Below are 54,115 nucleotides of genomic sequence, written 5' to 3'. Positions count from 1 at the left end.
TACGGCACCCTGATCACCTGGGCCGTGCTGCTCGTCGCCGGCGCCTTCGTGGCCTGGAACGGCTGGCAGTACTACCAGCGCACCAAGGCAGCCCAGGCCGCGGCTCTTTATGACGAGGTCGAGCGCAGCACGCAGTCCGGCGACGTCGAGCGCATCCAGCGCGTGATGACCGACATGAAGGAACGCTTCGCAGGCACGGCCTACGCACAGCAAGCCGGCCTGCTGGTCGCCAAGACGCTGTTCGACAAGGGCAATGCCGACGGCTCGCGCGCGGCGCTGGGCTGGGTCGCGCAGAACGCCGTCGATCCGGGCTACCAGGCCATCGCGAAGCTGCGGCTCGCGGCCGAACTGCTCGATGCCAAGTCTTACGACGACGCGCTCAAGCAACTCGACGGCAAGGTGCCAACCGAGTTCGAACCGCTGGTGGCCGACCGCAAGGGCGACATCTACATGGCGCAAGGCAAGCGCGACGAGGCCCAGGCCGAGTACCGCAAGGCCTGGACCGGCCTCGGCGCCGGCTCGGACTACCGCCGGCTGGTCGAGATCAAGCTCAACGCGGTCGGTGTCGACCCGAAGACCCTGGCGCCGACCGTCACCGTGACGCCCGCCGTCCCCAAGAACTCCTGACCGCACACCTCCATGAATTTCAAGCGTTTCATGCCTGAATCGACCGCCCTGCGCGCGGGTTCTGCTCTTGTTCTGGTCGCGCTGCTGGCCGCCTGCTCGGGCTCCGGCAAGCCCAAGCCCGCCGAGCTGCCGACCAACCCGTCCCTGATGGGCGTGCGCCAGGTCTGGAACGTGCGGATTCCGGGCGTCGAATTCCCGCTCACCGCCGATGTCAGCGGCGACATCGTGACCGTGGCAGGCAGCGACGGCACGGTCGTCGCCATCGACGCCCGCGCCGGTCGCGAGACCTGGCGCGCCAGCGCCGGCGCACCGCTGGCGGCCGGTGTCGGCAGCGACGGTTCGCTGACGGCCGTGGTCACCACCAACAACGAAGTGGTCGCCATCGAAAACGGCAAGGTGCTGTGGAAGCAGCGCCTGTCGGCCCAGGCCTTCACCGCACCCCTGGTGGCCGGCCGCCGCGTCTTCGTGCAGACCGCCGACCGCAGCGTCAGCGCCTGGGACGGCCAGAGCGGCCGCCGCCTGTGGCAGCAGCAGCGCCCGGGCGAGAACCTCGTGCTGCGCAAGTCGGGCGTGCTGATCGCGGTCGGCGACACGCTGGTTGCCGGTCTGGGCGGCCGACTCGTCGGCATGAACCCCGGCAACGGCAGCTCGCGCTGGGAAGCCCCCATCGCCGCGCCGCGCGGCACCAACGACGTGGAACGCCTGGTCGACCTGACCGGCAGCGTGAGCCGCTACGGCGACACGGTCTGCGCACGCGCCTACTACGCCAGCGTCGGCTGCGTCGACACTCTGCGTGGCCAACTGCTCTGGAGCAAGCCGGCCTCGGGTGCCGACGGCGTGAGCGGCGACGAGCGCTTTCTCTACGGCACCGAATCCGACGGCAGCGTCACCGCCTGGCGCCGCGCCGACGGCGAACGCGCCTGGCAGATGAGCCGCTTCAAGAACCGCGAATTGACCGCGCCGCTGGCCGTGGGCCGTTCGCTGATCATCGGCGAGAGCACCGGCACGCTGCACTTCGTATCGCGCGAAGACGGTGCGTTGCTGAACCGCGTCACCCCCGATGGCTCGGCCATCACCGTGACGCCGGTCCTGGCCGGCAACACGGTGGTTGTCGTGACCGCCAAGGGCGGCGTCTTCGGTTACCGCCCTGAATAATCATTTTTTGTCTTTCACTTACTTCCAAGGCCCGACCATGAAAACCGCGCCATCGAAAGGCCGGCCATGAAGCCGGTCGTGGCCCTGGTCGGCCGTCCCAACGTCGGCAAGTCGACGCTCTTCAACCGCCTGACCCAGACGCGCGACGCCATCGTCGCCGACTTCGCCGGCCTCACGCGCGACCGCCATTACGGCAACGGCCGCCTGGGCAAGCACGAGTTCATCGTGATCGACACCGGTGGCTTCGAGCCCGATGCCGGCAGCGGCATCTACAAGGAAATGGCCAAGCAGACGCGGCAGGCCGTGGCCGAGGCCGACGTCGTGATCTTCGTGGTCGATGCCCGCGAAGGCCTCTCGGCGCAAGACCACGACATCGCCAACGAGCTACGCCGCCTCGGCAAGCCCTGTGTGCTGGCGGCCAACAAGGCCGAGGGCATGCACGACGGCACCAAGCTGGTCGACTTCTACGAGCTGGGCTTCGGCGACGTGCACGGCGTGTCCGCGGCGCACGGGCAGGGCATGCGCGACCTGGTCGAACTGGCGCTCGAGCTGCTGAATCTGCCCGACCCGGACGACGAGGAAGACGAAGACGACGTCAACAAGCCGATCAAGCTGGCGGTGGCCGGCCGGCCCAACGTCGGCAAGTCCACACTGATCAACACCTGGCTCGGCGAAGAGCGCCTGGTGGCCTTCGACATGCCGGGCACGACGCGCGACGCCATCTCGGTGCCGTTCGAACGCAACGGCCAGCACTTCGAGCTGATCGACACCGCCGGCCTGCGTCGCAAGGGCAAGGTGTTCGAGGCGATCGAGAAGTTCTCGGTGGTCAAGACGCTGCAGGCCATCGAGTCGGCCAACGTGGTGCTGCTGTTGCTCGACGCCACGCAGGGCGTGACCGACCAGGACGCGCACATTGCCGGCTACATCCTCGAAAGCGGACGTGCCGTGGTGATCGCCATCAACAAGTGGGACGCGGTCGACAGCTACCAGCGCGAGCAGATCCAGCGGCAAATCGAAACCCGGTTGCCGTTCCTGAAATTCGCGTCATTGCATTTCATCTCAGCCATCAAGCGCCAGGGCCTCGGCCCGGTGTGGCAGGCCATTGCCCAGGCCCACAAGTCGGCCACGCGCAAGATGTCGACGCCGGTGCTAACGCGCCTGTTGCTGGAGGCGGTGCAATTCCAGGCGCCCCAACGCGGTGGCATGTACCGGCCCAAGCTGCGCTATGCGCACCAAGGCGGCATGAATCCGCCTGTGATCATCATTCACGGCAATTCGCTGGAGCACGTGACCGACGCTTACAAGCGTTTCCTGGAAGGGCGTTTCCGCAAGGAATTCGACCTCGTGGGCACGCCCTTGCGGATCCAGTTCAAAAGCTCGCAAAATCCGTTTGCGGACAAGGACAAGTGAGGGCGCTTGGCCGCCGATGGCAGCCGATGAGCCGCAGCAGGAGTGGAAGTTCCGTCTTTTGAGAGCCGTTATTTTCTCAAGGCTTTTGACCCCGATTGCTGCGGCGCAGAAACCCTGTGTTAAGGTCATCTCTCCAACAACTACTCTTGAACACGGAGAATATCGTGAGCAATAAAGGGCAACTTCTGCAAGACCCGTTTCTGAACACCTTGCGTCGCGAGCATGTGCCGGTTTCCATTTATTTGGTGAACGGCATCAAGCTGCAGGGCCAGATCGAGTCCTTCGATCAATACGTCGTGTTGCTCCGCAATACAGTGACGCAAATGGTCTACAAGCACGCCATTTCCACCATCGTGCCGGGTCGTGCCGTCAACTTCTCGGCCAGCGAGAACGACGACGCCGCCGCCTGATCGCGCGGAGCGCGGCGGCAACCCCGCCGCGCTTTTTCCATATTCTGATTCCGCTTGTCTGATTCGATCCCCCGCCAGGAAGGCGCCGCCGTTCTCGTCGGCGTCGATTTCGGGCTGCCCCATTTCGACAGCGAGCTCGAAGAACTCGGCCTGCTCGCACAAACGGCGGGCCTGACGCCCGTCGCCCGCCTGGCCTGCAAGCGCAAGGCGCCCGATGCGGCGCTTTTCGTCGGCAGCGGCAAGGCCGAAGAGATCAAGGAACTCGCCGCCATGCACCGGGCGAGCGAGGTCATCTTCGACCAGTCGTTGAGCCCAGCGCAGCAGCGTAACCTCGAACGCCAGCTCGATGTCGCGGTCTACGACCGTACCTTCCTCATCCTCGAAATCTTTGCCCAGCGCGCCCGTTCGCACGAAGGCAAGCTGCAGGTCGAATTGGCTCGACTGCAGTACCTGAGCACGCGGCTGGTCCGTCGCTGGTCCCACCTGGAGCGCCAGACTGGCGGTGCAGGTGTGCGCGGCGGCCCCGGCGAGAAGCAGATCGAGCTGGATCGCCGCATGATCAACGAGTCGATCAAGCGCACGCGCGAGCGCCTGGCCAAGGTGCAGAAGCAGCGCAGCACGCAGCGCCGCCAGCGCGAGCGCCGCGAGACTTTCAACATCTCGCTCGTCGGCTACACCAACGCGGGCAAGTCGTCGATCTTCAATGCCATGGTCAAGGCTCGCGCCTATGCGGCCGACCAGCTGTTCGCCACGCTCGACACCACCACGCGCAACCTCTACCTGGGCGATGCGCGCCGGCAGGTGTCGATCTCCGACACGGTGGGCTTCATCCGCGACCTGCCGCACGGCCTGGTCGATGCGTTCAAGGCCACCTTGCAGGAGGCGGTCGATGCCGACCTGCTGCTGCACGTGATCGACGCCTCCAACCCGCACTATCCAGAGCAGATGGCCGAGGTGCAATCGGTGCTACAGGACATCGGCGCGGGCGACGTGCCGCAACTGCTGGTGTTCAACAAGCTCGACGCCCTTGAAAGCGCGCAACATCCGCTGCATCTGCAGGACGAGATGGAAATCGACGGCGTGCAGGTTCCCCGCATCTTCCTCAGCGCCAAGACCGGTGAAGGCCTGCCGCTGCTGCGGGCCGAGCTGGCCCGGCAGTCGGGTTCCGTCGCCGATACGATGACCCCTGAGGCGGACGCTGAATTGCACGATGCGGCCCCTTGATTGGGCACAATCCCGCCACTGACACGAGAACGAAGCGAATGAATGCAAAGCCAGCGCGGAGAGGGTTTCTGGGCATGTTCAATCTGAACGATGGCCGATGGGGTCGCGGCGACGAGCCGTCCTCCAACGGCGACCGCCCGGCCGGCAACCGGCCACCCGATGCCGATCCCCCCGGCGCCCCGATCCCGCCGCCTTCGAGCGGCAACCAGAACAACAACGGCAACGGCAATCGCCCGCGCGGCCAGGGCCCCAACCAGGGCCCGCCCGACCTCGACGAACTCTGGCGCGACCTCAATCGCAAGCTGGGTGGTTTCTTCGGCGGCGGCAAGGGTGGCGGCAACCGCCCCAATGGCACCGGCGGCGGTGGTGGCAACGGCTACAAGCCCGATATGAAAAATGCCGGCTTCGGCATCGGCCTTGTGGCCGCCGTGGCGGTCCTGATCTGGCTTGGCACCGGCTTCTTCATCGTGAACGAAGGCCAGCAGGCCGTGGTCACGCAGTTCGGTCGCTACAAGTCGACGGTGAATGCCGGCTTCAACTGGCGCCTGCCATACCCCATTCAACGCCACGAAGTGGTGGTGACCACGCAGATCCGTTCCACCGACGTGGGCCGCGACGCCATCGTGCGTTCCACCGGCTTGCGCGAATCGGCCATGCTGACTGAAGACGAGAACATCGTCGAAATCAAGTTTGCCGTGCAGTACCGCCTGAGCGACGCGCGCGCCTGGCTCTACGAGAGCAAGTCGCCCGCTGAAACCATCGTGCAGGTGGCTGAAAGCTCCGTGCGCGAAGTGGTCGGCAAAATGAAGATGGACGCGGCGCTCGCCGAAGAGCGCGACCAGATCGCACCCCGCGTGCGCGCACTGATGCAGACCATCCTCGACCGCTACAAGGTCGGTGTCGAAGTCGTCGGCATCAACCTGCAGCAGGGCGGCGTGCGTCCGCCCGAGCAGGTGCAGGCCGCCTTCGACGACGTGCTCAAGGCCGGCCAGGAACGCGAACGCGCCAAGAACGACGCGGAGGCCTACGCCAACAACGTCGTGCCGCTGGCCACCGGTACCTCGTCGCGCCTGAAGGAAGAATCCGAGGCCTACAAGGCGCGCATCGTCGCGCAGGCACAGGGTGACGCAGGTCGCTTCAGCTCGGTGCTGACCGAATACCAGAAGGCACCGCAGGTGACGCGCGACCGCATGTACACCGACGCCATGCAGCAGATCTACGCCAGCACGACCAAGGTGCTGGTCGACAGCAAGCAGGGCTCCAACCTGCTGTACCTGCCGCTCGACAAGCTGATGCAGCAAGGCGGCGGCAACGCAGCCACACCTGTGGACGCCGCCAGCCCCAACGTGGCCGGCACCGCACCGGCCCAGTCGTCGGTGATCCCGGTGGCTCCCGCCACCACCGACGTGCGCGCCCGTGACGGCCGCTCGCGTGACCGCGACGTGCGCTGAGAAAGGCCCGGAACAACATGAACAGAATCGGTTTCATCGCCACCTCGGTCCTCGTCCTGCTCGTGCTGCTGAGCTCGACCCTCTTCGTGGTCGACCAGCGCCAGTTCGGCGTGGTCTATGCCCTCGGGCAGATCAAGCAAGTCATCACCGAACCCGGCCTCAACTTCAAGCTGCCGCCGCCGTTCCAGAATGTGTCGTACATCGACAAGCGCCTGCTGACGCTCTCCAGTCTCGACACCGAACCCATGCTCACCGCTGAAAAGCAGCGCGTGGTGATCGACTGGTACGTGCGCTGGCGCATCTCCGACCCACAGGCCTACATCCGCAACGTCGGTCTCGACGAGAACGCGGGTGCCATGCAGCTGAACCGCGTGGTGCGCAACGCCTTCCAGGAAAACATCAACAAGCGCACCGTGCGTGACCTGATTTCGGTGCGCCGCGAGGCCCTGATGGCCGACGTGCAGCGCGAAGTGTTGGCCGTGGTGAAGGGCGCCAAGCCCTGGGGCGTCGACGTGGTCGACGTGCGCATCACCCGCGTCGATTACGTGGAAGCCATCACCGAATCGGTCTACCGCCGCATGGAAGCCGAGCGCAAGCGCGTGGCCAACGAGCTGCGTTCCACCGGCACGGCCGAAGGCGAAAAGATCCGCGCCGACGCCGACCGCCAGCGCGAAGTGATCGTGGCCAACGCCTACCGCGATGCCCAGAAGATCAAGGGCGAGGGCGATGCCCAGGCGGCCGCTGCCTACAGCGAGGCCTTCGGCCGCGATCCGCAGTTCGCCCAGTTCTATCGCAGCCTCGAAGCCTACAAGCAGAGCTTCAACAAGAAGAGCGACGTGCTGGTGCTCGACCCATCGTCGGACTTCTTCCGTGCCATGCAGAGCTCCGGCTCGGGCGGCGCGGCGCGCAAGTAACAACGGGTCTTCCGTTTCTCTGCTTTCCTGTCTGGAGCCGTGAGCGCCGACACCTTCTGGAGCGCGTTGGCGCTGGTCCTGGTGATTGAAGGCATCCTGCCTTTCGTCTCGCCGGGCGGGTGGCGGCGCGGCTTCAGCCAACTGCTGCAGCTGCGCGACGGCCAGCTGCGTTTCTTCGGTCTTTGCAGCATCCTGCTGGGTTTGGTACTCCTTTGGGTTCTGGGGTAACGCGGGCCCGGTAGAATCCCGGTTTAACCACGCCCCCGATCCCCATGTCCGCCTGGGTCCTCCCGGATCACATTGCCGATGTGCTGCCTTCCGAGGCGCGCCACATCGAAGAACTTCGACGCCAGCTGCTCGATACCGCCCGTGGCTATGGCTACGAGCTGGTGATGCCGCCGCTGCTCGAGCACCTGGAGTCGCTGCTTTCGGGCACCGGCGAGGCGCTCGACCTCCAAACCTTCAAGCTCGTCGACCAGCTTTCCGGCCGCAGCATGGGCCTGCGTGCGGACACCACCCCCCAGGTGGCGCGCATCGATGCCCATCTGTTGAACCGTGATGGCGTCGCCCGCCTGTGCTATTGCGGCCCGGTGGTCCACACCCGGCCCGACCGCCCGCACGCCACGCGCGAGCCGCTGCAGTTCGGCGCCGAGATCTACGGCCACGCCGGCCTGGAAGCCGACACCGAAACCCTGCTGCTGGCGCTCGATTGCCTCGACGCCGCTGGCCTGCGCGACGGCGTGATCGTCGACCTGGCCGACGCCCGCATCGTGCGCGCGCTGTTCGCCGGCGTGCCGGTCGATGCCGCCGCGATCGCCCGCGTGCACGCCGCGTTGGCCGCCAAGGACGCGAGCGAGTTGCAGGCGCTCACCAAGGATTTCCCCGCGGCATCACGCGACGGCCTGCGCGCCCTCGTGGGCCTGTACGGCGATGTCGCCGTGCTCGATGAGGCCGCCAAGGCCCTGAAGGGCACGCCCGCCGTGGCCGCGGCGCTGGCCGACCTGAAGCAACTTGCGGCTGGCCTGAACGGCACGGCAGGGCGCCAGATCAGCTTCGACCTGGCCGACCTGCGCGGCTACGCCTATTACAGCGGCATGCGTTTCGGCATCTATGTGCCGGGCGCGGCCGATTCGCTGGTGCGCGGTGGCCGCTACGACGAGGTGGGTGCCGTGTTCGGCCGCAACCGTCCGGCCGTCGGCTTCAGCCTCGATGTGCGCGAACTCGTCGGCGTGTTGCCGGCGCGTCCGCTGCGCGCTGCCATCCGTGCGCCCTGGAGCGACGCGGCCGGCCTGCGCGAGGCCATCGCCCAATTGCGCAAGGCCGGCGAAACGGTTGTCTGCGTGCTGCCCGGTCATGGCAGCGAAATCGATGAATTCCATTGCGACCGGGAGCTCGTCGAGCAGGCCGGCCAATGGAGTGTCCGAGCGATCTGAATTTTTAAGCAATGGAACGAGCATGAGCGTAACCACCGGAAGAAACGTGGTCGTCGTCGGAACCCAATGGGGCGACGAAGGCAAGGGCAAGCTGGTTGACTGGCTGACGGAAAGCGCCCAGGGCGTGGTCCGTTTCCAGGGCGGCCACAACGCGGGTCACACGCTGGTCATCAACGGCGTGAAGACCGCGCTGCACCTGATCCCGAGCGGCATCATGCGGCCCGGCGTCAAGTGCTACATCGGCAACGGCGTGGTGCTGTCGGCGGCCAAGCTCTTCGAGGAAATCGAAGGCCTGGAGAAAGCCGGCGTCGAAGTGCGTTCGCGCCTGCGCATCAGCGAGGCCTGCCCGCTGATCCTGCCGTTCCACGCCGCGCTGGACATCGCGCGCGAGGCCTACCGTGAGAAGGGCGGCATCGAAAAAATCGGCACCACCGGCCGCGGCATCGGCCCGGCCTACGAAGACAAGATCGCCCGCCGCGCGCTGCGCGTCCAAGACCTGAAGCACCCCGAGCGTTTCGCAGCCAAGCTGCGCGTGCTGCTCGAGCTGCACAACCACGTGCTGACCCAGGTGCTGGGCGCGCCCGCCATCGACTACGACACCGTGTTCGACGAGGCCATGCGCCACGCCGTGCTGCTCAAGCCCATGATGGCCGACGTTTCGCGCGAACTGAACGACGCCCACAAGGCCGGCGCCAACCTGCTGTTCGAAGGTGCGCAGGGCACGCTGCTCGACGTCGACCACGGCACCTACCCGTACGTGACCTCGAGCAACTGCGTGGCCGGCAACGCCGCCGCCGGTTCGGGCGTGGGCCCGGGCATGCTGCACTACGTGCTCGGCATCACCAAGGCCTACTGCACCCGCGTGGGCGGCGGTCCGTTCCCCACCGAACTCGACTGGGCCACGCCGGGTACCCCCGGCTATCACATGAGCACCGTGGGCGCCGAGAAGGGCGTGACCACCGGCCGCAGCCGCCGTTGCGGCTGGTTCGACGCCGCGCTGCTCAAGCGCTCGGCGCAGGTCAACGGCCTGTCGGGTCTGTGCATCACCAAGCTCGACGTGCTCGACGGTCTCGAGAAGCTGGAGCTGTGCACCGGCTACGAACTCGACGGCGAAATCACCGACATCCTGCCGATGGGCGCCGACGAAATCGAGCGCTGCACGCCGATCTACGAAACGCTCGAAGGTTGGACCGAGAGCACCGTCGGTGTCACGCAGCACGACAAGCTGCCGGTCAATGCGCGCCTGTACCTGCAGCGCATCGAGCAGATCACGGGTGTGCCGATCCACATGGTGTCGACTAGCCCTGATCGCGACCACACGATCATGATGCGCCATCCCTACCTCGCGGACTAGGCTCTCCCACAGGCTTGCCCACTTCGTGTGGCCGCCAACCCCCTTCCGGGGGCAACACCAGCGGCCCGGCAAAGCCGGTTCCGCGGTGTTCCACGAACGAGAAAAAGACTGAAGGAATCCAGACCATGTTGACCGAAGACGGAAAGCATCTCTACGTCAGCTACGACGAGTACCACAACCTGATCGAGAAGCTCGCGATCAAGGTGCACCAGTCGGGCTGGGAGTTCGACACCATCCTGTGCCTGGCGCGTGGCGGCATGCGTCCGGGCGATGTGCTCTCGCGCATCTTCGACAAGCCGCTGGCGATCATGTCGACCAGCTCCTACCGCGCCGACGCCGGCACGGTCCAGGGCCATCTCGACATCGCCCGCTTCATCACGACCCCCAAGGGCGAGATCGCCGGCAAGGTGCTGCTGGTGGACGACCTGGCCGATTCGGGCCACACGCTGCACGCCGTGATGGACATGCTGCGCAACAACTACAAGCCGATCACCGAGCTGCGCAGCGCGGTCATCTGGACCAAGGCGATGTCGACCTTCACGCCCGACTACTCGGTCGAGTTCCTGGCCACCAACCCGTGGATCCACCAGCCCTTCGAGGGCTACGACTCGCTCGGCGCCGAGAAGCTGATCGAGAAGTGGTCGGTCTGACGACCGGCCCTGGCACCACCGGCCGGCGCGCTCAACTGCAGCTGCCGCCGCCGGGGGTGTCGAACATCGCGGTGTAGCGCCGCTGCATTTCCTCCGGCGTCACCTTCTCGATGCTGTGACCCACGTTCCACCGGTGACCGAACGGGTCGCGGAAGACGCCGGAACGCTCCCCATAGAACTGATCCTGCGGTGCCATGTCCAGCGTGGCCCCCGCGGCGACCGCGCGCGCGACCAGCGCGTCGGCGTCGTCCACGTGCAGGTGCAGCGTCACGGCGCTGCCGCCGAGCGCCTTGGGCGAGCGGATGTTGAACTCGGCGAACTCGTCCGAGATCATCAGGATCGCGCCGTTGTGAAAGTCCAGCTCGACGTGCCCGATGCGGCCGCTGGGCTCGGTCAGGCGAAAGATTTCCTTCACTTCGAACACGTGGCAATAGAAGTCGACGGCGGCGGCGGCGTTGTCGACGCAGAGGTACGGAAACAGCTCGTGGATGGCCATGGCGGGACCTGTCTTTCTTTCTTAAATCGGGTGATGAAACGGGGACTGTGGCGCCGATTCTGCGCAGCCCCGGCGCTAGCGTCTTGAAGGAATTTGACCTGCCGCACTGACCGCCGGCACATGACGCGGCGAGGCGGCGCCCGTCTGCCGCCAGGCCTGCGGCGACAGGCCGGCCAGCGCGGAGAACTCGCGGCTCAGGTGCGCCTGGTCGCTGTAGCCCGCGGCGAGCGCGATGTCGGCCCAGGCGCGCGCCGGATCGTCGGCGGCCAGCGCCAACACACGGTCGAAGCGCATCACGCGGGCGTACTCCTTGGGCGCGAGCCCGATCGCGGCGCGGAACAGCGCAATGAAGCGCCGGTGGCTGTAGCCGCTGTGTGCCACCAGCGTGGCGATCGATGCGGGTGTGTCGTGGGTCATCTGCCCGAGCGAGGCGGCCACGGCGGGGTGCAGGCCGCGCGGGCTGGTGCGGGGCAGGGCGGCGGCGGCCAGGCGCCGGGTCAGCAAGGCCTCGAACACGTCCAATTGTCGTGCAGGGTCGTCGGACGATGCGTGCAGTTGCTCGAGCGCATCACAGGTCTGGCGTTCGCCCCACAGCGCGTCGAGCGGCGTGTGGCGGCCACTCAGTGCGTCTTCAGGCGCACCCAGCAGCAGGCGGGCGGCACCGGGGTGCAGTTGCGCGCCGACCGAGCGCGTCGCGACCGACACGTCGCGCAGGTAGAAAGCGGCGCGCGCACCGCCGACGATCGCGTAGCCGACCGTGTGGCCGCGCAGGTCGCGTGTGTCGTCGAAGAGCCGCAGCGGCGGCCCTGAAAGCCGGAATACCAAGTGCATGCCGCCCGTGGGCAGCACGTGCTCGCGCGCGCCGGTACGTGTTGAGGGTTCGCCCTCGGGCGCCGAGGCCCACAGCAGCCGCAGGAAGGGCCGCAAATGAGGGGACGGGGGCCGCGTCAGCTGCATGGCGCGACGGGCCCCGGAAAGGGCGGGCGGGTGACCATCGGCGCATTGTGCGCCGAGGGGACCGCTTCGCCCGGGCTGCTTACTTGCTCGTTGCGAGGCGCTTCTGGATGTTGGCTGCGCGGTCGCCGGAGGCGGGGTGCGAGCTGAGCATCGAGCTCTTGCCGCCGTCGAGCTTGGCCAGCTTCTGGAACGCGGTGACGAGGCCTTCGCGCTTGAGCTTCTGCGTGGTCAGCAGGTCGAAGGCGTAGTTGTCGGAGTCGGTTTCCTGCGATTGCGAGAACTGCGCGTTGACCAGCTTCTCGGCGAAGTCGCCGATCTGCGAGGACGACAGCTGCGTGATCGCCGCATTGCCGGTGGCGCCGGCGATGCCACGCGCGGCCGACACGGCGTAGGCGGTCTGCATGGCCTTCTTGCTGTGGCCCAGTGCAACGTGGCCGATCTCGTGGCCGATGATGCCGCGCAGCTCGTCGTCGTTCATGAGGTCCATGAGACCGCTGTAGACGCGGATGCAGCCGTTGCCCATGGCCCAGGCGTTCACGTCCTTCGTGAGGTAGACCTTGTAGCTGGCGGGTTGGCCACCGATGGTGGTCGGCAGGCCTTGGCGCACGCGCTCCAGGCGCTTGCTGTAGGCGTCGGTCGCAGGTGCGACCTTGGAGCTCTTGTCGAGTTCGGCGCAGGACTGGTTGGCCAGTGCCTGCACGTCGCCGTCGGTGAGCGACATGGCCTTGAAGGCGCTGCCGCCGGCGCCCGCGAGCGCATTCGAATCCAGGTTCTTCATGCCGCCGCAGGCGGACAGGGCCGCAGCGGCCGTGATGGTGATGAGCAGATGACGCATCGAGAAAATCCTCCCTTTATTTTCGGAGCCCGAACTCTATCCGCAATGCGAGAGCGATCCGGCCAAGGCCGTCGATATCGCACGGAGAATGTCACGGCCGTTGAGGGTTCTTCGCGGGGCGCTAGCATCGGCACATGAGCAAGCCTTCCACGACCCTGATCCACCATCCCTATACGCCGCCGGACACCTTCTCCGCGCCGCAGCCCGGCGTGTTCAAGGCCTCGACTGTGTTCTTCGCCGACGTCGCCGCCATGCGCGCGCGCGACTGGAAAACCAAGGCCGGCTACACCTACGGCCTGCACGGCACGCCCACCACCTTCACGCTCGAAGAACGCCTGGCCACGCTCGAAGGCGGCACCGAATGCCTGCTCGTGCCGAGCGGGCTGGCCGCGATCTCGCTGGTCTCGTTCGCGTTCCTGAAAACCGGCGACGAGGTGCTGATTCCCGACAACGCCTACGGCCCCACCAAGGCGCTGGCCACCGGCGAGCTTGCGAACTTCGGCATCACGCACCGCCTGTACGACGCGATGAATCCGTCCGACCTGGAAGCCAAGCTCTCGCACCGCACGCGGCTGGTGTGGCTCGAAGCGGCCGGCTCGGTGACGATGGAATTCCCCAACCTGCCGGCGCTCGCCGAGGTCTGCCGCGAACGCGGCGTGATGACCGCGCTCGACAACACCTGGGGCGCGGGCCTGGCCTTCGCGCCCTTCGATTTCAACGGCACGGGACAGGGCGTCGACGTGTCGGTGCACGCGCTCACCAAGTACCCGAGCGGCGGCGGCGATGTGCTCATGGGCAGCGTCGTCACGCGCGACGAGCGCCTGCACCGCGCGCTCAAGCTCACCCACATGCGCATGGGCTTCGGCATCGGCGTGGGCGATGTCGAAACACTGCTGCGCTCGCTGCCGAGCATGGCGCTGCGCTACGGCGCACACGACCGCGCGGCACGCGAGCTGGCCGGCTGGCTCAACGGCTGCGAAGAGATCGCGCAGGTGCTGCACCCCGCGCTCGAGGATTCGCCGGGCCATGCCAACTGGCGCGCGCTGTGCGGCGCCACCGACCTCGCCGCCGGCCTGTTCTCGGTGGTGTTCGACGAGCGCTTCAGCACCGAGCAGGTCGACCGCTTCTGCGACAGCCTCAAGCTCTTCCGCCTCGGCTATTCGTGGGGCGGCCCGATCAGCCTCGTCGTGCCCTATGACATCGGTTTGATGCGCGACGCCAGCGTCGCCCGCTGGCCCTACAAGGGCACGCTGGTGCGTTTTTCGGTCGGGCTGGAAGACGTGGACGACCTGCGTGCCGACCTGCAGCAGGCGTTGCTGCAGATGTAGGCTTTGTCGCGCGCAGTGGGCAGAAAACATCGCAGGAGTTCGTCCGTTGCGCAGCCGGCTGCGCGCGGTGCGGTGCTGCCCGCGTCGCAAGCCGTCGCATCGCGGGTGCTGACCGTGCCTTCGCATGTGCTGGAGGCGCTCGCACAGTCTGGCCCGCTGGAAGGCGTGCCAGACCTGTGCGGCACGCGGCTCTTCATCGGCGGCTTCGTGGCGTTTTTCGCGTTGATGGCGGCAGGGCTCGTCACCGCCGTCGTGCTGGAGGAGGATGGCTCCAACGTGCGCGGCAACGAAGCGATCCTTCTGCTTCTCGGACTGGCGCTCTTCGGGGTGCTGGGCGGCGGCATCTGGTACCTGCTGCGCCAGTTTCCTCGCGTGGGCGAGGGGATGCTGCGGATCGACGCGCAGGGCATGTGCTGGGGCGATCCGGCATCGCCGCAGGCCGTGGCATGGTGCGAGGTGTGCCGTGTGCGCGTGGGTTTCCATGACGTGAAGACCGAATTCGTATCGAGCGAAGCCATCGTCAAGCGGCTGGTGTTCCAGGAGGTGGTGCGGGGTGGTGAGCCCAGGGAGATCCGGCTGCCCCTGGCGCTGACCGTCGACACCGGCCGCGTCCTTCGCTTTCGTAACCGGGCCGCTCTGCTGCGCGCGCTGTTGCTGCACCTGGCCACCCAGCCGCAACCGCGCCTGCGTTTCGACGCCGGGGTGTTCATCGATGCCGGCATCGACCCTCAAACCTGGGCGCCCATGCTCGCCCCGAGGCGCTGGATGTGGCTTTCATCGCTCGCCGGGCTGTTGCCGGTGCTGGCGGTGATCGTCCTCTGGCCGATCGGCGAGCACATCGGGTGGATGGTGGCCACGATGGTTCTGGCCGTGCTGGCCGGCGCGGGCGCCACGGCCTGGTTCATGCACCAGCGCTACCCCGGTTTGCAAGGTGTGTTCGAGTTCGAAACGGCCGCAGGCGCTGCGTCTTGAGACTGCACCGTTATCGCTTACAGTAGGCCGAATCGCAGTCATCCTGACTGCCTCGCCTGAAGGAAAAGCAGTGGCAACACCCAATTACGGCTACGAGAAGCGCCAGAAAGAGCTGGCCAAGAAGAAGAAGAAGGAAGAAAAGCTTCGGGAGAAGGCGAACCGCAAGCTCAGCCCGAGCAGCGACGGGCTGGCGCCCGGAGATCCGGAAACCGACGTGGCATCGCTCGAACGCGATCCCCCCACGGTGCCCGAGTTGCCGACCAAGAACGGGTGATTGCTCGTTTCCCGTACCCCCGGACATAGAAAAGCCGCAGCAGGCGTAGGCCTGCTGCGGCTTTTTCTTTGGAGGTCGCGCAAGGGCGCGTTATTTGGGCAGCAGCTTGCGCAGCTCCGGCCAGACGTTGTCCAGGATCTGCGGCTGCGCCGCGGCGGTTGGATGGATGCGGTCGGTCTGGAACAGCGTCATGGCGTCGGGCGCATCGGCCACGCCCTTGAGCAGGAACGGCACCAACGCCGACTTGGTCGTGCCCGCCACTTTTGCAAACACCGCTTCGAAACGCCGCGTGTAGTCGCCGCCGTAGTTCGGCGGCACCTGGATGCCGACGATCAGCACCCGGGCGCCCGCGGCCTGCGCGGCCTTGGTGATCTGCAGCAGGTTGTCTTCGGTGTTCGAGAGCGGCAGGCCGCGCAGGGCGTCGTTGGCGCCCAGCTCCAGCACCACGTGGCTGGGCTTGTGCTGCGTCAGCAGGGCCGGGAAGCGGGCGCGCCCGCCGGAGCTGGTGTCGCCGCTGATGCTGGCGTTGACCACCGAGGCCGCGATCTTCTGCTGCGCAAGCCTTTTTTCCAGCAAGGGTACCCAGCCTTCGCCGCGCTTGAGGCCGTACTCTGCGCTCAGCGAATCACCGAGCACGAGGATCACCGGCTTGCCGGCCGATGCCGCCTGTGCCTGGGCCGCTGCACCCGTCCATGCCCCCGCGCTGCCGAGCGCGGCGGTGGTCAAGATAAAGTCACGTCGATTCAAAACGAAAAGCCTTTCATGTCCCAACCCCCGTCTGATGCCATTGTCGCCGTCGAGCATGTCTTCAAGTCCGTCACCGACTCGGCCGGCACGCTGGACATTCTGCAGGACATCCATTTCACCTTGGGCGCGCGGGAAACCGCCGCCATCGTCGGCGCCTCGGGCTCCGGCAAGAGCACCTTGCTGTCGATCATTGCCGGGCTGGACACGCCCACGCGCGGCACCGTGAAGCTCGCGGGCGAGGACATCTTCGCCATCGACGAGGACGAGCGCGCCGCGCTGCGCGCCCAGCGCGTGGGCTTCGTGTTCCAGAGCTTCCAGCTGCTGGGGAACCTGAGCGCCCTCGAAAACGTCATGCTGCCGCTGGAGCTGGCCAACCGCAAGGACGCGCGCAAGGCCGCCACCGAGATGCTGGGCCGCGTCGGCCTGGGCCAGCGCCTAGGCCACTACCCCAAGGTGCTGTCGGGCGGCGAACAGCAGCGCGTGGCGCTGGCGCGGGCCTTCGTGGTCCAGCCGGCCCTGCTGCTGGCCGACGAGCCTACCGGCAGCCTCGATTTCGCGACCGGCGAGCAGGTCATGAAGCTGATGTTCGACCTGAACCGCGAACTGGGAACCACGCTGGTGCTGGTCACGCACGACCGCAGCATCGCCTCGCAGTGCGAGCGGCGCATCACCATCGAGGCCGGGCGCGTGGCGCTCAACGAAAAAACACCCGAATCGACGGTCGCGCAGGCGGCCTGAGCCAGCAAGAAGATAGCGCCCGGCTCCCGCGGCGCTCGCCCTGAACACGAGGAGAGTTCATGACCCAGCTTCCCCCCGAAGCCATCGCCGCGCTGGAGCGCGGCAACCTGATCGAGGCCATCAAGATCGTGCGCGATCGCACCGGCATGGACCTCAAGTCGTCCAAGGAGGCCGTCGAGCGCTATGCCAACAGCGGCGCGGTCGCCACCGGCGCGCCGGCCGACTGGCAGGAAGGCGACTGGGGCCGGGGCGAGGCTGCCACCGAGACCAGCAGCGGCATGCAGGGCAACGGTCCCGCCTCGGTGCCGGCGGCCGCACTCGCGGCCCTGGCGCGGGGCCAGAAGGTCGAGGCCGTGCGCCTCACGCGCGAGGCCACGGGCCTGGGGCTGGCCGAAGCCAAGCAGCTGGTCGAAGCGCACCAGAACCCTGCCGCCGGCGACTTCGGGCACCTGCCGTCGAGCGCGGCGGTGAACCCGATGGCCGAGCCGGGCCGGGTGTCGGGCGGCGGCTTCAAGTGGCTGCCGGTGATCGTCGTGCTGCTGATCGCGGCCGCGGCGTGGTCGTATTTCAAGGGCGCGTGACCGCGTGATCGTTCCCCAGTTCTGGGCCGAAGGCCGCATCCAGGAGCGCGTGGCCGGCCAGCAAGTCACCGTGCGCCGCTTCGGCTGGTCCGACGACAGCCCGTTGGCTGCGCAAGCCCATGCCGACCAGCGCACCCGCGAGGCCTATGACCGCATCGTGGTCGGCGGCGAAAAGCTGGAGCGCCGCGAACGCAAGCTGGCCTACAACGGCGCCAACGGCATGCCGATCCGCGAGGAAATCGTCGAACGCCAGGGCGACGCCGTCGTCACCCGCAACGGCTACGGCGCGCGCTGCCTCAACACGCCCGACGTGCTGTTCGTCGATGTCGACTTCGAGGGCCCAGGCTCACGCGGCAGCGCACGCGGGTTGACGGTGATCGGCGCGGCATTCATCGGTGCGCTCGTCGCGGGCTACGCCACACGCTCGGCAATGGCCGGCGTGGCCGCCTTCATGCTGGTGGCGGCCTTCGGCTTCTGGCGCGCCCACAAAGAAGGTCTGCCCGCGGTCGAGGACAAGAGCGATCCGCTGGCAGGCGCGCGGGCGCGTGTCGAGCGCTTCATTCACCAGCATCCCGACTGGCACCTGCGGCTGTACCGCACGCCGGCCGGCCTGCGCGTGCTGGCCATGCACGATGTCTTCGCACCGTCCGACGCCGCCGTGACCGACGTGTTCCAGACGCTGGGCGCCGACAAGGTCTACGCGCGCATGTGCCGCAACCAGAACTGCTTTCGCGCCCGCCTGAGCGCCAAGCCCTGGCGCGTGGGCATCGGCGAGCACCTGAAGCCTCAGCCGGGCGTCTGGCCCGTGTCGCCCGACCGGCTGCCCGCGCGCGACGCCTGGGTGGCGCGCTACGAAAAGGCCGCCGAGGGGTATGCCGCCTGCCAGTACCTGGGGAGCGTGGGCAACACGCTGAAGGTGCACATGAACGCCCTGGTGGTGCAGGAACTCCACGACGAACGCACCCGCGCGAACAGCGGTTTGCCGCTGGCCTGAGGGCGAGGGCGCCGGGCCCTCGATAATCGGCATATGTCTTCCCCTAAAGTGATCTTCGGCTTCCATGCCGTGGGCGTGCGCATCAAGACCGCGCCGAAATCGGTGCTCGAAGTGATGTTCGACGCCAGCCGGCGCGATGCGCGCATGAAACAGTTCCTGGCGCGTGCGCAAGAAGCCGGTGTGCGGCTGGTCGAGGCCGACGGCCTGCGGCTGTCCAAGCTCAGCGGCAGCCACGGCCACCAGGGCGTGGTCGCGCGGGTCGAGCCCGCCGCACAAATCCATTCGCTCGACGAGCTGCTCGAAGGCCTCGAAGAGGCCGGCACCGTGCCCTTGCTGCTGGTGCTCGACGGCGTGACCGACCCGCACAACCTCGGCGCCTGCCTGCGCGTGGCCGACGGCGCCGGCGCCCATGCGGTGATTGCGCCCAAGGACCATGCGGCCGGCATCAACGCCACCGTCGCCAAGGTGGCGAGCGGCGCGGCCGAGACCGTGCCGTACTTCATGGTGACCAACCTGGCGCGCACGCTCAACGAGCTCAAGGAACGCAGCATCTGGTGCGTGGGCACGAGCGACGACGCACCGGGCACGATCTACCAGAGCGACTTCAAGCGCCCCCTGGCGCTGGTGCTGGGCGCCGAGGGCGAGGGCATGCGCCAGCTCACGCGCAAGACCTGCGACGAGCTGGTGAGCATCCCGATGGCCGGCGCGGTCGAGAGCCTGAACGTGTCGGTGGCCAGCGGCGTGTGCCTCTACGAGGCGATGCGCCAGCGCGGCCTCTGAGCATCATCTGACGGGCTAGCGGGTCACCGGGCCACGGGTCCGCTGCCCTTGCGGTGGAAGTACACCAGTTCCGCCGCACGCCGCATCGGCGCCGTGCCGAGCAGGCGGTTGAACATCCAGTCGCTCTGGAAGTGGTCGAAGGCCCAGCGCAGCGTGCGCTTCATCAGAAAACGCGGGTAGCCGCGCACGAACCACGTGGCGGGGTCGTCCACCTCGCCGCGCACGAAGCGCGCCACGGCCTCGCCGGCGCGCTCGCCGTGCTGCAGCGCCGTGTGGATGCCACCGGCCGTCACGGGCGACACCATGCCCGCCGCATCACCCACCAGCAACGCCCGTTCGCGGGCCACCACCGGCAGCACGCCGCCGCAGGGGATCATCCCGGCGCGCACGGCGACCGGTGGCGCGTCGCCGGGCGACACCACGGGAGCGATCTTGCGCAGCAGCGGGTCGAGCCGCAGCGCGCCCGTGTCGTGGCGCCCCATGCGGCGCGCCAGGCCGATCTGGCTCACGCCGACACCGTCGAGTGCCCAGCCGATGTAGCCCGGCGCGAGTTGTTTGTCGATGAAGCAATGCAGAAGGTCGGGTGCCATGCGTGCGCCCTGGTACTCGTGCTCCACGCCGTAAAGGAAGCGCGTGTTGCGCGACAGGCCCAGCGCCTTGGCGACGCGCGAATGCGGGCCGTCGGCACCGACGAGGTAGGTCGCGCGGATGCACGGGCCCTGCGCCACCGGCACCTCCCAGCGGCCGTTCACCCACAGCGCCTGCTCGAACAGCGTGCCCAGTCGCACCTCGACGCCGCAGGCCCGGGTGGAGTCCACCATCCAGTCGAGCAGCGCGGGCGCGTCGGTGGCCCAGAACCAGTAGCCGGGCGCGTGCAGGTCGACGTGGTGCATGTCGGGCGCGTACAGCCGCACGCCTTCGATGCGGCGCACCAGCGCGGGCGGCACTTCGGCCAGCCACGGCACGCTGTCGACCGCGTCCTTGACGATGATCCCGGTGGTGTGCAGCTTGGCGCCGGCGGCGGTTTTCTTCTCGAGCACCATCACGCTGAGGCCGGCCTTGGCGGCGGCGCGTGCGCAGGCCAGCCCGGCAAAGCTCGCGCCGATGACGAGCAGGTCGACCTGGGTGCAGGCCAGACCGGGGTCGCTCACGAAGGCCGGTGCGGGGCAGGGCGCGGCCGACGATGAGGAAGGCGCGTGGGGAGAAAAGAGACAGGAAGAAGAGGCGTGCATGGGAGGCTGACTTGCAAAGCGCACCACGGGGTGTGGTGCGCCTGCGAAGTTAGCGACGCCATGTGCGCCGGGCGTGAAGCCTGTGTGAACTGATCTGTGAAGCCGGCAGGCTCGTTCAGGACGGGTCTTTGCTGCGCGTGCGGGCCACGGCGCTGAAGACGCCGATGCCCAGCAGGATCAGCGCGCCGATGCCGATGTAGAGCGTGGGCACGCCGGCCACCGAGGCGCCCCAGGCGACCCCAGCCAGGAAGATCAGAAAGCCGATCATGTAAAGCGCAAAGGACATCGTGAGGCTCCGGTAGCTGAGATGCCTTGCAGTATCCCGACGCACCCCCGGGCCCGAACCGGCCTGAATCGTCTTTGTGTGTGGGAGCTTGCCTACCGCGCGGGTACGGTCAATCGGGCACGGCGACCAGCAGGTAGCGGCAGGCGGTGCGACCCAGCGCCTTGAAGACCAGCGGCCGGTCGACGCCGAAGTCGAGGCAGTCGCCCGGGGCGAGTTCGAAGCGCTCTTCGCCGTAGTCGACCTGCAGCGCGCCTTCGAGCATCCACAGGCTCTGCCGGTACGGCGTGCCGCTCCATCGCGGATAGCCGACCTGCGCGGCGCGCGGCAGCTCGACCTCGACCAGCTCCACGCCGCTGCCCGCGCCGCGCTCGGCGACCTGCCGGCGTAAATAACCTGCCTCGGGGTCGCGCCAGACCTCCTGCGCAGCCCGCGTGCGCAGCCGTTGCGGCTGCGCCTTGTCCTCGGTGAGAAGCTGCGCCAGCGAGACCCCGAGGCCGGCGGCGAGCTTTCCCAGCAGCACAGCCGTCGGGCTGCTCTGCGCGCGCTCGACCTTGGAGATCATCGCCTTGCTCACGCCCGACAGCCCGGCCAGGTCGGCGAGGCTGAGTCCCTGGGCCTGGCGCAGCGCCAGCAGCCGGGTGGCGATGAGTGCGTCGATGTGGCCATCGGCCGGCGCTGCGGAGGGGGTGGAAGGTGAAGTGTTTCCCATATGAGATTATTATTCTCTTATATTAAACGACAGAGAAACACCATGCGTCTCATCGCCTGCACCGAAGAAGCCCATTCAGGCGCCATCCTGGCGATCTTGAACGAGGCCATCGTCAATTCCACCGCGCTGTACGACTACAAGCCGCGCACGCCCGAGAACATGTTGACGTGGTTCGCCACCAAGCGCGCCAATGGGTTCCCGGTGATCGGCGCGGAAGACGACAACGGCAAGCTGCTGGGCTTTGCCAGCTACGGCACGTTCCGTGCCTTTCCGGCCTACAAGTACACGGTGGAGCACTCGGTGTACGTCGATGCCGCGCACCGCGGCGAGGGCCTGGGCCGCACGCTGATGGAGGCGATCGTGGCCGAGGCGATCGCGCGCGAAGTGCACGTGATGGTCGGCGCCATCGATGCGTCGAACGCCGGCAGCATCGCGCTGCACGAGCGCCTGGGCTTCACGTATTCAGGCACCGTGCAGCAGGCCGGCTTCAAGTTCGGCCGCTGGCTCGACGTGGCGTTCTACCAGCGCATCCTGGCGACGCCGCTGAATCCGGTCGACGGCTAGCCGAGGCTCAGGCCGGCGTCTCGGCGCTGGCGCGATCGAGCATGTCGATGGTGCCCGCGTCCAGCTTGAGTTGCGTGGCCACCACCAGCTCTTCGAGCTGCGCCAACGAGGTGGCGCTGGCGATCGGGGCTGTCACGCCGGGCCGTGCGATCTGCCACGCAATGGCGACCTGGCCGGGCTTGGCGTTGTACTGCTGGGCCACCTTGTCGAGCGCATCGAGGATGCGCAGGCCGCGCGGGTTCAGGTACTTCTTCGTGGTGTTGGCGCCGCGCGCGCTCTTGGCCGCATCGGCCTCGGTGCGGTACTTGCCCGTGAGAAAACCCGCTGCCAGCGCATAGAAATTGATCACGCCCACTTCGCGCTTGACGCACAGCGGCTCGAGCTCGTCTTCGAAGACCGCGCGGTCGTACAGGTTGTACAGCGGCTGCAGGCTTTCGTAGCGCGCAATGCCCAGGCGCTCCGACACGTCGAGCGCCTCGGCCAGCCGCGGTGCCGTGTAGTTCGAGGCGCCGATGGCGCGCACCTTGCCCTCCTTGATGAGCGCGTCGAAGGTGCCCAGCGTGTCTTCGAGCGGCGTGTTCGCATCGTCGTCGTGCGATTGGTACAGGTCGATGTAGTCGGTCTGCAGGCGCTTGAGCGACGCCTCGACGGCCTCGCGGATGTACGCGGGCGACAGGCCCACCTTGCCTTCGCCCATCGGCTTGCCGACCTTGGTGGCCAGCACCACGCGGTTGCGCTTGCCGCTCTGCTTGAGCCACTTGCCGATGATCGTCTCCGATTCGCCGCCCACATGGCCCGGCACCCAGGCCGAGTAGACGTCGGCGGTGTCGACGAAGTTGAAGCCGGCGTCGAGCCAGGCATCGAGCAGCTTGAACGAGGCCGCCTCGTCGACGGTCCAGCCGAACACGTTGCCACCGAAGGCGAGGGGAGACACCCGAAGGCTGGAACGGCCGAGCGGACGAAGTTGCGACATGGCAGAGGGCTCCTGAAAGAAAAAAGTGTGCAGAAAGGAAAGGTGTTCAGACGAAGCCTACCGCGCCCAGCGCCGCGCCGCAGCCCAGCAGCCACAGCAGGTGGATGCGCGTGCGCCAGACCACCAGCGCGGCCACGCCGCTGAGCAGCCACAGATGCCAGGCCGGCACGCCGGGCGACTGGTTGCCGCCGGCCAGCACCCAGCCGGTGGCGATGAGCAGCCCGACCACCACAGGCGCCATGCCCTGCTTGAAGGCGCGCACCTCGCGGCGTGTGCGGTTGCGATGGCCCCAGCGCGTGGCGAAATAGGTGAGGGTGGTGCTCGGCAGCATGATGCCGACCATGGTGACCATCAGACCGAAGAAGCCGAGCAGCCAGGCCATGGGCCCGGCGCCGATGCCGCCGCCCGCGTTGAGCCCGACGTTCCATCCCATCAGCGCGACGAACAGCACGTTGGGTCCGGGGGCGGCCTGGGCGATGGCGACCGAGGAGGTGAACTGCGCCTCGGTGAGCCAGCCGTGCTGGGCCACGAGGTAGCGGTGCATGTCGGGCACCGTGGTGATCGCGCCGCTGATCGACAGTAGCGACAGCAGCAGGTACTGGCCGAACAGCGCCAGCCAGTCGTGCCATTGCATGACGATGTTCATGGCGCGATCTTCTTCCAGGTCCACACGCAGGCCACGCCGCCCAAGGCGAGCAGTACCCACCCCAGCGGAATCTTCAACAGCGCGATGGCAGCAAACACCAGCGCCACGAACACCAGGCAGGTCGCAAAGCCCAGCGGGTGCTTGCGCAGCTGCGGAATCAGCTTGATGCCCGTGGCGGCGATCAGCCCGCCCGACACCGCGCCCATGCCGCGCAGTGCGGCCGCCACCTGCGGGTTGGCGGCGTAGTGCGCGTAGAGCACGGCCAGCGCGAGGATCACGAAAAGCGGCACGGTGAGCATGCCGGCCACCGCGGCGATGGCACCGCGCAGGCCGAAGTAGCGGTCGCCGATCATCAGTGCGAGGTTGACCACGTTCGGCCCCGGCATCACCTGAGCGACGGCCCAGTCTTCGAGGAACTGGTCGGGCGTGAGCCACTTCTTCTTTTCGACCATCTCGCGCTGGACGATGGCGAGAACGCCACCGAAGCCTTGCAGCGCGAGCCAGGTGAATGAAACAAAAAGGTCGCGTGGCGACGCGGGCTGCGGGCGGTCGGGCGGCGGGGCCGCGGCGGGAGCGGACGGGTGCATGTGCGAGCGATTATCGTAGGCAGCCTGTCAACATGCCGGGCGCCGCGCTGACAGACGCGGGGCCCACCCGAGGAACACTTCATGCTCATGCAACTTCGCGCACTCTTCGATCTCTGCCGGCGCGCCTTCGCATCCTGGTCGAACGACTACGCCCCGAGCATGGGCGCGGCGTTGGCCTACTACACGGTGTTCTCGATCGCGCCGCTGCTGCTGATCGTGATCGCGGTGGCCGGCCTCGTCTTCGGGCAGGAGGCCGCGCGCGGCGAAATCTTCGCGCAGCTCTCGGGCCTCATGGGCGAGCAGGGCGCGGCGGCGGTGCAGGGCATGCTGCAGGCGGTCAACAAGCCGACCGAGGGCATCGTGGCCACGGTGGTCGGTATCGCGCTGCTGATCGTGGGCGCGACCACCGTCTTCGGCGAGCTGCAGGACGCGCTCGACCGCATCTGGCGCGCCCCCGCGCGCACCCGCAACAAGGGCGTCTTCAACATGCTGCGCGTGCGCCTGCTGTCGTTCAGCATGATCATGGGCATCGGCTTCCTGCTGATGGTGTCACTGGTGGCGAGCGCGGCACTGGCGGCGCTGGGCAAGTGGTGGTCACCGATGTTCGGTGCCTGGGCCACGCTGGCGCAGGTGGTGAACTTCGTCTTCAGCTTCGCGATGGTGACGGTGATCTTCGCGATGATCTACAAGATCATGCCGCGCGCCAAGGTGCAGTGGCGCGACGTGTGGGTGGGCGCGGCGGTGACGGCGCTGCTGTTCACCGTGGGCAAGCACCTCATCGGCCTGTACATCGGCAAGAGCAGCGTGGCCTCGGGCTACGGCGCGGCCGGCTCGCTGGTGGTGGTGCTGGTGTGGGTGTACTACTCGGCGCAGATCTTCCTGCTGGGTGCCGAGTTCACCTGGGTCTATGCGCGCACCTACGGCTCGATGAAAGACGCCCTGGCGGAGCCGGCCGGCCACGCGTCGCCGACGCGCGACGTGCCGCTGCCGGCGCACGTCGACGCCGCTTAACCGGCGAAGCCGCCTTCGTCGAGAAACTTCTGCTCTTCGGGCGTGGACGTGCGCCCGAGCATCCGGTTGCGGTGTGGAAAGCGACCGAAGCGCGCCACGATGTCGCGGTGCAGCACGGCGAAGCGCTGCGTGTTGGCGTCCTGCGTGGCGTTGAGTTCGACCGAACGCTCCTGCTCGGCCAGCACCTCCGAGTGCATGAAGGGCAGGTAGAAGAAGCGCTGCAGCGACGCCTCGGCCTGCCGGTCGAAGCCGGCTTCCACGGCACGGCGCGCCACGGCCAGCGCGAGGCCGTCGGTGGCGAGCATGTGCGGGTTCTGGCGCCAGGCGTTGCGCGGGAACTGGTCGAGTAGCACCAGCAAGGCCAATGCGCCTTCGCCGGTGTCGGCCCAGTGGTCGAGCCGGCCGCTGGCCGCGGCCTGGTGGGCGGCGGCCAGGCGGTCGATGCAGGCGGCATCGAAGGCGTCGCTTTTCGCGAACCAGCGCTCGGGTCCGGCATCGCGCCAGAAGGCGACCACATCGTGTGCACAAGGGAGTGTTGTGTCGTCGGAAATCATCGTTGCATTCTCTTGCAGAGGCGTGCAAAGAAGGGGTGCTGGCCGACAAGGCCGCAGGCGGCGTCTGCCTATGCTGAATGCTTTCATCCACAGGAGACCCCGACCATGAACAACAACACTCGCACACTCCGGCGCACCACCCTCGTCGCGGGCCTGGCCGCCGTCGCACTGGCCGGCTGCGGAATGATGTCGAAGTCGAACGTCGCGAATTTCAGCGGCGCGATGAACGCGGCCAGCGAAGTGCCGCCCAACATGACACGCGGCAGCGGCATGGCCGAGGCCTGGCTCAACCGCGACACCAACGTGCTCAAGTACAAGATCACCTACGACGGCCTGAGCGGCCCGGCCACGGCGGCCCACTTCCATGGCCCTGCTGCTGCAGGCGCGAATGCCGGTGTGGTGCTGCCCTTCGCGAACGCGGCCAGCCCGATCGAGGGCCAGGCCACGCTCACGCCGGCGCAGGCCGCCGACCTCGTGGCCGGCAAGTGGTACGCCAACATCCACACGGCCGCCAACCCGGCCGGCGAGATCCGCGGCCAGATGCTGCCGAAGATGTGAGATCCGTCCGGGGCTGAAGGAAGCAGCGAAAAGGCCCCTGGTCAGGTAGCTGTCGCGGGGCTGGTGTCCAATGACCGCATGACGACGACACCCAAGAAAAAGCCTCGCGCCGCCACCGCTGCTGCCGCCTCTTCTTCCGCTTCTCACGCCGCACCACCCCATCCGTTCATTGCCCGCCGCGAAGGCATGCGCGCCGCCCGCAAGGCGCTCGTGCTGCAGGGCGGCGGTGCGCTCGGGGCCTACCAGGCGGGCGTGTACGCCGCGCTCAGCGAGACCGACCTGCAGCCGCACTGGATCGCGGGCGTGTCGATCGGCGCCATCAACGCCGCACTGATCGCCGGCAACGCGCCCGCACAGCGGGTCGACCGGCTGCGCGAGTTCTGGCACCTGGTGTCTTCGGGGCCGGCGCAGCGCCTGCCGTCGTGGCTGGGCGACCGCGCCACGCAGAACCAGTGGAGCGCCACCATGGCTTCGCTGGTCGGCATTCCGGGCTTCTTCGAGCCGCGCTATTCGCCGACCTTGCTGATGGGCGGTGCCGCACCGCTCCTGAGCTACTACGACACCTCGCCGCTCAAGGCCACGCTGGAGCGGCTCATCGACTTCGACCGCATCAACGCCTGCGAGGCGCGCTTCAGCGTAGGCGCCGTCAACGTGCGCACCGGCAACTCGGTGTACTTCGACAACACGCGCCAGCGCATCGGCCCCGAGCACATCATGGCCAGCGGTGCGCTGCCGCCCGGCTTTGCGCCGGTGCATATCGACGGCGACGACTACTGGGACGGCGGCATCGTGTCGAACACGCCGCTGCAGTACGTGCTCGACACGCATCCGCGCGCCGAGGCGCTGGTGGTGCTGCAGGTCGACCTGTTCAACGCGCGCGGCGAGATGCCGCACACGCTGTCGGGCGTGATGGAGCGCCAGAAGGACATCACCTATTCGAGCCGCACACGCATGAACACCGACGCGCTCGCGGCCAACATGAACCTGCAGCAGGCGATTGCCGACCTGATCGCCAAGCTGCCGCCCGGCCTGCGCAACGACCCGAGCGTGGTCGAGGTGCAGGCGCAGCTCACGCACGAGCCGATCGACATCTTTCACCTGATCTACCGCGACAAGTCGTACGAGCTGGAGTCGAAGGACTACGAGTTCTCGCGCGCCGCGGTCGAAGAGCACTGGGAGTCGGGCGTGCGCGACATGGGCAAGACGCTCGCGCACCCCGAGACGCTGCGCGCCGACGCCACGGTGAACGGCGTGACCACCTTCGACCTCGGCGAGCCGGGCACCGGGCGCATCAAGCGGCCGGGGCTGTCGCGCTGAGGCACGGCAGCCGGGCGCTTGCCCGGTTCTTGCTCGCTTTTTTCCTACCCACCACTTCCAAGGACGCTTCACCATGCAACTCAAGGACAAGGTCGCCTACATCACCGGCTCGGCCAGCGGCATCGGCAAGGAAATCGCCATCCTGTTCGCACAGGAAGGCGCGAAGATCATCATTGCCGACCTCAACAAGGAGGCCGCCGACGCGACCGCCGCCGAACTGAAGGCCACGGGCGCGCAGGCCATCGGCGTGGGCGTCGACGTGACGAACGAAGACCAGGTCAATGCTTCGGTGGAAGAGGGCGCCAAAGCCTTCGGCGGCATCGACATTCTCATCAGCAACGCCGGCATCCAGATCGTGCATCCGGTCGAAGAGTTCAGCTTTGCCGACTGGAAGAAGATGCTCGCGATTCACCTCGACGGGGCGTTTCTCACCACCAAGGCCTGCCTCAAGCACATGTACGCGCAAGGCCGCGGCGGCAGCGTGATCTACATGGGCTCGGTGCACTCGAAGGAAGCATCGCTGCTGAAGGCGCCGTACGTCACGGCCAAGCACGGCCTCATCGGGCTGTCCAAGACGGTCGCGAAAGAAGGCGCCAAGCACGGCGTGCGCGCCAACGTGATCTGCCCGGGCTTCGTGCGCACGCCGCTGGTCGAGAAGCAGATTCCCGAGCAGGCGAAGACGCTGGGCATCACCGAGGAGCAGGTCATCAAGAACGTGATGCTCAAGGAAACGGTGGATGGCGAGTTCACGACCACGGACGACGTGGCGCGCGTGGCGCTGCTGTTTGCGGCCTTCCCGACCAACGCGTTGACCGGCCAGTCGCTCGTCGTGAGCCACGGCTGGTACATGCAGTAGGCGCTAGAGCTTCAACTCCCAGGTCTCACCGACCTGCGGCTGGCCATAGCCTTCATGCGGCTCCGAATGCGTGAGCTGGAACCCGCGCTTGGCATAGATGCTTCGCGCGGCGGTGAGGCAGGTGTTGGTCCATAGCGTCATCTTCTTGTAGCCCTTGCGGCGCGCGAAGGCGATGCACTCGTCCACGAGGCGTCCGCCCAGCCCCAGCCCGCGCGCGGCCGGCGTGAGGATCAGCATGCGCAGCTGCGCCACGGTCGCCGACTTGCGCACCACGAAGATCGCGCCGACGCGCTCGCCGTTCAACTCGGCGATCCAGCAGCGCTCCCACTCGGGCTGGAACTTGAGCAAAAACTCCCCCGCGATGCCCGCCACGAGCGCTTCGAAGCGGTGGTCCCAGCCGTATTCGCGCGCATACAGCTCGCCATGCTGCTGCACCACCCAGCCGATGTCGCCGGGCGCCGGGTCGCGCAGCACGGCGGCCTGCGTGCGGGCCGGCGGCGTGGCCGGATCGAGCAGCGATTGCACCGTGCCCATGGCCTGCACCAGCTGGTTTTGCTGTGCCGGCGGCAGCGCGGCGAGCAGGGCGGCGGCTTCGTCGCGCGATTTCTGTTGCAACGGCGCAAACGCGGCGTGGCCGGCCTCGGTCAGGCGCAGCACGCTCTGGCGCGCATCCCGGGCGTGCGGCTCGCGCGTGAGCCAGCCCTGGGTTTCGAAGCGGCGCAGGATGCGGCTGAGGTAGCCGGCGTCGAAACCCAGGTCGCGCCCGATCTCGCTGGCGACCGGGGTTTCGCGGTGTGCCAGCTCGTAGAGCACTCGAACATCGGTCAACGACATGTCGCTGTCCAGGTAGGGGTCGAGGGCGCCGATGCGGCGCGTGTAGAAGCGGTTGAACTGGCGGATCGCCTTGACGGCGGACGGGTCGACGGGGCTGGCAGAAGCGTTCATGGTTGCCATTGTCATTCAGTTGATTGACTTTGGCAATCAAATGCCGACCTTGCCGATCCCGGGGCACTGCCTGCCAGAGGCGACAGGGATGATGGAAAACCCTAAAATCAAGGGTTGCCCTTCACGGCGCCACCGAAGCGCTGTTAACTCCCACCGATGAACGCCCCCGTCGACGTCTCCTTTTTCGCGCGTGCCGCCAAGCCGCTGACCAGCTACCGCAAGTACTGGGCGGCCCGTTTTGGCACGGCCAAGTTCCTGCCGACCTCGCGCAAGGAGATGGACGCGCTCGGCTGGGACAGCTGCGACATCATCGTGGTCACGGGCGATGCCTACGTCGACCACCCCAGCTTCGGCATGTCGGTCATCGGCCGCATGCTCGAGGCGCAGGGCTTCCGCGTCGGCATCATTGCGCAGCCCGACTGGCAGAGCGCCGAGCCCTTCAAGGTGCTGGGCAAGCCGAACCTGTTCTTCGGTGTCACCGCCGGCAACATGGATTCGATGATCAACCGCTACACGGCGGACCGAAAGATCCGCAGCGATGACGCCTACACGCCCGGCGACATCGGCGGCTCGCGCCCCGACCGCGCGGCCATCGTGTATTCGCAGCGCTGCAAGGAAGCCTGGAACGACGTGCCGATCATCCTCGGCGGCATCGAAGGTTCGCTGCGCCGCATCGCGCACTACGACTACTGGTCGGACAAGGTGCGCCGCTCCATCGTCGTCGACGCCAAGTGCGACCTGCTGCTGTACGGCAACGCCGAGCGCGCCATCGTCGAGATCGCGCACCGCCTGGCCGCCAAGGAGCCGGTGCAGCAGATCACCGACGTGCGCGGCACCGCCTATGTGCGCCGCGAAACGCCTGAAGGCTGGTTCGAGATCAACTCCACCAGCGTGGACGAACCCGGCCGCGTCGAGGCGCACGTCAATCCATACCTGATGGTGTCCGACCAGGCCAAGGCCAACGGCGCCACCTGCGCGAAGGAAGACGAAGCGAAGGACGTCGCCAAGGCGGCAGAGGCGGCCGGTTCGCCGGCGGTCAACCCGGCGATCAAGCCGCTGACCTTCATGCCTAACCCGGCGCTGGTTTCGCGCACGAAGATCAAGGTCCCTCCGCGCGACCACTCGGTGATCCGCCTGCCTTCCTACGAACAGGTGCGCAGCGACCCGGTGCTCTACGCCCACGCCAACCGCGTGCTGCACCTTGAGACGAACCCCGGCAACGCCCGCGCGCTCGTGCAAGCGCATGGCGAGGGCACCACGGCGCGCGACGTGTGGATCAACCCGCCGCCCATTCCGCTCACCACGGCCGAGATGGACCTCGTGTTCGACCTGCCGTATGCGCGCAGCCCGCATCCGCGCTATGCCGACGAGAACGGCAGCCACGACGGCGCGACCAAGATCCCCGCGTGGGAAATGATCCGCTTCAGCGTGAACATCATGCGCGGCTGCTTCGGCGGCTGCACCTTCTGCTCGATCACCGAGCACGAGGGCCGCATCATCCAGAGCCGCTCGGAAGAATCGATCATCAAGGAGGTCGAGGCCATCCGTGATTCGGTCAGTGGCTTCACCGGCACCATCTCCGACCTTGGCGGCCCGACGGCCAACATGTACCGCCTGGGATGCAAGAGCCCCGAGATCGAGTCGGCGTGCCGCAAGCCCAGCTGCGTGTACCCGGGCATCTGCCCGAACCTGGGCACCAACCACGATCCGCTCATCAAGATTTACCGTCGCGCACGAGCGCTCAAGGGCATCAAGAAGATCCTCATTGGTTCCGGCCTGCGCTACGACCTGGCCGTGCAGTCGCCCGAGTACGTGAAGGAGCTGGTGCAGCACCACGTCGGCGGCTATCTGAAGATCGCGCCCGAGCACACCGAGCAGGGCCCGCTCACGAAGATGATGAAGCCCGGCATCGGCAGCTACGACAAGTTCAAGCAGATGTTCGAGAAGTACTCGGCCGAGGCGGGCAAGAAGCAGTACCTCATTCCGTACTTCATCGCCGCGCATCCGGGCACGAGCGACGAGGACATGATGAACCTCGCGATCTGGCTCAAGAAGAACGGCTTCCGTGCCGACCAGGTGCAAACGTTCTATCCGTCGCCCATGGCCACCGCGACGACGATGTACCACACCAACAAGAACCCGCTGCGCAAGATCACGCGCGAGAGCGAGACGGTGGACATCGTGCGCGGCGACAAGCGCCGCCGCCTGCACAAGGCCTTCCTGCGCTACCACGATGCCAACAACTGGCCGCTGCTGCGCGAGGCGCTCAAGAGCATGGGCCGCGCCGACCTCATCGGCAACGGCAAGCACCACCTCATTCCGACGTGGCAGCCGCTGACCGATGGCGGCTACACGAGTGCGCGCCGCAAGAATTCGACCTCTGCGCCGGTGGCTGCCAAGGCCGCTGCGCCGGTCAGGCTGACGCCCGTGAAGCCCTCGAAGGGCCGCATCCTCACGCAGCACACGGGCCTCCCGCCGCGCGACAACGGCAGCGGCAAGCCGCTCAACAAGCCTTCACGCAAGGTGCGTTGATGCGTTGAGTCGAAGGCGCGGTCAGGCAAAGACCGCGTGCTTCGACAGCCAGAACACCCACGCCCCCAGCGCTGCGCCATGCAGCGCGACCGTGACGTAGAACCTCCACAGGAAACTCGCCTTGCTCGACTTGTGCCGCAGCAGCCGCTGCGCGCACCACGCGCCCGGCCAGCCGCCCGCGAGCGCGAGCAGGTGCAGCGTGCTTTCCTGCGTGCGCCAGCGCCCGGCCTGCGCCGCACTCTTGTCGAAGGCATACGCCGCGAAGGTGAGCAGGCTCAACCCCGCGACAACCGCCAGCGCGAGCAGCGGCAGGCGACCAAGCCACACGGCGGCGCCCAGACCGGCGGCGTAGACCACGATCAACCAAGCGCCCCACGGCGTGCCGGCCGCACTGCGCCCCGAAGGCCGGCGCGGCTGCGGGCGTGATGCCGCTCGAGGCACTGCACCCGCCGAGGCCGCAGCCTCCACGGCCACCGCACGCGGCCCTTTGCCGCCGACATGGATTTCGTCGAAGCGCACCGCCATGCCGACCTGGGGCTTCAGCTGGCGGTCGCGAAAGTCGCGCAGGTGCACGAACACATCGGCCGACACCTCCGGGCTGCGGATGAAACCGAAGCCGCGTTCGGCCTCCCAACGAACGAGTCGACCTTGGCGCTTCATGGAATGCGGTGAAAGAGGGCAGGGCACATGCGGGCGATTCTCTCTTGTGGGCCTGCGGTCGCGCTTCTATCATCGGCCGCTCATGCACCTGCATCACTCTCCCCCTCCGTCGACCCGCCGCTGACGTTCGCGCGCGCCTCGCGCCGCGCCCGTCAGACCCGCAAGTGGTCGCTGCCGTCCGCCTTCTTCGCTGAATGAAGAACGCCGGGCGGTGGCCGGATAGTCATGCCCGCCCCCGGCAACACGTCGATACGACGCCGTGGCGGTGGGCCTCACGGAGAGTTTCAACATGAATGCAAAAACAACGGCCGCCCTGGCCTGGGGCGGCGTGCTGCTGGCCGGCGTGCTCTGGGGCGGCGGCGCCCTGGTGGCGCAATTCCTGATCGATGGCGGCATCGCGCCGCACAGCCTGTCGCTCGCGCGCTTCGCGCTGGGCATGCCGCTGCTGTGGTGGCTGCACTGGCAGGCGACGCGGCGCTCGCCGGCCGTCGATGCCGGATGGCGCCATCTGTCGCGGCGCGAGCAAGGCCACGTCATCGGCACCGGCGCCGCGATGGCGCTGAACGTGAGCTGCTGGTTCGCGGGCATCGCGCACCTGGGCGCCGCATTGCCGACGGTGATCTCGATCTGCTGCGCGCCGCTGATCGTGGCCTGCGTGTCGGTGCTGCGTGGCTACGAGCCCTTCGGCGCGCGCCTGCTCGGCGGCCTCGTGTTGGCGCTGGCGGGCGTGCTGCTGCTGGTGACGCCGGCCGGCGACTGGGGCGCCTTGCCGACGGGCTACGGCGCAGGGCTGGCGTGGTCCTTCGGCTCGGCCGTCTACTATGCGCTGGTGGTGCTGGGCAACGCGCGCATGCCGGCGCGGGTGCCGGCCGTGACCGCGTCCGCGTGGGGCATGAGTGCAGCGGCGCTGTGCATGCTCGGCGTCGCCGCTGCGAACGGCATCACCTGGCCCGACGGGGCGGCGCAATGGACGGGCGCCGCGTACACCGGCGTGGCGACCACCTCGGTGGCCTACCTGGCCTTTGCCTGGGGCGCGCGCCGGCTGTCGCCGACGGCGGCGGTGGTCGGCACGCTGGTCGAGCCCTTGGTGGCCGCGTGGCTCGCGGCGCTGTGGTTGGCGCAGCCGATGGCGCCGCGCCAATGGCTGGGGGCGGCGTTGCTGGCGGGCGCGATGCTGCTGTTGGTGCGGCGGAACCGGGGTATCGTGTAGCCCCATGATGAGCCGTTCGCCCTCCTTGCCGGTTTCGTGGAAACGCATCCTGGCGATGGCCGCGTGCTGCGGTGTGTCGCTGCTGGCGCACGCAGCCGCGCCCGAGGCCTCCGCGCCCACGGGTCCCCAGGCCCTGCGCGCGGAGCACCAGAAGCTCAGCGACAAGCTCGACCAGAGCCGCTTCGGGCGCCCCGTGCAGCTCAACTCCACCGAAACGCCGGGCGGCCTCGAGGGCGACATCTACGCCGTGGTCGAGCACCCGCTGTCGAAGGTCAGCGAGGCGCTCAAGGGCTCCGACCACTGGTGCGAACTGCTCACGCTGCACATCAACAACCGGCGTTGCCGCGTCAGCACCTCGCCGCAGGGCAAGGAGACGCTCACGCTGTTCGTGGTGCGCCGCTACGACAAGCCGGTCGACCAGGCCTTCGAGCTGCCGTTCGCCTACCGCGTGGCCAGCGCCACGCCCGAGCATCTGCAGGTCGAGATGTCGGCCGACAGCGGCCCGTTCGGCACCAGCAACTACCGCGTGCGGCTCGAAGCGGTGGCGCTCGACGAGCGCAAGACCTTCCTGCATTTCAGCTACGGCTACGACCACAACACGATGGTGCGGCTTGCCACGCAGGCCTACCTCGCCACCTTCGGCAGCAGCAAGGTGGGCTTCACCGTGGTGGGCAAGAGCGCTGACGGCCAGCCGGAGTACATCCGGGGCATGCGCGGGCTGGTGGAGCGCAATGCGATGCGCTACTTCCTCACGCTCGACGCCTACCTGGCCACCGGCAGCAGCGAGCCGGCCGAGCGCCGTCAGCGCTACTGGTTCGCGGCGGCCGAGCGCTATCCGCGCCAGCTGCACGAGGTCGACCTCGACACCTACCTCGCGGTGAAGCGCGAAGACCGCCAGCGCGACGGTCGCTGAGCAGGCGCTGAAAAGGCGCCGACCACGCAACCTTTCGGTTGCAGTTTCACGAGCTTGTCATCTGCCTCGGCATTAATCGCCGGGGCTTGCGCCTTTGCGCGGGCGCATCACAAGGACAACAAGCAATGCGCAAGACAACAAGAGGATCGAGGATGGGATGGCTGGTGCTCGTGGGCGCTGGCGCGGTGCTGACCGCCTGCGGCGGCGGCAACGGCGGCGGGGGCGGCTGGTCGTTCCCCGTGGGCGGCGGTGGCGGCACGACCAACCCACCGGCGGCCCAGTCGAAGACCGGCACCTTCCTCGATGCTGCAGTGGAAGGCCTCGACTACGTGGCCGGCAGCGCCGCCAAGGCCGCCACCAACGCCAAGGGCGAATTCACCTGCAAGGACGGCGAGACCGTCACCTTCAGCGCCGGCGCGCTGGCGTTGGGCAGCGCCGCATGTGGCGACGCGATCACCCCGTTGACCCTGGCCGGCGGCAGCGACGTGAAGGCCGATGCCGTGGTCAACCGCCTGCTTGCGCTGCAGAGCTTCGACGACGACCGCGACCCCGCCAACGGCATCCGCCTGACGCCCGCGCTCAAGGCCGCCCTGACGGCCGGCGCGCTCGACTTCAACGCCTCGCCCGACGCCTTCCACACCGCGCTCAACGCGGTGCTGGCTGCGTTGCCCGCTCCCTACAATGCCCGCATGGTCGACTCGAACCGCCGCATGCTGGCCCGCGAACACTTCGAGGACACGCTGGCCTCGCGCCTGGCCGCACCGGTCACCGAAGCATCGACGCAGACCAATCAGCTCGGCGCCATCGGCATCGCCGTCACGCGCTACCAGCTGCAGGCCGACACCCGCTTCCACGTGCCCTACGAGGGCGACAACGCGGACATCAAGGCCGACTTTCCGCAGGGCTTCCTGCCGGCCTACGGCTCGGGCCTGGCGTTCAAGGGCAAGGCCGACGACGGCACGCTCGAGTTCTATGCCATCACCGACCGCGGCCCGAACGGCGACGGACCGACCGCCCCCGTGCCCGGCGGCGGCGACGGCGTCACCAGCATCAGCAAGGTGTTCCCGGCGCCATCGTTCGCGCCGAGCTTCGGCATCGTGCGCGTGGGCAAGACCGGCGTGGTGCTCAGCACCAGCGTGCCGCTCAAGCGCGACGCCAACACCAAGATCACCGGCCTGCCGCCGCGCTCGGGCGTGGGCTCGACCGGCGAGACCCCGCTGACCGACCAATACAAGTTCGACGAGGCCAAGGCCGGCTACGACGCCCACGGCCTCGACCCCGAGACGCTGGTGCTCGACAAGGCGCGCAACGTGCTGTGGACCAGCGACGAGTACGGCCCCTTCATCGCGCGCCTGAACATCGCCAGCGGCGTGGTCGAGAAGAAATACGCGCCCGGCCCCGGTGCCACCGACCTGCCGGCGGTGCTGGCCCAGCGCCGCCCCAACCGCGGCATGGAAGGCCTGACGCTCGACGCGGCCAGTGGCGTGCTGCACGGCTTCCTGCAGAGCCCGATCGACCCGCGCGATGCCAACGGCAAGTCGATCAAGGCCAAGCCGCCGGGCGGCACCAACACCGACGTGCGCCACATCGCCAAGTTCACGCGCTGGCTCGCGTTCGATCCGGCCACCGAGACCTCGAAGCTCTACGCCTACCCGATCGACGGCAGCCAGTACGACAAGGACCGCACCGGCAACGCCAAGCTCGGCGACGTGGTGAGCCTGGGCAACGGCCGCTTCATCGTCATCGAGCAGGGCGCGCGCAAGGGCGACGGCAAGGTGTTCAACAAGCTGATGCTGGTGGAGCTGCCGGCCAACGCGACGAACATCGCCGCCCCGGAGTTCAACCACAACCTCGAGATCAGCAGCATCACGCAGGCACCGTCGAATGGCGTCGACTATTCGACCGTGGTGACGATGCGCAAGACCGAGCTGCTCGATCTCAACGTACTGGGCTGGCTGGCCGAGAAGGCCGAGGGCCTGACGGTCGTCGACGACCAGACGCTGGCGCTGGTGAACGACAACGACTTCGGCCTGGGCACCATGCTGCTCGGCGCCGATGGCACCCGCCTGGCCGGCAGCGTGGAAGAGTGCAAGGTCGATGCCATCGGCCAGCTGAGCGATTGCCCGGGGGGCGCCACCAGCGCGCGCATCACGCGCGGCTCCGACCTCGAGCGGCCGACGCGCATCTGGCTCATCAAGCTCGACCGCAAGCTCAGCGAGCTGCGCCTGCCGGCTTCCTGAGTCGCCGTCAGTCGGCCAGCGTGAGCAGCGGCACGTCGCGCTCGCGGCCCATGGCCTCCAGCTCGGCGCGCGTGCGTGTCGCGAGCCAGGCGGCCAGTGCCGCGTGCGTGGCGGGCGCCATCATGTCCGGCGGCGCCACGCCGGCCACGTCGCACAGGCGTGCCGCGAAATGCGGCTCCAGCGCCGCCACCGCCACGCGGCCGTCGGCGCAGGGATAGACGCGGTAGCCCGCGTGCGCGCCGCCCACCGCACCTTCGGGCTTCGTCAGCCCCCAGGTGCGGGGCAGGGCGAGCCAATCGGCCGACGCGTTCAGCGCCACTTCGAGGTACACGCCACCGCGCTGGCGGGTCTGTTGCAGCATGGCCTTCAGCACCGCCTCGCTCGCGAGCAGCGCGCCGCCCATGTCGGCGTACAGCGTGGGCGGCAGCTCGGTGCCGGTGACGAGGCCGCTTTCGGCGAGGTAGGTCAGGTCGTGGCCCGGCTCCTCGGCGCGCTCGCCCGGCGCACCGACGATGGCGACCTGCGACAGCGCCGGGTGCCGCGCCTGCAGCGTCGCCCAGTCGAGTTTCAACTTCTGCAGCGCCGAAGGACGGAACGAGGTCAGCAGCACGTCGGTGCTGGCCAGCTCGGCGTGCAGCAACTCCTGCCCAGCCTCGCTCTTCAGGTCGACCGTGCGGACCTCGACGCCCTCGTGCAGCGCGGTGTAGGCGGGCCGGTTGTACAGCCCCATCGGATCGCCGCCGGGCGGCTCCAGCTTGAGGCAGGTCGCGCCCATCGCGCGGCAGCGCAGCAGCGCGGCGGGGCCCGGCAGGTTGAGCGCGAGGCTCAGCACGCGCACGCCGTCGAGCGGCAGGAAGGAAGCATCGGCGGAACGGGGCATGGGTCGTGTGTCCGGAAGGTGCGGGGAAAAGGGGGCGCGGCCATTTTCACCCGTCGGCAAAGCCAGATTCCGCAAGCCACGGCGCCCTGGCGGTCGTAGCATGCGGCGATGGCAGCACGCGCTCCTGCCGCTGCCGCAACGCCAAGGAGACCCCTCATGTTCGAAGCATCCCTGATGCGCGGCCAGCGCATCCTCGTCACCGGCGGCGGCACCGGCCTTGGCCGTGCCATGGCCGAGCGCTTTCTGAGCCTGGGCGCCGACGTCGCCATCTGCGGCCGGCGCCAGGCGGTCTGCGAAGAAACCGCCGCCGCCTGGCGCCAGCAGTTTCCCGATCGGCGCATCGATGCCTTCGGCGTCGACATCCGCATCGCACAGCAGGTCGACGACATGGTCGAGAGCCTGTTCCAGAGCGGCGGCCTTACCGGCCTCGTCAACAACGCGGCGGGCAACTTCGTCTCGCCGACCGAGAGCCTGTCGCCGCGCGCCTTCGACGCCGTGGCGAACATCGTGTTTCACGGCAGCTTCTACGTGACGCAGGCTGTGGGCAAGCGCTGGGTGGCGCAGGCCAAGTCGGGTGCGTGGAAGCCGGGCGACGCCTATCGCAGCGTGATGAGCATCATCGTCACCTGGGTCGACAACGGCAGCCCCTACGTCGTGCCTTCGGCGATGAGCAAGGCCGGCATCGAGGTCATGACCAAGTCGCTCGCGGTGGAGTGGGCGCGCCACGGCATCCGCCTGAACGCCGTGGGCCCCGGCGAGATCCCGACCGAGGGCATGAGCAAGCGCCTGAACCCGGGCGAGGAACCCGGTGCACGCAGCATCAAGACCAACCCGATGGCGCGCGTGGGCCGCATGAGCGAGCTGCAGAACCTCGCGTCCTTCCTGATGGCGCCGGGCCAGTGCGACTGGCTCACGGGCCAGAGCATCATGATGGACGGCGGCAATGCGCTGGCCACCGGCGGCAACTTCTACGAGTTGCGCGAGTGGAGCGACGCCGACTGGCTGGCCGCGCGCGAACGCATCGAGGCGCAGAACCAGAAGGACAAGGCGCAGCGCTGAGCGCTACTTGCGCGGCGGCTTCGCGGCACCCACGGTGACCTGCTTGCGCACGGGGCTCGACAGCACGAGCGAGGTGGTCACCGAGCCGTCGACCGCGAGTGCGTCCACCACGCGTTCCAGGTCGGTGGGTTCGGCGATGGCGCAGCGCACGAAGAAGCAGTCGGCGCCGGTCACGCGGTCCACCGCGAGCACTTCGGGCATGGCCTCGAAGAGCGCGAGGTAGCGCGCAATGGCCGCGTGCGTGGTGTCGATGCGGATGATGGCCTCGAGCCCCACGCCCAAGGCACGCAGGTTCACGCGTGCGCCGTAGCCTTCGATCACGCCCGCATGCTCCAGCTTGCGCACGCGCTCGCTCATGGCCGGCTGCGAAAGGCCGATGCGCTTGCCGATGGCGGCCAGGCTCTGGCGTGCATCGGTCTGCAGGGCTTCGAGGATGAGGCGGTCTTTCTTGTCGAGGGTCATGGCGTGCGGCGGAGGAAGTGGGGACCGATGATCGATCGGTAGGCGGTGCTGATTTTCGATGTGTTGCCCTTCTGCGCATGCGGCGCGGGCGCTATGGTGGTGGTCATCTTTCTTCAGGAGACCCCATGCAACTCGTCGGCATGCTCGACTCGCCTTTTGTCCGCCGCGCCGCGATCTCGCTGCGGCTGCTCGGCCTTGATGTCGAGCACCGCTCGATCTCGGTCTTCAGCACCTTCGAACAGTTCCGCGCGATCAACCCGGTGGTCAAGGCCCCGACGCTGGTGTGCGACGACGGCACGGTGCTGATGGACTCGACGCTCATCATCGACCATGCGCAGGCGGTCGCTGGCCGCAGCTTGTTTCCCTCCGATCCGGTGGGCCGGCTGCGCGACCTGCGCCTCACAGGGCTCGCGCTCGCGGCCTGCGAGAAGACGGTGCAGATCGTCTACGAGCGCAACCTGCGGCCCGCCGAGAAGCAGCACCAGCCGTGGGTCGATCGCGTGCAGGGCCAGCTGAACACGGCGTATGCGGAGCTGGAGCGCGAACTGGCCGCAGCGCCGCCGGCGGCTCCTGCAGAAAGCACGATCACGCAGGGCGGTCTCTCGGCGGCGGTGGCCTGGACCTTCACGCAATTCATCCTTCCCGACGCAGTGCGCCCGTCGGACTATCCGCTGCTTGCCGCGTACACGGCGCAGGCCGAGCAGCTGCCGGTGTTCGTCGGCGCGCCGCTGGTCTGAACGACCGCTCAGGCTGCGATGTCGGCCCCGCGCTCGGTCAGCAGGCCGCGCAGCAGCGAGCGGTGGCAGCGCGACTCGTCCTCGCAGTAGCAGCCGACCGCCAGCGCGGCGGTGTGCGAGAGCGCCGCGAGCAGGTCGAGGCTGCGGCTCGCGTCGGCCTCGGCCATCTCGGACTTGTACTTGCGCATGAAGGCGTTCCACTGCGCGGGGGTCTCCGCCTCCTGGCCCAGCTTCATCGTCTCGGCGGACGGCGCAAGGTTGGGGTACCACACGTCGTACCAGTTCTGCGAGGCGAACTCGGTCTTCGGCACGCCGCGCGGCGGACGGCGCACGGTGCCGATGCGCAGGCCCTCGCCGGGTGCGCGCGGGGTGCCGAGACGGACGATGCGGATGCTCATGACAGGGGTCTCCTGGGGCTGTTTTTGTGCGGGTGTTCTGTCAGGTGCCGACGATACCGCCGTCGCGCCGGCGGATTGCCAGCGTGGCCGAGCGCGGTCGCGCGCTGCCAGGCGGCGTGCCATCGGGCCAGGCGCTGTTGTGCTTCGCGTCGCCGTCGTCGCGCGATTCGCCCGGGTGCTGGATGTTGACGAACAGCGTGCGCCGGTCGGGCGTGACCACGCAGCCCGTGATCTCGCAGCCGTTGGGCCCGGTAAGAAAGCGCTGGATGCGGCCCGTGGCCGGGTCGGCGCACAGCATCTGGTTGTTGCCGAGCGCGGCATAGGGCGGCTTGCCCATGGACTGCCCGCTCATGTCGGTCTGGATCCAGAGCAGGCCGCCGCTGTCGAAGTGCAGGCCGTCGGGGCAGCCGAACGCGTCGGCGTGTTCGCCGGGGTAACGCGTGCCGGCGCCGGGCTGCGCGGGGTCGCCCGCAAGCGCGTAGTGGTCCCACGCGAAGGCGGTGCTCGCCGCGTCGCCGCCGTCTTCGCGCCAACGCAGGATGCCGCCGAAGAAGTTGGGCGCGCGCGGGTTGACGGCGTCGGCGCCGGGCTTGCCGAGGTCGCCGCGCTGCGAGTTGTTGGTGAGCGTGACGTACACCTCGCCGCTGTGCGGGTGCACGGCGATCCATTCGGGGCGGTCCATCTTCGTGCCGCCGACGATGTCGCCTGCGAGCCGGGCGTGGATCAGCACTTCGGCTTGGTTGGCGAAGCCGCTGGCGGCGTCGATGCCGTGGCGGCCGCGCACGAGTTCGAGCCAGCGCCCGCGGCCGTCGGCATCAAAGCGCGCGACATGCAGCGTGCCCTCGTCGAGCAGGTGCCGGTTGGCCGCGCGCGCGGCGGCGTCGGTGCCGGGGCGCACGGTGTCGCGGCTCACGAACTTGTAGATGTATTCGAAGCGCGCGTCGTCGCCCATGTAGACCACCACGCGGCCGTCCTTGGCCACGGTGCAGGTCGCGCTTTCCTGCCGCTTGCGGCCGAGCGCGGTGCGCTTGACGGGTGCTGATTCGGGGTCGAACGGATCGATCTCGACCACCCAGCCGAAGCGGTGCGGTTCGTTCGGATGGCGGCTCAGGTCGAAGCGCTCGTCGAAGCGCCAGTACTCCACCCACTGTGCGCCGGGCACCGTGCCGTAGCGGCGCTGCGCGGGTGTCGCGTCTTTCGCTGCTTCTTTCGGGCCGCCGAAGTAGCCGTGGAAGTTTTCCTCGCAGGTCAGGTAGGTGCCCCAGGGCGTGACGCCCATGGCGCAGTTGGCGAAGGTGCCGAAGACGGTGGTGCCTGCCGGGTCGGCGGCGGTGCGCATCAGCGGCGTGCCCGCGGCGGGGCCGGCGATGCGCATCGGCGTGCGGCCGTGCACGCGGCGCGCGTAGGGCGAGGGCAGCACCTGGCGCCAGCCTTCGGGCGTGCGGCGGACCTCGATCACCGACACACCCATCGCATGCAGCGACTTGCGGACCTTGTCGGCGTTCCAGGCTTTCACGCCGTCGCTGTGCAGCAGTTGCTCGTCGGTGTACTCGTGGTTCATCACGAGCAGGCCGCGCTCGCCGCGCGCATCGAGCGCGAAGAAGTGCATGCCGTCGTGGTGCATGCCTGCCTGCAGGGCCTGCTCATCGGCGCTGTTGCCGGCGTCGGGCGCGAAGGCCGGCATGCGGCCCGCAAGGCCTGTGGGCGCGCCCCAGGGGTAGAGCATCTGCCACTCGTACTCTGGCGGCACCACCACCGCGTCGCGTTGAGAAATGGGCACGCTGGTGAAGAAGCCCGACGGGTCCGTCGCGCCTGTGGAAGGCGGCAACTGCGAACGCGCACAGCCCTGGCCGAACAGCGCGACCACGGCGGCAGTCGCACCCGATTGCAGGAGAAAGTGACGGCGGTCCAGAGGCATGGCGAGGCGGCGGAGGTGTTGGGTCGGCGACAGTGCGCATCATCGCCCAGCGGCCCACCCGCGCGATACTGGACCGATACCAGGACACCGACAGGAGACATGCAATGAGCGACCGTATCGAATGGACCCGCCACGCCGACGGCGTGGTGGAACTGCAGCTGGCGCGCGCCGACAAGATGAACGCGCTCGACCCCGCGATGTTCGACGCGCTGGTCGAAGCCGGGCAGGCGCTGCGCGACGACGGGAGCGTGCGTGCCGTGGTCATCGCGGGTCGCGGCAAGGCCTTCTGCGCGGGGCTCGACATGGCCTCGTTCGAACGCATGGGGCAGGGCGCTGCCAGCGACGTGCTGGGGGCGGGGGCCGGTGGCACCGACCTCATTGCGCGCACGCATGGCATAGCGAATGCCGCGCAGCAGGTCGCAATGGTGTGGCGCGACGTGCCGGTGCCGGTCATTGCGGCCGTGCACGGCGTGGCCTTCGGCGGCGGGCTTCAGGTGGCGCTGGGCGCCGACATCCGGCTCGTGGCGGCCGACACCAAACTGTCGGTGATGGAGATCAAGTGGGGCCTCGTGCCCGACATGGCGGGCATGGTGCTGATGCGCGAACTGGCGCGCACGGACGTCGTGCGCGAACTCACCTTCACCGGCCGCATCTTCTCGGGCGAGGAGGCCGTGCGCCTGGGCCTGGCGACGCGCGTGGCCGCCGACCCGTTGGCCGAGGCGCTGCAGATGGCGCACGAGATTGCGGCCAGGAGCCCCGACGCGATCCGCGCTGGCAAGAGGCTGTTGAACGCCTCGCTCGCGCACAGCGCCGCCGAACTGCTGATCGCCGAGTCGGTCGAGCAGCAGGCGCTGATCGGCAGCCCGAACCAACTCGAAGCCGTGAAGGCCAACATCGAGCGGCGCGCGCCGCAGTTCAGCACGCCGGCCTGAGCGTCTCTCGCTCGTTGTCTTCAGGCGCCTCGCGTTGCAAAAACAACGCGAGGCGCACCTGTTGGCACGCCCGATTCGGCCTGCCGAAGGGGCCGTCGCCACATTCCGTATGCCAAAAATCGTACACAAAGTGCGCTAACCGTGTCTTTGTGTAAGAATTAAGTAGTTGTTTTCCCGGGTAATTCGACGGAATTGACCGCACTTAGTGTGCGGAAGATCACGACTTGCCATATGCGCTCGGTCAGGAAAATGACTATCGGAGTCACACTCGAAAACAATTAATCAACTTTTGCTTTGGCTAGCGACGGCGTTCCGCATGTCGACGAATACGTTTTTCTGCAATCTCAGCGTGCCCATCCTCGTGGGCGAGGACCGCTACAAGTACGTCCCGATCGTGGGGGTGTTTCGCAGCATCCCCATCGAACAGGTCGATGAGTGGGTGATGCACCCCGACGGCCGTCCGCGCAGCGATCGCGAACTTGCCGCCGAAGTGCTGGTGGAAATCCGCAAGCCGCTCGGCACCAGCGGCCACACGGCGCCGAACGCCTTCGACGTCGCCGACATCCTGCAGCTCGATCGCGCAGCGGCGATCGTGGTGTCGACCTTTCTCGCGGCGCTGCCGCGGATCTGAACACCTCCCTCGCTGCTCGTCTCAGCTCGCGATGGCGCCGACGGCCCAGTAGAAGGTCGGCCGCGCGCCATTGAGCAGGTGGTCGCCCACCACGCGCCCCTTGTAGATCGTCGGGTTGTGCGACGCCAGCGTGCGCGCATTGCGCCAGTGCCGGTCGAGCCGCCGGTCTTCCTGCAAGGCCGAGGCGCCACCGATGTCGAACAGCCGCGTGCCGGCTTGCAGTACCGCATCGACGATGCCGGCCTGCGCCTTGGCGGTGTTCAGCTCCACCTCGAACAGCAGTTGCTCCGGCACGGGCTCACCGCGCTGAAGATGGCGATCGACCTCGCCGAGGCCACGCGCCACCGCCTGCACGGTCGACGCAGCCACGAAGGCCGTGCTCGCGAGCTGGCCGATCACCTGCTGCACCAGTGGGTCTTCGCGCGGCGTGGCGCCGCTGCCGTGGCTGTAGACGCGCTTGCGCGGCTGCACGAAGGCCACCGCGTCGCGCACGATGGCGCGCGCGATGCCCGCCAGCGTGGCCAGGTGCGTGAGCTGGAAGTGCGCGGTGAGCGGCGTCGGCTGGTCGCGCACGTACAGCAGCACGTGCTCGGGCTTCACGCGCACCTGGCGAAAGCGCGTCGTGCCCGATGCGCTCAGTCGCTGGCCGAAGCCGCGCCAGTCGTCCACACGTTCGACGCCTGCGGCCTCCGCGGGCACGAGGGCGATCACGCGGTCGCTGCTGCCGTCGTCGTTCAGGCGCTGGGCAGCGACCGAGATCCAGTCGGCGTAGAGCGTGCCGGTGCTGTAGAACTTGTCGCCGTCGAGCCGCCACACATCGGCGCTGTCCTGCTTGTCGCGCGTCAGCGTGGTCTGCAGGGCGCCGAGCGCGCCTTCGCCGAGCTCGGTGGTGGCATTGCCGAAGATCACGCCGTCGGCTGCGAGGCGCATCCACGGGCCGTGCAGCGCGGGATCGATCTCGGCGAACAGGCGCTCGATGAAGCCGAAGTGCGCGCGAAGAATCTGCGGCAGGTTGGAGTCGGCCTCGCCGAGTTCGATCAGCAGGTCGTACAGCTGCTCGACCGACGCACCGAGGCCACCGTGTGCGAGCGGCACGCGCAGCGCACCGAAGCGGGCGGCCTTGAGCCAGGCCACGGGGGCGTAGGCCAGTTCGCGTTCGTGCTCGCGCTGCGCCGCGTGCTCGGCGATGCGGTCGAAGACGGGGCGAAAGCGCTCGGCCAGTTGCTGCGAAGAAGGTGCGAGCGTGGAAGGACGGGTGGGGGCCGAGGGCGCGGCAGGGCGCGTCGGCGTGTCGTGAAGGGATGCCATGGCGAGCCGGGCGGCCCCGAGGGCGCGCCGGAAAAGAGCGAGGCGACTACCATGCGCGCTGTGCCGCGTCACTCGCCCTTCAGCCCCACGCGCACGCCTACCGATCCGCTCGACCCGCTCGACCCGCTGACTCCCGCGGAAATCGCGAGCGGCATCTCCGTCGCGAGGCGATGCATGACGCTCGCGCCCATCGCCGATTCGCCCTTGTAGTTCGCGAGCTGTGCGGCCCAGCTGGTCTTGCCCGGTGCGGACGGCATCGGCGCGTCGCCCATCGCCATCGCCGCGGCCACGCCCTTCGCTGCGAAGGTGCGCGCTTCCGACACCGCGGCCGCATTGAGCTGCTGTGCCTGCTGCAGGTTGACCGCGTCGGTGGGCAGCACGCCCGGCGCGACGTTGGCGATGCTGCGCGTCTGGCCGGTGGCCGCATTGCCCACCGACACCGAGTTGTCGCGCGTGGCCACCGAGCCCTGGCCGAGGGCGACCGAGTTCGATCCTGCGGCCAGCGTGTTGGCGCCCAGCGCCACCGCGTTGTTGCCCGTGGCGACGGCGTCGTTGCCGACGGCGGTGGTTGGATCGGCCAGCGCCTTCGCGCCCGCGCCGATCGCCACCGAGCCCGCGTAGCGCGCCTGCGCCCCGTTGCCGATCGCCGTGGTGTTGTCACCGTTGGCCGTGGCGTTGGTGCCCATCGCCGTGGCGCCCGTGCCCGTGGCCTGCGTGCCCGTGCCGCAGGTCACGTTGCCGCCGCTGAAGCTGCACAGTCCGTTGGACAGCGCCTGATTCATGACGCCCTGCAAGGCGGCGACCTGCTGCATCGTGAAGGTATTGGCGGTGGTGAGCGCGCCTTGCTGGATCTGCTGCAGCTGTCCGACGTTCGCGGCGTCGGTGGTGGCGACGCCGGCGCGCACGTTGCTCAGTGTGGTGCCTGCGCCGCCGTTGGCGTTCAGTGCGACCTGGGCGCCGCCTGCGCCGTATTGCACGGAGTTGTTCGCCACGCCAAGGGCCGTGTTGGCCGTGCCTTGCGCAGCGACCGCGGTGGTCTTGGCGTCGGTGGCGGTGGTTTGTGCGCCCTGGGCGGTGCTGAGGGCCGTGTTTGCGGTGCCTTGGGCCGTTGCTGCAGCGGTGGTCGCGGTGTTGGCTGTGCCTTGAGCAGCGACGGCTGCGGCTTGCGCTGTACCGGCTGCGGCCAAGGCGGAGTTGGCCGTTCCTTGGGCACCCACGGCGCTGGTCTGCGCGGTGGCTGCGTCCGCCGCCGCCGTGTTCGCGGTCTGCTGCACGGTATGCAACTGGCTGCCGTTGACCGCATCGGTGCTTGTGGCGTTCACCGCACCGGCGCTGACGTTGACCAGGCCGCGCGTTTGACCCGCGCTGCCGAAAGACACCGTGTTGGCCGTCGTGGCGACCGAGTTCGCACCGATGGCCACGCCGCCGGTCGCGCCGCTCGCGACCTGGCTGCCCGAGCCGATCGCCACGGCGCCCGTGGCCAGTGCGGCTGCGCCCGAGGCCCCGTTGTTCGCACCGCCGATGGCCGTGCTGCCGTTGCCCGATGCCACAGCGCCCTGGCGGGTGCCCGAGGCGCTGCCGATGGCGACGGCGGCGTTGCCCGACGCCTGTGCGCCGCTGCCGCCTGTTGGGGCGGGGTTGCCACAGCAACCGTCAGTGCCTGAGCCTCCCGCGCCGAGCGCGATGGCACCACCCGCCGACGCCTGGGCACCACGTCCTCCGGCGCCGCCCGTGCCGCCCGCTTCGCCGAGCGCGCCGGAGCCACCGCCCCCGATGGCTGTCGCCCCGCCCACGGTGGCGCTGGCGCCGGACCCGCCCGCGCCGCCGGTTCCGCCTGACTGTCCGAGGCCGCCATTGCCACCCGCACCCAGCGCGGTCGCGCCGTCGCCAGAGGCCGTGGCGGCCGCCCCGCCGGCGCCGCCCGATCCGGCGGATTGACCCGTTCCTGCATTGCCCGCGTCGCCATGGATCAAGCCGGCCGCATGGACGCTGCCGGCGACCAGCAAGGTCACGGCGGTCAGATGTTGAAGGGTGCGCAGGCGCGGTTGTTTTGTTGTCGGCGCGGCATGCAGTTGTCCATGAACACGATGGATACGGATTGGGTTGGACATGGACTTTTTCCCTGTGAAAGCAAATAAGACAAACGCGACGAAGTGTGTCTATTTGCTCTCTGCGGAGCCATACCCGAAAACTGGTACGAGCCCCTGGGGGGTGCGTGCCCCGGGGCCTCAATGGCGGTTCAGATCGCCTTCACCTCGAAGTACGCCTCGTCCGTGTCGCCCAGGTCGCGAAAGCCTGCCTTGCGCGCGGCGTCGTAGGCCTTGATCCAGCGCGCGGCCAGGGCGATCTCGGACTTGGTGAGGTCGGTGTCGCTGGATTCGCTGGCGTTCTGGAAAGCGCGCATCACGGGCAGCACATCGGCGCCCAGTTGCTTCTCGAGCTCGCGCCGGAAGCGCTGCTCTGCGACGCGGACTGCGTCGGCCGACGAATGGGGGTAGTCGATCAGCTTGGCAGAGAAGGCTTCGCGCAGTTCGTCTTCGGATGCCTCAGGCAGGACCATAGGGGCGGGCTCGTGAAAGTGAAAGGCGGTCGATGGCGGCGGTGCCGGCCGGGGGAAGAAGAGTTCAGCTTGGGTCATGGTTCACCACGCGTTGGACTGGGATGCGTTCTTCGGCATGTGGATCCCTTTGAAATACTGTTCAAATGTACAGTATCAAGTGGGGATTCAAACGGCGAACAGCATGCATGGGGCGCCGCAAACGCTCTGCTCTAATGGCGCCTCGCCGGGGAGGCCCAGGCTTGTTTCACATAGGAAGGTGACCCGCAGATGGATTGGATGACTGTCCTTGGGACCGTTGTGGTGATCGTCCTCCAGGGGCTGTCCTTCTGGTTCATCTATTGGGTCTGGAAGAAGCTTCGCACACCCAAGGCGCCGCGAGCGGGCGCTGCACCCGTTGTGATCAAGGGCGGGGTCGTTCCCGTCGTGGCCACCTTCACCGGACTGCGCGGACTGCCGTGGGTGGCGCTGGCGACCAACAGCCTGAACCCTGTGTTCCGCATTGAAAGCGAGCAGCTGGTGTACCGCGTGCTGCGCCAGCGTCAGCGGCCTTTTGCGGACATTCGCCAGGTCGATGTGCGCGAGGCCTACGGCACGTTCAACCTGATCTTCGAGTTCCGCGATACGCGGCGGACCTTCGTGGCCAATGTGAGCATCGCTGCGCGCGGGGCGCAGGCGCTGTCGTTGTTGCCGCAGGGCGTGCCGCTCTCCGATCGCGCACGGAAGGCGCTGCGGCCGACGGACCCCAAGGCAGGCGCCTGATCCCGGGCACGCGTCGCACCAGGATGTTCGGACAGAGGCCGATACACGCCGCATGGGCATCGCTACCATCGCGCCATGCGCCTCATCACTCTCGCCAGCTTTCTCCTGATCGCCTGTGGCACGGCCCAGGCGCAGCAGGTCTACCGATGCGGCAACCAGTACAGCGCTGAGCCGTGTGGAAGCGGCGGAGGCCGCGTGGTCGATGTGTCGCCTCCGGTGCGCAACCTCGATGCGGCGGGTGCGTCCCAGGTGTTTCTCTGCGTCAGCAACAGCGGCGGGCGGTTCTGGTCCCCGAATCACTGCCGCGAGCGGGGCGCACTGGTCGAGCGCATCGAGCCGGTCCCGGCCGGGATGCCGTGGGAGCAGCAGGTGGATATTGCCGACCGGCAAACCAGGCAGGGCTATGCGCTCCAGCAACAGGCCGCGCAACAGCGCGGTGCGACCTCGCCGGGCGTGACGGGTGCCAGTGGCGACGCGTCGCGCTGTGCGCACTTCAACGAGCGGGTGGTGTACTACGACCGCATGGCGAGACAGCCGCAGAGTGGCGCGTCCCAATCCTGGATTGCCGAGCAGCGCAAGGAGGCGCGCGACCAGCAGTTCAGGGCAAGGTGCTGAGGCTCAGGCACCGGCTCGCGCGACGCTGTGAGGCCGTGCAATCGGCCCGCTACGATGCCTCCTGCCTTTCTCTCGGTGTTGCCTTTTCTGGTCTACGGGTTCGTGGCCTGGTTCGTGGCCATGATCGTCTTCCTCGTGCTGGGTTTCGTGTGGATGGAATGGAAGCAGGAGAGCTACTTGCTCGATCTGCAGGCCTCCAGGAGGAAGCTCGAAGCATCGTCACACGCCGTGACAGCGAAGTGAAGGCGTTGAAGGCGCAGGTGGACGTTGACAGGGCTTTTTGCGCGCAGTGACAGTCGGCGAGGGACCGCCTGTTGCACGACGCGGCGGCTCGCCAGACCGGCCCGTCGTACGACTCAACGCGGCGTGGAAGCTGCCCCCGTAGCGCGACTCAGGTCGGGCGTGCCGACAGACCTTCGATCTGCCGGGTCAGGGCGCGCACGGCTTCGGTCAGCGTCAGCAATTCGCGTTCCTTCAGGAGGTCAATCTTCTCGTGCAGCAGTTCGATCTCCAACTCCGCCTTGACATTGATCTCGTAGTCAGTTTCGGCGTGGCGCCGGTCCTGCTCGGACTGCCGGTTCTGGCTCATCATGATTGCCGGCGCGGTGTAGGCCGCCTGGAACGACAGAAGCAGGTTCAAAAGGATGAACGGATACGGGTCCCAAGCGCCGTTCCCGGTCATCGCGTTGCCGGCAATCCACAGCACGATGGCCGTGCTCTGGAAGATGATGAAGCGCCACGACCCCACGGTCGCGGCCACCGTGTCGGCCAGGCGTTGACCGTGGGTCTGTTCGGGTGGCAGGAAATGCGTGGGAACCGTCGGTGATTTGGCCGATTTGTTTTGCCGGTGGGCGCGCCGGTGCATGCGAAGCAACTCCAGCCGAAGCCGATCTTCGGCTGCCAGGGTCGTCGCATTCTGGCTGAGGTGTTTGTCGTTCATATGGGCTCCGATGGTGAAGTCAAGGGCGATGTCGATGGCCCGCGTCCGCCAAACGCCGCAAGCCCGGCTGCATCATGGGGCAGACAGCACATGGATGGTTTGACGACGCTGAGATGCGTTGGACTCGTGCCCACGCCAGCGCATTCCTAGCCGCTGCCGGGTGCGCCGGCGCGCGGATGAGGCGAGGTACTGCCTCGGGGCTGGAATGAGTTCGAAGGCGTCGACGGGAGGCCGCCGTCGTTGCCAATGACCGCGAGCAGGCCGCAACTGACCCCGCTGCCTGCATCCGCATTTCGGATCGATCCGCAGTTCTCGCAGGCATGGCTGCGCGAGGTCGAGAGTTACTTGAACGAGGTCGACTCGTTGTTGAGGGGCGAGACGCCGAAGTAGGCGTGCTGCAGGGAATCGTCAGGAACGATAGGAGCGTTTTGCTTGAATGACTGCTTCGGACGAAGGCCACTGTCGCCCTCGGGCTCCGTCATTGATTCCATGCTAAGTGTTGCGGTGCTAAAACACTGCCATGACCCAGGCAAACGAGATCCTCATCCTCACCGGTACTCCTGGTGCGGGGAAAACGACTACAGCCAAAGCTTTGGCAGCGATGCCAGGCCCACCCAAAGTGCATCTTCACTCGGATGACTTTTGGCACTTCATTAAGCAGGGAGCCATCCCTCCGTTTCTGGAGTCGGCGCACCGGCAGAACGACATCGTAGTCAACGTGCTGGCTCAAGCTGCGGACGGTTACGCGAAGGGTGGTTACTTTGTGGTCGTGGATGGCGTGATCGGCCCATGGTTTTTGCACGCCTTCAGACGACTCTCGTCGCGCATTCACTATGTAGTGTTGCAAATCGATGTCGAAAGCGCAGTTGCTCGCTGCCAGGCCCGCGGTGGCGACACTCTGACCGATCCAAAGGTAATTGCGTCGCTTCACAACCAGTTCTCGTTGCTTGATAAGTTGAGCAACCATGAACTAGACATACGGGGCTACTCGCCGGAATGCACATTGGGCGCGGTTGTCGCCGCGATTGGAAGCGGAGCGTACCTCTTGCGCGATGAAATGGGCGGTGCCCATGCCATCCCGGCCGGGTGAAGCCGTTTGTCGGTTTTGCGAATGCTCACGAGACGACTTGGTTGGCCCTATCGGCGCTTGATTGCGCGTACACGTCGCATTCGAGGACGGCCCGCATATCTTGAGGTGATGCCTCGTGAACGAGCATCGCTTTCACCTCGCGCCCGCGCGCGCGCGTGGATGATCTCGACAGGCCCGATGCCGCGGTAGACCACCTCGTTGGCCTTCAGGAAGGTCACGGTCCAGCGCTCGGCGCCCATGCCCGGCGTGATCTTGTAGTCGCCGAGGGCGTGCGGAAGAGGGTGGTCCTGGGCGACGTCGCGGCCCAGCCAGGTCGGCATGCGCAGGATCGTGGTGGATGCGGGAAAAAAGTCGGTCTGGCTCATCGGGTTCATTGTCGCCTTGAGGCGGCGGCGTCCGATTGCGACAGGGGCCTGCACGTGCTACGTTGAAAACGCTTGTTGCTCGCGCCAATCATCCATCCTGGTGCCCCGCCTGTGCTGAGTATTGCGAGGTGGCCCATGGATGGCGAAGTTTTCACGTACGACGGAAAGTCAGGCGCGTGGGTTTGCGCGATATCCCGAACCCACCTTGATGGAGGCGCGTTCTATGCGGTAGCCGACATCACTTATCGAGGGGAGTGGCGTTGCAAAATCGCGCTGCCCCTCACCCGATCCACAGACAGCGACGGTCTCGAGTTTGTGCGGAGGCAGTGCATCAAGTGGATCAAAAAGGCGGAGGCTCGTCTTGAGGTCGGAAACTTGTCGTTGGCCGGGGAGAAATCTCCATGTTGCTAGCTCGTCCCAGCGGCACCGATCGAGTGCAGCTTCTCGCTGCACAACTTGGCTGTAGCGTCGGCGAGTTCTCTGCAGCCTTTGGCCGCATGAAGCCCGCTTTGCTGGGTAGTGTGTCAGGGCATTCTTCGGTTCTGACCGAATTCGGAGGCCGTTTTGAACAAGGGGAGCGGGTCTTCCTTTTGGCCAACTGGCCGACCCTGGAAGCCGCGCTTCAGCATATCGTCGACGAGCGCAAAAGGGATCGGGCACCTATCTTGTCCTGACGCTGAACCGAGGTCTGGTCAATCACCCAAGTGCTCGGGCACGTCGCCCAGCCCGTGTCGTTGGTGCACTTCGCATTTATGTCTGTGGGCCGTAGACCCACGCCGATGAAAAAGCCCGCACGAGGCGGGCAAGGGAGCCCAAGGAGAGGTTTAAAAGGGAGGGGCTTTGAGCGAACTCTAAGGGCTTAATCGTTTGACAGAAGTAATGCAAATTACTAATGTTCAGCGATGCGCGAAGCCACCGACTTTTCCCTTCGGCCGCAATGGGTGCTGTGATGAACCGCATGGATGTGGCGCTGCGTCTCTCGGAGCTTACGGACTTGGATTTGGCCAAGTTGCCGGACGATGCAATCTCGCACGTCGTGCAGATGATCGATGGGCTGAACCCGAGCAGTAGTTGCTATGAGGCCAACGTGGAAACTCTTCTGAGCTTGGGCGCTGCAATTTGGACGTCAGAACCCTAGTCCCCGGAGGGGATCGAAAAACCGGCCAGATCCCAATGGAATAGAGACTTTTTCATTTTCGGTGACGCGAGATACCGGCAAAAGTACCTGCAAACTGTAGAGCATGCAGTTTTATAGCAAGCTTGCAACGACTTCTCTGTTCGAATCCCTCCCTCTCAAGGTTTGTGGCACGGCCGAATTGAACCCCCGAGCCCACAAGTACGCCTGCAAAGTCTTACTCGGTTACCCGGGGACGGACGTGCCAGAAATACCAACCAGGCTCACCTTTGAGGTCCGTGAGGTAACGGTAGCAAGCGAGAGATTGTGTTACCTGAGTCTTGTGTGGGGAGAGGCCGGCTCGAGGCTGTCAGGCGACACGACAAACTGCCCCCCCGCATTGACTCATCCGAACTGCTACCGGATGAGGTGACCCCCTGCCTCACGTAACGTGCTACCTGCTGGATGGTCCGGCCGGAGCACACCAACGTGACGAGGCAAGTGAGCATGTCAACACGCAGGGAGTTGGTCGAGGCCGTCGGTGCTCGGTACCGGTTGGGTTCCAGGAGTGAGCGTAGCTCGATCCTGGACGAGTTCGTGGCGATCACCGGCTATCACCGCAAGCACTGCATTCGCTTGCTCTCCAATCCCCCGGCGCCGCCGAACGAGCGCCGTTCAGGCATCCGATGTGGGCCTGCCGTGCGTGAGGCTCTGGGAGCGCTCTGGGTGGTCTCCGATCGCGTCTGCTCCAAGCGTATGAAGGTCATTGGGTATTCCGGAGCATCGTGACCGCCCATTCCGGCTTATCGTGACCGAGCATTCCGCACGAACGTGACCGGTGATTCCGGGCTCAACGTGACCGATTTCTGGCTGGTCCGGAATCACCGGTCACGATGGCGGAATCACCGGTCACGGCAGCGGAACGCTGGCGTACGTCAGCGTGTTGGTGTTGCGCATTTCATCCACCCCATGCGGGTAGCCTGCCCGGCTTTTGCCGGAGACAGGCTTGCCCGCACCAAGGATCAACATGCGCAAGATCAAAGACGTCCTTCGTCTCAAACTCGAAGCCCGCCTCTCTCATGAACGGATCGCGGCTTCACTCGGCATCTCCAAGGGCGTCGTGGCCAAGTACGTCGGCCTTGCCAGCGTCGCGGGCCTGGACTGGCCCACCATTCAAACGCTCAGCGACACAGCACTGGAGCGTCGCGTCGTGCAAGGTCGGCT

60 protein-coding genes (2 of these 60 only partly in view) are annotated in these 54,115 nt (G+C 67.4%); 37 read left to right on the top strand and 23 right to left on the bottom strand.

Features of this window, described 5'->3' with window-relative positions; all coding sequences use genetic code 11:
• The 11 genes from IG196_RS17765 to IG196_RS17715 form a co-directional block, all read left to right on the top strand.
• Positions 1 to 627, top strand: the 3' portion of a protein-coding gene (locus tag IG196_RS17765) for a YfgM family protein (protein ID WP_099790062.1). It extends 66 nt beyond the left edge of the window; only the last 627 of its 693 coding nucleotides appear in the window; its start codon lies off the left edge, out of view; its stop codon occupies positions 625 to 627.
• A gap of 12 nt (positions 628 to 639) precedes the next feature.
• The gene (bamB, locus tag IG196_RS17760; protein ID WP_192192175.1) at positions 640 to 1,782 is read left to right on the top strand and encodes an outer membrane protein assembly factor BamB; all 1,143 of its coding nucleotides are present in this window, start codon (positions 640 to 642) and stop codon (positions 1,780 to 1,782) included.
• 66 nt (positions 1,783 to 1,848) lie between these two features.
• Positions 1,849 to 3,192 (top strand): ribosome biogenesis GTPase Der, encoded by a 1,344-nt coding sequence (gene der, locus IG196_RS17755; RefSeq protein WP_192192174.1) that lies wholly within the window; start codon positions 1,849 to 1,851, stop codon positions 3,190 to 3,192.
• Positions 3,193 to 3,356: 164 nt separating this feature from the next.
• Complete coding sequence (gene hfq / locus IG196_RS17750; RefSeq protein ID WP_412556346.1) at positions 3,357 to 3,602, top strand: RNA chaperone Hfq; 246 nt, start codon at positions 3,357 to 3,359, stop codon at positions 3,600 to 3,602.
• A 54-nt stretch (positions 3,603 to 3,656) separates the two neighbouring features.
• On the top strand, positions 3,657 to 4,826 hold the full coding sequence (gene hflX / locus IG196_RS17745; protein WP_070061004.1) for a GTPase HflX: 1,170 nt from the start codon (positions 3,657 to 3,659) through the stop codon (positions 4,824 to 4,826).
• 74 nt (positions 4,827 to 4,900) lie between these two features.
• Positions 4,901 to 6,277 carry an FtsH protease activity modulator HflK gene (gene hflK / locus IG196_RS17740; RefSeq protein ID WP_192192172.1) on the top strand — a complete coding sequence of 459 codons (1,377 nt, stop codon included), beginning with the start codon at positions 4,901 to 4,903 and terminating at the stop codon, positions 6,275 to 6,277.
• A gap of 17 nt (positions 6,278 to 6,294) precedes the next feature.
• Positions 6,295 to 7,191: a protease modulator HflC gene (gene hflC, locus IG196_RS17735; RefSeq protein ID WP_101490071.1), complete on the top strand. Its 897-nt coding sequence runs from the start codon at positions 6,295 to 6,297 to the stop codon at positions 7,189 to 7,191.
• Positions 7,192 to 7,230: 39 nt separating this feature from the next.
• Complete coding sequence (locus tag IG196_RS17730; protein WP_062480756.1) at positions 7,231 to 7,419, top strand: DUF2065 domain-containing protein; 189 nt, start codon at positions 7,231 to 7,233, stop codon at positions 7,417 to 7,419.
• A gap of 44 nt (positions 7,420 to 7,463) precedes the next feature.
• The gene (locus IG196_RS17725; RefSeq protein ID WP_192192171.1) at positions 7,464 to 8,624 is read left to right on the top strand and encodes an ATP phosphoribosyltransferase regulatory subunit; all 1,161 of its coding nucleotides are present in this window, start codon (positions 7,464 to 7,466) and stop codon (positions 8,622 to 8,624) included.
• A gap of 22 nt (positions 8,625 to 8,646) precedes the next feature.
• Complete coding sequence (locus IG196_RS17720; protein WP_101490073.1) at positions 8,647 to 9,978, top strand: adenylosuccinate synthase; 1,332 nt, start codon at positions 8,647 to 8,649, stop codon at positions 9,976 to 9,978.
• A gap of 125 nt (positions 9,979 to 10,103) precedes the next feature.
• Positions 10,104 to 10,628, top strand: a complete 525-nt coding sequence (locus IG196_RS17715; RefSeq protein WP_101490322.1) for a phosphoribosyltransferase — start codon at positions 10,104 to 10,106, stop codon at positions 10,626 to 10,628.
• Between the two features lie 31 nt (positions 10,629 to 10,659).
• Here the strand turns inward: IG196_RS17715 and IG196_RS17710 are convergent, their stop codons facing one another.
• The 3 genes from IG196_RS17710 to IG196_RS17700 all read right to left on the bottom strand — a co-directional run bounded on the left by IG196_RS17710 (position 10,660) and on the right by IG196_RS17700 (position 12,916).
• Positions 10,660 to 11,124 (bottom strand): VOC family protein, encoded by a 465-nt coding sequence (locus IG196_RS17710; RefSeq protein ID WP_056580108.1) that lies wholly within the window; start codon positions 11,122 to 11,124, stop codon positions 10,660 to 10,662.
• Positions 11,125 to 11,199: 75 nt separating this feature from the next.
• Complete coding sequence (locus tag IG196_RS17705; protein WP_192192170.1) at positions 11,200 to 12,081, bottom strand: helix-turn-helix domain-containing protein; 882 nt, start codon at positions 12,079 to 12,081, stop codon at positions 11,200 to 11,202.
• Between the two features lie 79 nt (positions 12,082 to 12,160).
• Positions 12,161 to 12,916: a M48 family metallopeptidase gene (locus IG196_RS17700; protein WP_192192169.1), complete on the bottom strand. Its 756-nt coding sequence runs from the start codon at positions 12,914 to 12,916 to the stop codon at positions 12,161 to 12,163.
• Between the two features lie 134 nt (positions 12,917 to 13,050).
• On the opposite strand from IG196_RS17700, the gene IG196_RS17695 reads away from it, so the two are divergent.
• The 3 genes from IG196_RS17695 (at position 13,051) to IG196_RS17685 (ending at position 15,490) form a co-directional block, all read left to right on the top strand.
• Positions 13,051 to 14,244 (top strand): PLP-dependent transferase, encoded by a 1,194-nt coding sequence (locus IG196_RS17695; protein ID WP_192192168.1) that lies wholly within the window; start codon positions 13,051 to 13,053, stop codon positions 14,242 to 14,244.
• Positions 14,245 to 14,316: 72 nt separating this feature from the next.
• Entirely contained in the window at positions 14,317 to 15,216 is a 900-nt protein-coding gene (locus IG196_RS17690) for a hypothetical protein (RefSeq protein WP_192192167.1), read from the top strand.
• Positions 15,217 to 15,286: 70 nt separating this feature from the next.
• Entirely contained in the window at positions 15,287 to 15,490 is a 204-nt protein-coding gene (locus IG196_RS17685) for a hypothetical protein (RefSeq protein WP_055796387.1), read from the top strand.
• 90 nt (positions 15,491 to 15,580) lie between these two features.
• Here the strand turns inward: IG196_RS17685 and IG196_RS17680 are convergent, their stop codons facing one another.
• Positions 15,581 to 16,216, bottom strand: coding sequence for an arylesterase (locus IG196_RS17680; RefSeq protein WP_225616705.1), 636 nt, complete (start codon positions 16,214 to 16,216; stop codon positions 15,581 to 15,583).
• Between the two features lie 36 nt (positions 16,217 to 16,252).
• Here IG196_RS17680 and IG196_RS17675 point away from each other — a divergent pair, with 36 nt between their 5' ends.
• The 4 genes from IG196_RS17675 to rlmB are packed head-to-tail and all read left to right on the top strand — an operon-like array spanning position 16,253 to position 19,330.
• Complete coding sequence (locus IG196_RS17675; RefSeq protein ID WP_192192166.1) at positions 16,253 to 16,975, top strand: ABC transporter ATP-binding protein; 723 nt, start codon at positions 16,253 to 16,255, stop codon at positions 16,973 to 16,975.
• A gap of 59 nt (positions 16,976 to 17,034) precedes the next feature.
• Positions 17,035 to 17,556: a ribosomal protein L7/L12 gene (locus tag IG196_RS17670; RefSeq protein WP_192192165.1), complete on the top strand. Its 522-nt coding sequence runs from the start codon at positions 17,035 to 17,037 to the stop codon at positions 17,554 to 17,556.
• Between the two features lie 4 nt (positions 17,557 to 17,560).
• Positions 17,561 to 18,550: a hypothetical protein gene (locus IG196_RS17665; RefSeq protein WP_192192164.1), complete on the top strand. Its 990-nt coding sequence runs from the start codon at positions 17,561 to 17,563 to the stop codon at positions 18,548 to 18,550.
• A 33-nt stretch (positions 18,551 to 18,583) separates the two neighbouring features.
• Positions 18,584 to 19,330 (top strand): 23S rRNA (guanosine(2251)-2'-O)-methyltransferase RlmB, encoded by a 747-nt coding sequence (rlmB, locus tag IG196_RS17660; protein ID WP_101490080.1) that lies wholly within the window; start codon positions 18,584 to 18,586, stop codon positions 19,328 to 19,330.
• 23 nt (positions 19,331 to 19,353) lie between these two features.
• Here rlmB and IG196_RS17655 read toward each other — a convergent pair whose 3' ends face one another.
• From IG196_RS17655 to IG196_RS17645, 3 genes are all read right to left on the bottom strand, one after another.
• Positions 19,354 to 20,562, bottom strand: a complete 1,209-nt coding sequence (locus IG196_RS17655; RefSeq protein WP_192192163.1) for an NAD(P)/FAD-dependent oxidoreductase — start codon at positions 20,560 to 20,562, stop codon at positions 19,354 to 19,356.
• Between the two features lie 115 nt (positions 20,563 to 20,677).
• Complete coding sequence (locus tag IG196_RS17650) at positions 20,678 to 20,848, bottom strand: hypothetical protein (RefSeq protein ID WP_167395039.1); 171 nt, start codon at positions 20,846 to 20,848, stop codon at positions 20,678 to 20,680.
• A 109-nt stretch (positions 20,849 to 20,957) separates the two neighbouring features.
• Positions 20,958 to 21,557: a helix-turn-helix domain-containing protein gene (locus IG196_RS17645; RefSeq protein ID WP_192192162.1), complete on the bottom strand. Its 600-nt coding sequence runs from the start codon at positions 21,555 to 21,557 to the stop codon at positions 20,958 to 20,960.
• Positions 21,558 to 21,599: 42 nt separating this feature from the next.
• On the opposite strand from IG196_RS17645, the gene IG196_RS17640 reads away from it, so the two are divergent.
• A complete protein-coding gene (locus tag IG196_RS17640; protein WP_192192161.1) occupies positions 21,600 to 22,121 on the top strand; it encodes a GNAT family N-acetyltransferase in 522 nt (173 codons plus the stop codon).
• Positions 22,122 to 22,128: 7 nt separating this feature from the next.
• On the opposite strand, the gene IG196_RS17635 is transcribed toward IG196_RS17640, so the two are convergent.
• Genes IG196_RS17635 through IG196_RS17625 form a run of 3 tightly spaced genes read right to left on the bottom strand, consistent with a single transcriptional unit; the run spans position 22,129 to position 24,327 of the window.
• Positions 22,129 to 23,094, bottom strand: a complete 966-nt coding sequence (locus IG196_RS17635) for an aldo/keto reductase (RefSeq protein WP_192192160.1) — start codon at positions 23,092 to 23,094, stop codon at positions 22,129 to 22,131.
• Between the two features lie 46 nt (positions 23,095 to 23,140).
• A complete protein-coding gene (locus IG196_RS17630; RefSeq protein WP_192192159.1) occupies positions 23,141 to 23,740 on the bottom strand; it encodes a chromate transporter in 600 nt (199 codons plus the stop codon).
• Positions 23,737 to 24,327 (bottom strand): chromate transporter, encoded by a 591-nt coding sequence (locus IG196_RS17625; RefSeq protein WP_192192158.1) that lies wholly within the window; start codon positions 24,325 to 24,327, stop codon positions 23,737 to 23,739. Before IG196_RS17625 ends, IG196_RS17630 begins: the two co-directional genes overlap by 4 nt.
• Positions 24,328 to 24,408: 81 nt before the next feature.
• On the opposite strand from IG196_RS17625, the gene IG196_RS17620 reads away from it, so the two are divergent.
• Positions 24,409 to 25,338, top strand: coding sequence for a YihY/virulence factor BrkB family protein (locus tag IG196_RS17620; protein WP_192192157.1), 930 nt, complete (start codon positions 24,409 to 24,411; stop codon positions 25,336 to 25,338).
• Here IG196_RS17620 and IG196_RS17615 read toward each other — a convergent pair.
• Positions 25,335 to 25,892 (bottom strand): DUF924 family protein, encoded by a 558-nt coding sequence (locus IG196_RS17615; protein ID WP_192192156.1) that lies wholly within the window; start codon positions 25,890 to 25,892, stop codon positions 25,335 to 25,337. The two genes, IG196_RS17620 and IG196_RS17615, sit on opposite strands and share 4 nt — an antisense overlap.
• A 105-nt stretch (positions 25,893 to 25,997) precedes the next feature.
• Here IG196_RS17615 and IG196_RS17610 point away from each other — a divergent pair, with 105 nt between their 5' ends.
• The 3 genes from IG196_RS17610 to IG196_RS17600 all read left to right on the top strand — a co-directional run bounded on the left by IG196_RS17610 (position 25,998) and on the right by IG196_RS17600 (position 28,623).
• Positions 25,998 to 26,450, top strand: a complete 453-nt coding sequence (locus IG196_RS17610; protein WP_192192155.1) for a CHRD domain-containing protein — start codon at positions 25,998 to 26,000, stop codon at positions 26,448 to 26,450.
• A 78-nt stretch (positions 26,451 to 26,528) separates the two neighbouring features.
• A complete protein-coding gene (locus IG196_RS17605) occupies positions 26,529 to 27,767 on the top strand; it encodes a patatin-like phospholipase family protein (protein ID WP_192192154.1) in 1,239 nt (412 codons plus the stop codon).
• Positions 27,768 to 27,840: 73 nt separating this feature from the next.
• Positions 27,841 to 28,623, top strand: coding sequence for a 3-hydroxybutyrate dehydrogenase (locus IG196_RS17600; protein WP_101490091.1), 783 nt, complete (start codon positions 27,841 to 27,843; stop codon positions 28,621 to 28,623).
• Positions 28,624 to 28,626: 3 nt separating this feature from the next.
• Here IG196_RS17600 and IG196_RS17595 read toward each other — a convergent pair whose 3' ends face one another.
• Positions 28,627 to 29,568: a GNAT family N-acetyltransferase gene (locus IG196_RS17595; RefSeq protein WP_412556345.1), complete on the bottom strand. Its 942-nt coding sequence runs from the start codon at positions 29,566 to 29,568 to the stop codon at positions 28,627 to 28,629.
• A 156-nt stretch (positions 29,569 to 29,724) separates the two neighbouring features.
• Here IG196_RS17595 and IG196_RS17590 point away from each other — a divergent pair, with 156 nt between their 5' ends.
• A complete protein-coding gene (locus IG196_RS17590; protein ID WP_192192153.1) occupies positions 29,725 to 32,100 on the top strand; it encodes a YgiQ family radical SAM protein in 2,376 nt (791 codons plus the stop codon).
• A 21-nt stretch (positions 32,101 to 32,121) separates the two neighbouring features.
• Here the strand turns inward: IG196_RS17590 and IG196_RS17585 are convergent, their stop codons facing one another.
• Positions 32,122 to 32,760: a DUF1294 domain-containing protein gene (locus tag IG196_RS17585; RefSeq protein ID WP_192192152.1), complete on the bottom strand. Its 639-nt coding sequence runs from the start codon at positions 32,758 to 32,760 to the stop codon at positions 32,122 to 32,124.
• Positions 32,761 to 33,049: 289 nt separating this feature from the next.
• On the opposite strand from IG196_RS17585, the gene IG196_RS17580 reads away from it, so the two are divergent.
• From IG196_RS17580 to IG196_RS17570, 3 genes are all read left to right on the top strand, one after another.
• Positions 33,050 to 33,970: a DMT family transporter gene (locus IG196_RS17580; protein WP_192192151.1), complete on the top strand. Its 921-nt coding sequence runs from the start codon at positions 33,050 to 33,052 to the stop codon at positions 33,968 to 33,970.
• 7 nt (positions 33,971 to 33,977) lie between these two features.
• Entirely contained in the window at positions 33,978 to 34,883 is a 906-nt protein-coding gene (locus IG196_RS17575) for a hypothetical protein (RefSeq protein ID WP_192192150.1), read from the top strand.
• A 152-nt stretch (positions 34,884 to 35,035) separates the two neighbouring features.
• Positions 35,036 to 37,123 carry an esterase-like activity of phytase family protein gene (locus IG196_RS17570; RefSeq protein ID WP_192192149.1) on the top strand — a complete coding sequence of 696 codons (2,088 nt, stop codon included), beginning with the start codon at positions 35,036 to 35,038 and terminating at the stop codon, positions 37,121 to 37,123.
• Between the two features lie 7 nt (positions 37,124 to 37,130).
• Here IG196_RS17570 and IG196_RS17565 read toward each other — a convergent pair whose 3' ends face one another.
• On the bottom strand, positions 37,131 to 38,003 hold the full coding sequence (locus IG196_RS17565; protein ID WP_192192148.1) for a CoA transferase: 873 nt from the start codon (positions 38,001 to 38,003) through the stop codon (positions 37,131 to 37,133).
• A 156-nt stretch (positions 38,004 to 38,159) separates the two neighbouring features.
• On the opposite strand from IG196_RS17565, the gene IG196_RS17560 reads away from it, so the two are divergent.
• Positions 38,160 to 39,062: an SDR family oxidoreductase gene (locus IG196_RS17560; RefSeq protein ID WP_192192147.1), complete on the top strand. Its 903-nt coding sequence runs from the start codon at positions 38,160 to 38,162 to the stop codon at positions 39,060 to 39,062.
• Between the two features lie 3 nt (positions 39,063 to 39,065).
• Here IG196_RS17560 and IG196_RS17555 read toward each other — a convergent pair whose 3' ends face one another.
• A complete protein-coding gene (locus IG196_RS17555; RefSeq protein ID WP_139704551.1) occupies positions 39,066 to 39,524 on the bottom strand; it encodes an Lrp/AsnC family transcriptional regulator in 459 nt (152 codons plus the stop codon).
• Positions 39,525 to 39,649: 125 nt separating this feature from the next.
• On the opposite strand from IG196_RS17555, the gene IG196_RS17550 reads away from it, so the two are divergent.
• A complete protein-coding gene (locus tag IG196_RS17550) occupies positions 39,650 to 40,261 on the top strand; it encodes a glutathione S-transferase (protein ID WP_192192146.1) in 612 nt (203 codons plus the stop codon).
• 8 nt (positions 40,262 to 40,269) lie between these two features.
• Here the strand turns inward: IG196_RS17550 and IG196_RS17545 are convergent, their stop codons facing one another.
• Together IG196_RS17545 and IG196_RS17540 are read right to left on the bottom strand one after the other, a co-directional pair.
• Positions 40,270 to 40,659 (bottom strand): DUF488 domain-containing protein, encoded by a 390-nt coding sequence (locus tag IG196_RS17545; protein ID WP_192192145.1) that lies wholly within the window; start codon positions 40,657 to 40,659, stop codon positions 40,270 to 40,272.
• A 40-nt stretch (positions 40,660 to 40,699) separates the two neighbouring features.
• Positions 40,700 to 42,577, bottom strand: coding sequence for a PhoX family protein (locus IG196_RS17540; RefSeq protein WP_192192144.1), 1,878 nt, complete (start codon positions 42,575 to 42,577; stop codon positions 40,700 to 40,702).
• 104 nt (positions 42,578 to 42,681) lie between these two features.
• On the opposite strand from IG196_RS17540, the gene IG196_RS17535 reads away from it, so the two are divergent.
• Positions 42,682 to 43,509, top strand: a complete 828-nt coding sequence (locus IG196_RS17535) for a crotonase/enoyl-CoA hydratase family protein (protein ID WP_192192143.1) — start codon at positions 42,682 to 42,684, stop codon at positions 43,507 to 43,509.
• A gap of 316 nt (positions 43,510 to 43,825) precedes the next feature.
• Positions 43,826 to 44,140 carry a hypothetical protein gene (locus IG196_RS17530; protein ID WP_192192142.1) on the top strand — a complete coding sequence of 105 codons (315 nt, stop codon included), beginning with the start codon at positions 43,826 to 43,828 and terminating at the stop codon, positions 44,138 to 44,140.
• Positions 44,141 to 44,161: 21 nt separating this feature from the next.
• Here the strand turns inward: IG196_RS17530 and IG196_RS17525 are convergent, their stop codons facing one another.
• The 3 genes from IG196_RS17525 to IG196_RS17515 form a co-directional block, all read right to left on the bottom strand.
• Entirely contained in the window at positions 44,162 to 45,448 is a 1,287-nt protein-coding gene (locus tag IG196_RS17525; RefSeq protein WP_192192141.1) for an acyl-CoA dehydrogenase family protein, read from the bottom strand.
• 68 nt (positions 45,449 to 45,516) lie between these two features.
• Entirely contained in the window at positions 45,517 to 47,460 is a 1,944-nt protein-coding gene (locus IG196_RS17520; protein ID WP_225616704.1) for a YadA family autotransporter adhesin, read from the bottom strand.
• Positions 47,461 to 47,687: 227 nt separating this feature from the next.
• Entirely contained in the window at positions 47,688 to 48,008 is a 321-nt protein-coding gene (locus IG196_RS17515; protein WP_225616703.1) for a hypothetical protein, read from the bottom strand.
• 267 nt (positions 48,009 to 48,275) lie between these two features.
• Here IG196_RS17515 and IG196_RS17510 point away from each other — a divergent pair, with 267 nt between their 5' ends.
• The 3 genes from IG196_RS17510 to IG196_RS17500 all read left to right on the top strand — a co-directional run bounded on the left by IG196_RS17510 (position 48,276) and on the right by IG196_RS17500 (position 49,625).
• On the top strand, positions 48,276 to 48,767 hold the full coding sequence (locus IG196_RS17510) for a hypothetical protein (protein WP_192192138.1): 492 nt from the start codon (positions 48,276 to 48,278) through the stop codon (positions 48,765 to 48,767).
• Between the two features lie 75 nt (positions 48,768 to 48,842).
• Complete coding sequence (locus IG196_RS17505; RefSeq protein WP_192192137.1) at positions 48,843 to 49,382, top strand: hypothetical protein; 540 nt, start codon at positions 48,843 to 48,845, stop codon at positions 49,380 to 49,382.
• Positions 49,383 to 49,436: 54 nt separating this feature from the next.
• Positions 49,437 to 49,625 (top strand): hypothetical protein, encoded by a 189-nt coding sequence (locus IG196_RS17500; protein ID WP_192192136.1) that lies wholly within the window; start codon positions 49,437 to 49,439, stop codon positions 49,623 to 49,625.
• Positions 49,626 to 49,773: 148 nt separating this feature from the next.
• Here IG196_RS17500 and IG196_RS17495 read toward each other — a convergent pair whose 3' ends face one another.
• Positions 49,774 to 50,322, bottom strand: a complete 549-nt coding sequence (locus IG196_RS17495; protein ID WP_192192135.1) for a DUF1003 domain-containing protein — start codon at positions 50,320 to 50,322, stop codon at positions 49,774 to 49,776.
• 520 nt (positions 50,323 to 50,842) lie between these two features.
• On the opposite strand from IG196_RS17495, the gene IG196_RS17490 reads away from it, so the two are divergent.
• Entirely contained in the window at positions 50,843 to 51,412 is a 570-nt protein-coding gene (locus tag IG196_RS17490) for an AAA family ATPase (protein ID WP_192192134.1), read from the top strand.
• Between the two features lie 47 nt (positions 51,413 to 51,459).
• Here the strand turns inward: IG196_RS17490 and IG196_RS17485 are convergent, their stop codons facing one another.
• A complete protein-coding gene (locus tag IG196_RS17485) occupies positions 51,460 to 51,777 on the bottom strand; it encodes a hypothetical protein (RefSeq protein ID WP_192192133.1) in 318 nt (105 codons plus the stop codon).
• A gap of 497 nt (positions 51,778 to 52,274) precedes the next feature.
• Here IG196_RS17485 and IG196_RS17480 point away from each other — a divergent pair, with 497 nt between their 5' ends.
• Complete coding sequence (locus IG196_RS17480; RefSeq protein ID WP_192192132.1) at positions 52,275 to 52,451, top strand: hypothetical protein; 177 nt, start codon at positions 52,275 to 52,277, stop codon at positions 52,449 to 52,451.
• 1,349 nt (positions 52,452 to 53,800) lie between these two features.
• Here IG196_RS17480 and IG196_RS32235 read toward each other — a convergent pair.
• Complete coding sequence (locus IG196_RS32235) at positions 53,801 to 53,926, bottom strand: hypothetical protein (protein WP_257015159.1); 126 nt, start codon at positions 53,924 to 53,926, stop codon at positions 53,801 to 53,803.
• Here IG196_RS32235 and IG196_RS17475 point away from each other — a divergent pair.
• Positions 53,919 to 54,115: the 5' portion of a hypothetical protein gene (locus IG196_RS17475; RefSeq protein WP_192192131.1), read on the top strand. 61 nt of this gene lie beyond the right edge of the window; only the first 197 of its 258 coding nucleotides appear in the window; its start codon is at positions 53,919 to 53,921; its stop codon lies beyond the right edge, outside the window. The genes IG196_RS32235 and IG196_RS17475 overlap by 8 nt on opposite strands.

Origin of the sequence: Variovorax sp. 38R (genome assembly GCF_014843395.1) — a bacterium.
GTDB lineage: Bacteria > Pseudomonadota > Gammaproteobacteria > Burkholderiales > Burkholderiaceae_C > Variovorax > Variovorax paradoxus_H.
The sequence above is the reverse complement of the archived record's forward strand: the minus strand, read 5'-3'. Positions and strand labels throughout refer to the sequence as shown.

Bases quoted from the DNA above. Each gene is read 5' to 3' on its own strand.
- bamB (WP_192192175.1), top strand. From the start codon at position 640: ATGAATTTCAAGCGTTTCATGCCTGAATCGACCGCCCTGCGCGCGGGT.
- der (WP_192192174.1), top strand. From the start codon at position 1,849: ATGAAGCCGGTCGTGGCCCTGGTCGGCCGTCCCAACGTCGGCAAGTCG.
- hflK (WP_192192172.1), top strand. From the start codon at position 4,901: ATGTTCAATCTGAACGATGGCCGATGGGGTCGCGGCGACGAGCCGTCC.
- hflC (WP_101490071.1), top strand. From the start codon at position 6,295: ATGAACAGAATCGGTTTCATCGCCACCTCGGTCCTCGTCCTGCTCGTG.
- IG196_RS17725 (WP_192192171.1), top strand. From the start codon at position 7,464: ATGTCCGCCTGGGTCCTCCCGGATCACATTGCCGATGTGCTGCCTTCC.
- IG196_RS17720 (WP_101490073.1), top strand. From the start codon at position 8,647: ATGAGCGTAACCACCGGAAGAAACGTGGTCGTCGTCGGAACCCAATGG.
- IG196_RS17715 (WP_101490322.1), top strand. From the start codon at position 10,104: ATGTTGACCGAAGACGGAAAGCATCTCTACGTCAGCTACGACGAGTAC.
- IG196_RS17710 (WP_056580108.1), bottom strand. From the start codon at position 11,124: ATGGCCATCCACGAGCTGTTTCCGTACCTCTGCGTCGACAACGCCGCC.
- IG196_RS17705 (WP_192192170.1), bottom strand. From the start codon at position 12,081: ATGCAGCTGACGCGGCCCCCGTCCCCTCATTTGCGGCCCTTCCTGCGG.
- IG196_RS17700 (WP_192192169.1), bottom strand. From the start codon at position 12,916: ATGCGTCATCTGCTCATCACCATCACGGCCGCTGCGGCCCTGTCCGCC.
- IG196_RS17695 (WP_192192168.1), top strand. From the start codon at position 13,051: ATGAGCAAGCCTTCCACGACCCTGATCCACCATCCCTATACGCCGCCG.
- IG196_RS17675 (WP_192192166.1), top strand. From the start codon at position 16,253: ATGTCCCAACCCCCGTCTGATGCCATTGTCGCCGTCGAGCATGTCTTC.
- IG196_RS17670 (WP_192192165.1), top strand. From the start codon at position 17,035: ATGACCCAGCTTCCCCCCGAAGCCATCGCCGCGCTGGAGCGCGGCAAC.
- rlmB (WP_101490080.1), top strand. From the start codon at position 18,584: ATGTCTTCCCCTAAAGTGATCTTCGGCTTCCATGCCGTGGGCGTGCGC.
- IG196_RS17655 (WP_192192163.1), bottom strand. From the start codon at position 20,562: ATGCACGCCTCTTCTTCCTGTCTCTTTTCTCCCCACGCGCCTTCCTCA.
- IG196_RS17650 (WP_167395039.1), bottom strand. From the start codon at position 20,848: ATGTCCTTTGCGCTTTACATGATCGGCTTTCTGATCTTCCTGGCTGGG.
- IG196_RS17645 (WP_192192162.1), bottom strand. From the start codon at position 21,557: ATGGGAAACACTTCACCTTCCACCCCCTCCGCAGCGCCGGCCGATGGC.
- IG196_RS17640 (WP_192192161.1), top strand. From the start codon at position 21,600: ATGCGTCTCATCGCCTGCACCGAAGAAGCCCATTCAGGCGCCATCCTG.
- IG196_RS17635 (WP_192192160.1), bottom strand. From the start codon at position 23,094: ATGTCGCAACTTCGTCCGCTCGGCCGTTCCAGCCTTCGGGTGTCTCCC.
- IG196_RS17630 (WP_192192159.1), bottom strand. From the start codon at position 23,740: ATGAACATCGTCATGCAATGGCACGACTGGCTGGCGCTGTTCGGCCAG.
- IG196_RS17625 (WP_192192158.1), bottom strand. From the start codon at position 24,327: ATGCACCCGTCCGCTCCCGCCGCGGCCCCGCCGCCCGACCGCCCGCAG.
- IG196_RS17620 (WP_192192157.1), top strand. From the start codon at position 24,409: ATGCTCATGCAACTTCGCGCACTCTTCGATCTCTGCCGGCGCGCCTTC.
- IG196_RS17615 (WP_192192156.1), bottom strand. From the start codon at position 25,892: ATGATTTCCGACGACACAACACTCCCTTGTGCACACGATGTGGTCGCC.
- IG196_RS17610 (WP_192192155.1), top strand. From the start codon at position 25,998: ATGAACAACAACACTCGCACACTCCGGCGCACCACCCTCGTCGCGGGC.
- IG196_RS17605 (WP_192192154.1), top strand. From the start codon at position 26,529: ATGACGACGACACCCAAGAAAAAGCCTCGCGCCGCCACCGCTGCTGCC.
- IG196_RS17600 (WP_101490091.1), top strand. From the start codon at position 27,841: ATGCAACTCAAGGACAAGGTCGCCTACATCACCGGCTCGGCCAGCGGC.
- IG196_RS17595 (WP_412556345.1), bottom strand. From the start codon at position 29,568: ATGAACGCTTCTGCCAGCCCCGTCGACCCGTCCGCCGTCAAGGCGATC.
- IG196_RS17590 (WP_192192153.1), top strand. From the start codon at position 29,725: ATGAACGCCCCCGTCGACGTCTCCTTTTTCGCGCGTGCCGCCAAGCCG.
- IG196_RS17585 (WP_192192152.1), bottom strand. From the start codon at position 32,760: ATGAAGCGCCAAGGTCGACTCGTTCGTTGGGAGGCCGAACGCGGCTTC.
- IG196_RS17580 (WP_192192151.1), top strand. From the start codon at position 33,050: ATGAATGCAAAAACAACGGCCGCCCTGGCCTGGGGCGGCGTGCTGCTG.
- IG196_RS17575 (WP_192192150.1), top strand. From the start codon at position 33,978: ATGAGCCGTTCGCCCTCCTTGCCGGTTTCGTGGAAACGCATCCTGGCG.
- IG196_RS17570 (WP_192192149.1), top strand. From the start codon at position 35,036: ATGGGATGGCTGGTGCTCGTGGGCGCTGGCGCGGTGCTGACCGCCTGC.
- IG196_RS17565 (WP_192192148.1), bottom strand. From the start codon at position 38,003: ATGCCCCGTTCCGCCGATGCTTCCTTCCTGCCGCTCGACGGCGTGCGC.
- IG196_RS17560 (WP_192192147.1), top strand. From the start codon at position 38,160: ATGTTCGAAGCATCCCTGATGCGCGGCCAGCGCATCCTCGTCACCGGC.
- IG196_RS17555 (WP_139704551.1), bottom strand. From the start codon at position 39,524: ATGACCCTCGACAAGAAAGACCGCCTCATCCTCGAAGCCCTGCAGACC.
- IG196_RS17550 (WP_192192146.1), top strand. From the start codon at position 39,650: ATGCAACTCGTCGGCATGCTCGACTCGCCTTTTGTCCGCCGCGCCGCG.
- IG196_RS17545 (WP_192192145.1), bottom strand. From the start codon at position 40,659: ATGAGCATCCGCATCGTCCGTCTCGGCACCCCGCGCGCACCCGGCGAG.
- IG196_RS17540 (WP_192192144.1), bottom strand. From the start codon at position 42,577: ATGCCTCTGGACCGCCGTCACTTTCTCCTGCAATCGGGTGCGACTGCC.
- IG196_RS17535 (WP_192192143.1), top strand. From the start codon at position 42,682: ATGAGCGACCGTATCGAATGGACCCGCCACGCCGACGGCGTGGTGGAA.
- IG196_RS17530 (WP_192192142.1), top strand. From the start codon at position 43,826: ATGTCGACGAATACGTTTTTCTGCAATCTCAGCGTGCCCATCCTCGTG.
- IG196_RS17525 (WP_192192141.1), bottom strand. From the start codon at position 45,448: ATGGCATCCCTTCACGACACGCCGACGCGCCCTGCCGCGCCCTCGGCC.
- IG196_RS17515 (WP_225616703.1), bottom strand. From the start codon at position 48,008: ATGGTCCTGCCTGAGGCATCCGAAGACGAACTGCGCGAAGCCTTCTCT.
- IG196_RS17510 (WP_192192138.1), top strand. From the start codon at position 48,276: ATGGATTGGATGACTGTCCTTGGGACCGTTGTGGTGATCGTCCTCCAG.
- IG196_RS17505 (WP_192192137.1), top strand. From the start codon at position 48,843: ATGCGCCTCATCACTCTCGCCAGCTTTCTCCTGATCGCCTGTGGCACG.
- IG196_RS17500 (WP_192192136.1), top strand. From the start codon at position 49,437: ATGCCTCCTGCCTTTCTCTCGGTGTTGCCTTTTCTGGTCTACGGGTTC.
- IG196_RS17495 (WP_192192135.1), bottom strand. From the start codon at position 50,322: ATGAACGACAAACACCTCAGCCAGAATGCGACGACCCTGGCAGCCGAA.
- IG196_RS17490 (WP_192192134.1), top strand. From the start codon at position 50,843: ATGACCCAGGCAAACGAGATCCTCATCCTCACCGGTACTCCTGGTGCG.
- IG196_RS17485 (WP_192192133.1), bottom strand. From the start codon at position 51,777: ATGAGCCAGACCGACTTTTTTCCCGCATCCACCACGATCCTGCGCATG.
- IG196_RS17480 (WP_192192132.1), top strand. From the start codon at position 52,275: ATGAAGCCCGCTTTGCTGGGTAGTGTGTCAGGGCATTCTTCGGTTCTG.